The organism is Streptomyces aureus (assembly GCF_000725495.1).
In the GTDB taxonomy this organism is placed as follows: Bacteria; Actinomycetota; Actinomycetes; order Streptomycetales; family Streptomycetaceae; genus Streptomyces; species Streptomyces aureus_B.
In genome coordinates, this window is record NZ_JNZD01000005.1 from 573,510 (window position 1) to 631,180 (window position 57,671).

Here is a 57,671-nt window from a genome sequence, read left to right on the forward strand (position 1 = left end):
CCGCTTCGCCCGCCGCTGGAAGTCGTCCAGTTCGCCTTCCCAGCGGTCCAGTTGGCCGGCGGCCTTGCGGACGGAGCGTGCGGCGTTCCTCAGGTTCAGGGGAAGCGGTCCGCCGTCCAGCTGTTCGCGGAAGGCGACCGCCGCGTCGCCCTTCCAGTAGCTGCCGTCCATCAGCCTGGTGACCAGGCCGTGCGTCTCCTCGAGGACCTTCGCGCACCCCGTGAGCTTCTTGCGCAGACCGCCCACGGTCTCCGTACTGCCCGGCACCGGGTCGAACCCCAGGTGGGGATAGTCGGGGTGGGGGATGCGCGGGACCGACTTGAGCCCCTGCGGCTTGTCGCGGTCGGCGAGGGACCTCGGGTCGAGTGCCGCTCCCGTGTCCTCGGGCTCGTAGCTCACCTCGTACCGCCGCCCGTGCCGTTCCCGGACCTCCGCAGGGCCTGTTCCAGGGCCCGGTCGACCTCGCGGTAGCTGTCCCTGCTCCGCCCGATGATCTCGGCGAGGTCCGCGGTCTGCTCGCCGATCCGGTCGGCTCCGTACTTCCAGTCGTCCTGGAAGTCCTCGCAGGCGCAGTCGAGATCGTCGGTCCCCAGTCCGGTGACCGTGGCGTCCTCCAGCGCCCTGCGCAGGCCCTGCAACGACTCCGTGGATCGCCGGAGCATCCTCATGAAGTGCGACAGCTCATCGCCGTCGACGGCCAACCGCTCTGCCACGCCCTCGGCCTCTTACGGGTCGCGCCCGGTCCGGGGAGCCGGACCGGGCGGTTGATGGACCCGTCACGCTAGCGGCGCGGCGGCGTCGGCAGCGGGGCAAAAGGCCCGAAGCATTCGATCGGGTGACGAGACGGGACGAACGGGACGGTGTCCCCCGTCAGGGTTTCGCCCGTCGCCGCTTCGCCCCGTTCGGCCACAGGCGCGGGCTTCGTCCGGCGGCCAGGTCCTCGACCCAGCCGAAGGTCAGGACGGTCAGCCCGATCAGCGGCCACACCAGGACGAACATCCACAGGGTGTAGGTCGCGTCGAGGGCCGCGGTCGCCCGGTCGCTCTCCATGAAGGGGAGGTTGTACAGCTGGTCGAGGATCGGGACCGTGGCCATGATGAGCATGTTGTGCCACAGGTAGATGGTGACCGCGCGGTTGTTGGACAGCGTGACCATCTTGTCCCAGCGGGCGAGGCGCCCCGGCAGTTCCCGCCACGACGGGCTGTACTGGAGCAGGATCACCACGAAACCGAAGGACCACAGCGCGTCGGCCAGCGGGATGTCGTTCAGGTCCCAGCCGTCGGGGCCCAGATGGCCCGAGGCCCACCACAGGCCGAAGCCCATCATCAGGGCCGAGCACGAGATGGCGAGGTAGCGCGGGACCTTCGCGAGCATGCCCTCGTGGTGGGCGAAGCCCAGGACCCAGCAGCCGCCGTAGACCGCGAAGTCCGTGACGGTGTTGCCCGTCTCGCCGGGAATGGTGACCAGCCCCGTGCCGATCACGGCCGTCAGCGCGAGCGGAGCCAGCACGGTGGCCCATGGGGCACGGCGGAACGCCCAGAGCAGGAACGGCGAGGCGACCACGAACCACAGGTACGCCCGCAGGTACCAGAGCACGCCCGCGCCCTGCACCGCCCAGGTGTCCTCCAGCAGGCCCGACGGGGAGCCGAGGTGCCAGGGGAACGGAGGGGCGCCCACCGGGACGACGTAGTCGAACATCTCGACGAGACCCCAGGTCCCGCCGAGGTCGGGGTCCTTGGCGGGGTTCCAGCCGCCCAGGAACATCATCGTCAGCGCCACCGCGCCGAACGCCCAGAACGGGGGCAGCAGGCGGCGGAGGCGTCCCCGGATCACGCCCAGCGGCGGCCGGCTCAGGGAGCGCGCCATCAGGGAGCCCGCCAGCGCGAACATCACGCCCATGGACGGGAAGACGACCGTCAGCCAGCCCCAGCCGAACAGGTGGTAGAAGACGACGCGGACCAGGGCCAGGGAGCGGAGCAGGTCCAGGTAGCGGTCACGGCCGGGGCGGCCCGGGGCGGACGGCGGCCGTCCGGCGCCGCCCGGTCCCGCCGCGGTCGCGGTGTCGGGTCCCGAAGCGGTCGCGGGGTGCGCGACCGTCTCCCCGCTCGCGGCGGGCGGAACCGTCCTCCCGGTCCCGGTGTGCGGGCCCGTCCGGCCCTCGGGTGTTCCCGGGTCCGTGCGGGGCCACGGGACGTCCGGCCGCGGGGTGCCCGTCGGCGGTGTCGCTCCCGCCCGGTAGTCGTGCGTGGTCATCCGACCGGCCTCCGTTCGTTCCCGCTGTGCGAGGCCCGCGACTGCGGGACCGCTCCCGGCGCTGACCCGACGACGCCCGTGCGGCGCAGCTTCTGCCAGCGCAGCCGGCCGCCGGTCAGGGCGGTGATCCAGGACTGCAGCAGCACGACGTACATCAGCTGCCGGTAGAGGATCTGCTGCAGGGGCAGCGAGACCAGATGCGTCATGCGCTCCCGGTCCAGGCGGAACGCGTACGCCGCGCACACCGCCTGGACGGTGAGGACCCCGAGCCAGGCCACGACCGTCCGCTGGGTCGGGCCGAAGACGACGCCGTACAGGAGGAAGACGTCGATCAGGGGCGCGAGGAGCGGGGCCAGGACCATGAAGAGGGAGACCAGGGGCAGGCCGATCCGGCCGAAGCGGCCCGACGGGCCCCGTTCGACCAGGGCGCGGCGGTGCTTCCAGATCGCCTGCATGGTGCCGTAGCACCAGCGGTAGCGCTGGGACCACAGCTGCTGGACGGACTCCGGGGCCTCGGTCCAGGCGCGCGCGTTCTCCGCGTAGACGACGCGCCAGCCGTCGCGGTGCAGCGCCATCGTGATGTCGGTGTCCTCGGCGAGGGTGTCGTCGCTCATGCCGCCGACGCGTTCGAGGGCCGTGCGGCGGAAGGCGCCGACCGCGCCGGGGATGGTCGGCATGCAGCGCAGCAGGTCGTACATGCGGCGGTCGAGGTTGAAGCCCATCACGTACTCGATGTGCTGCCAGGCCCCGATGAGGGAGGTCGCCGTCCATCATCACCACGATGTCGTGACTCGCGTTCGCCAGACCGCGGTTGAGGGCCGCCGGCTTCCCGGCGTTGAGCTGGCGCACCACGCGCACGTTCGGCAGGTCCATGTCCTCGACGATCCGTGCGGTCCCGTCACCCGATCCGTCGTCGATGACGATGATCTCGACCGGATGCTCGCTCGCCGTCAGGGAGTTCACGGTGTTCTCGATGCACTTGGCCTCGTTGAACGCGGGGACCAGCACCGTCACCGGTTCGGTGATCGGCGCGGCTCCCCAGCGGAAGTTCCTGCGCCGGACCCGGCGGGCGTGCAGCGCGGAGAGCAGGAGCATCAGCCCGAAGCGGGTGAAGACCAGGACGCCGGTGATCGCGATGCCGACGACCAGGACGTCGGTGGTCTTCTCCGAGGCCTGCACCAGGAAGACCCAGGCCTTGCCCTTCCACAGGTCGAGGCCGCCGACCGGGGTGTTGGCGCTCGGCGCGTCGAGTGCCTCGGTGAGGTTCTCGAACGCGTAACCCTGCTGCTGGAGCCTGGGGATGAACTCGGCGAGCGCCTGCACGGTCTGGTGGCGGTCGCCGCCGGAGTCGTGCATGAGGACGATCGCGCCCTTGCCGCCCTTGGGCGTGGCCCGGCGGACGATCTCCTCGACACCCGGCTTCTGCCAGTCCTCGCTGTCGGTGTTGTTGACGACGGTGATGTAGCCGCGTGTTCCGACGTACTGCGTCACCGGCCAGGACTTGTCGTCCATGGCGTCGGCGAACGAGGAGTACGGGGGCCGGAACAGGGAGCTGCGGATGCCCGCAGCGCCTTCGAGCGCCAGCTGGTTCTGGGACAGCTCCCAGTCGATACGGCTCTTGGACTGGTACGACAGGTCGGGGTGGCTGAAGGTGTGCAGGCCGACCTCGTGGCCCTCCTTCACCATGCGCCGGACCAGGTCCGGGTAACGCGAGGCCATGGTGCCGGTGACGAAGAAGACCGCGTGGGCGTGGTGCGCCTTGAGGACGTCGAGGACCTTGGGGGTCCAGGTCGGGTCGGGACCGTCGTCGAAGGTGAGGACGAGCCGGTGGTCCGGGACACCGAGGCTGGTCGTGCGGCCGCTGCGGGTGTCGATGACGGGTCCGCCGTCGAGGATCTTCTGCGGCACCTTGTCGGTGGCCGCCTCGGGCCGGATGCGGTGGTCCGCGAGGATCTCGCTGTGCACATAGCCGCGCAGCATCAGCATCGCCATCATCGCGACCAGGACGACCAGGGGCAGCAGGAAACGCAGCGGGAGGCGGCGGCGCCGGGCGTCGTGGCCCCGTCGTGGGGTGGGCGCGCGGCGGGCACCCCGGGTTCGGGGGGCTGGGCCGCGGCGGCTGGTGCTGGACATCTGAGGAGGTTCTCCGGGAACGAGGAGGATCGGACGGACGACGGACCGGGCTTGCGGAGCAACGGACGTGCGACGGGGCGGACCTTGCGGAGAACCGGCCCTGCGGAGGACCGGTCTTGCGGAGCATCGGTCCTGCGGAGGACCGGGTGTACGACGGTCCGGACCTGAGGCGGACCGGGCCTACGGCGGGCCGGTCTTGCGGAGCACCGGGTTTACGGCGGACCGGACCTGAGCGGGCCGGACCTGCTGAGCGCCGGACCTGGTGAGGACCGGGTGTCCGGCGGACCGGACCTGAGGCGAGCCGGGCCCGGGCCGAACCGTGCCCGGGGCGAGCCGGACCGTTGTGGCCCGGCCTGTGGCGGGCCAGACCTACGGCGGTGCCGGCGGACCCGGCGCTGTCGTCGCGGTCCGCCCGCCCCGCGGAGGTGACGGCGGGACCTGGGCCGCCGGACCACCGCGGACGCGCCCCGTACGGGAGGCTTCGCCGTCGTGCCGGGCGGCGCCAGGCCGGGAGCACGCTCGCGCGGGCCGGGCGCGCGCCGGGGCCGGGTCACCCGTTCGGCGCGGGCCCCGCCCCCTCGGAGCCCGGGGTCCCCGCGGTCTCCGTGGGGGTCGTCGTGCCGGCGGGTGTGGTCGCCGTGGCGGGGGCGCTCGGCTGACCGTCGGCCGTGGCGGACGGTCTGGTGCCGGGCGCCGTGCTTCCGGTGCTGACGCCGGGGTTCGGCTTCTTCGTCGCCGACGGGCTGGGCTTCGGGTCGCCGGACGCGCCGGCGGCCGTGGCGGAGGCGGAGGCGCGGGTGGTGGCCGTCGAGCCGGCGGAGGCCGTCGTGCCGCCGGCGGCGCCGGCACGGCCGACGGGCGCGGTGGCACCACCCGGACCGGTCCGGTGCACCGACTGCGTGGGCCGCGGCGAGGTCTCGACCTGCCCGGCCGGCGTGTCCTCCTCCTGGCCAGGCACCGGCAGCCAGGGCGCGTTCGAGTTGCCCGACAGGAGCGTCGCGACGATCACGACGGCGTAGACCGCGCAGGCCACGGCGACGGCCATGCCGAGACGGCGGTAGCGGCGGCTGCGGCGCCCCGACGCGTCGACGAAGACCGGGCGGTCGGAGGCCTCGGCGCCCGCCGACACGTCCTTGCCCGGCCGGTCCGCCGAGCCGTCCGCCGGAAGGCGCGCGCGGTCGAGCCGGACGGTGACCTCGCGCGGATCGCGGCCGTCCGCCGGTGCCCCGGACGGGTCCCCGGGCGCGGACGACGGGCCACCGGGGTCCGGCGTCGCACTCGGGAGCCGCTCGGTCGGCGGATCGTCCGGGACGTCCGGGGCGTCCGGACCGTCGAAGAAGAAGGCCCGGGTCGGGGCGGTACGGGTGGGGGACGGCGGTGCCGCCGTCGCCGTTCCCGTGCCGCCGGACCACGGCGACGGCTCGTACCCGAGGGGCGGTGGCGCCCCGGGCCCGCGGCCGGACGAACCGTCCGCCTCCGTCGTGCGACCGACGAGCACCTCGGTCCCCGGTTCCGGGATTCGCTCGGGACGTCCGCCGACTGCTCGCTCGGCGCGTTCCCCACGCTCAGGACTGATGTCAACTCCCATATCCGGCCACGACATCGTGCCGCCGGCCGACGGACGGGCGATCGACTCCCCGGTGTCTCGCCCCGGTGACGGATCGACGCGACACGCCCCGCCCGAATCGGTTTCCCGATCCGCCGGTTGGGTGTCTTTCCGCCAGTTCTCAACGCGCACGTACATCCCCCCATGGGACTGCCGACGGGTGCGCCACGACTCCGGGCATGTGCTGTCCATGTCGTCCGGACCGGGCCCCCAACCCAGTCCAAGCGCCCCCAATATCACATCTCGCCCGGGTGGAAAACGTAGCGCATGGGGCGGTCTTGTGAGATTCAGATCATGTACGACTCATGAAGATGAAGGCGTCTGTGGCCGGAATCCACCCTTCTCGGGGACTCAGTAGCCACTCTTCTTCGCTCGCGAGTTCGGCAGCGGCTCGTACGAGCGCATCGATCCCCGGATGGACGAGCCCCTTGCGCCACACAAGTGACACCGGTGACAGGGGAACGGGGTCGATCAGGGGGCGGGACACCGAACCGGGCATGGCCGGAAACTCCACCACGGCCAGGACGGGATTCCGGTGCTTCGCCATGATCCGCCGGAACTCCTCGGGGCCGACCGCCACCGGTGCGGGTGACGCGAGTCGGATGCCCCGTCCCTCGAACAGGTGATGAGCCAGGTCGGTCCACTCCAGCGTCCGGGGGTTGCCCGCCCCCGCGTACACGGTCTCGCCGGCGAGCGCGGCCAGCGGCACCGCGTCGAGCGCGGCGAGGTGATGGTCCTCGGGCAGGACGACGGCCATCGGCTCGTAGCGCACGAGCCGCTGCTCCAGGCGGGCCCGGACGGCGGGGTCGAGCCCGGCGAACCGGCCGAAGGACACGTCCAGGCGGCCGGCGAGCAGGTCGGCCGCGGCGCCCGTGAGCCCGCTCTCGTAACGGGCCATCAGTTCGCTGCCGGGGGCGAGGGCGCGGGCCCGGTCGAGGATGCGGCTGGAGACCAGGCCGGGGGTGTTGACGTCGACGAGCAGCGGCCGTTCCTCGCCGCCGGGCCGGGCGAAGGCGTCCAGCAGCGCGTCGTGCGCCTCCAGCATCCGGCGCGCGTAGGGCAGCAGCCGTTCGGCGTCCACCGTGGGCGTCACGTGCCGGGTCGTCCGGACGAACAGCTCCACCCCGAGTTCACGCTCCAGCCGGCGGATGTCCCGGCTCAGGGACTGCTGGGCGACGTACAGACGGGCGGCCGCGCGGGTGAAGTGCAGTTCCTCGGCGACGGCGAGGAAAGCGCGCAGCAGACGGGGGTCCAGATGACCGGGAAAGGGGCGTTGACCAGGCACCACGTGAACCTACAACGGAAGTGCGTCAATCGCGACGGAGTAAGTGTTGGACCTGCCCCGGCCCGCCGGGCGACGGTTCACCCATGTCACCGCTCACCCCGTACCGCCGTCTCTTCGCGCTGCCCGGCACCCGCGCCTTCACCCTCGGCAACCTCGTCGCCCGGCTGCCCATGGGCATGTTCAGCGTGAGCGCCGTCATCATGATCGCCGGGGCGCGGGGCTCGTACGCACTCGCCGGCGCCGTCACGGCGACCGGTCTCGCGGCGACCGCCGTGGTCGCCCCGTGGACCGCGCGGCTCGTCGACCGGTACGGGCAGGCCGAGGTGGCGGTGCCCGCCACGGCCGTCGCCCTGCTCGGCGGGACCGGACTGGTGGCGTGCGTACGGTTCGGGGCGCCCGACTGGACCCTCTTCGCCGCGTACGCCGCCACCGCCACGACCCCGAACACCGGCGGGATGTCCCGCGCGCGCTGGGCCCGTCTCCTGGAGGGGGACGCGGCCGCGCTGCACACCGCGAACTCCTTCGAACAGGCCGTGGACGAGCTGTGCTTCATGCTGGGCCCGGTGCTCGCGGCCCTTCTGTGCACGGCGCTTTCCCCCGAGGCGGGCATGCTCGTGGCGTCGGCGCTGCTGATGACCGGCGTCCTGCTGTTCACCGCGCAGCGTTCGACACAGCCGCCGCTGAAGCCGGCCGCCACCACCGGGTCGCCCGTGCTCGCGCCCGGAATGCCTCCGCTGTTGCTCGCCTTCCTCGCCACCGGCGCGGTGTTCGGCGCGATGGAGGTGGCCACGATCGCGTTCGCGGACGCACGGGGACACCAGTCGGCCGCGGGCGTGGTGCTCGCGCTCCAGGCGGCGGGGTCGTGCGTGGCGGGCCTGCTGTTCGGCACGGTGAAACGGGGTGGCGCGTCCGACACCGGGGCGTCCGCGGCGCGGCGGTTCGCGGTGTGCGTCGGCTCCATGGCGGTACTGCTGACGCTGCCCCTGCTCGCGGTCCGGCTCACCGGCTCGCTCCCGGTGCTCGCCTGCGCGCTGCTCGTCGCGGGCATGGCGACCGCTCCGACCATGGTCACCGGCATGACGCTGGTCCAGCGGCGCACGCCCGAGGGCCGGCTCAACGAGGGCATGACGCTCGCGGTGACGGGCCTGCTGGGCGGGATAGCCGGGGGCTCCGCGGCGGGCGGCTGGGTGGTGGAACACCTCTCACCGGCCGCGGGGTACACGGTCCCGGTGGCCGCGGCGACGACCGCCCTCGTGATCGCCGCACTGGGAGCCCGGGCAAGCACCCGCGCGGAGACGGCCACACAGGACCACCTCGTCGAACGCATCCCCGCGCGCACCTCGTAGTCCGGCCCGTCGAACGTCCGTCGCGATTCCGGTCCAGCCCATTGACGTGTCCGCGGCTCCCCCCTACCTTCCCCCGTCGAAGCGCTTCGACGTTCCGTATCGAATCGATTCGACGAGCGATGCGGGACGGCCCGATACCCATCCAACTCCTCTGGAGGCAGTGGATGTCGACGACACGACGGCGCAGGGCGGCGGCGGTGGCGGTGACCTTGACAGGTGCCCTGCTGGCGACGGCATGCGGCGGCTCGGACAGTGGCTCCTCGGACGGCAAGACACTCAGACTGTGGCACTACGAAGCGCCCAACAGCGCGATGGGGGCGGCCTGGAACGAGGCCATCAAGGAATTCGAAGCGCAACACCCGGGCGTGAAGGTGAAGTTCGAGGAAAAGGGCTTCGAACAGATCCAGAAGACCGCCCCCATGGTCCTCAACTCGAACGACGCCCCCGACCTCATGGAGTACAACAAGGGCAACGCCACGGCCGGACTACTGTCCAAGCAGGGGCTGTTGACCGACCTGACGGCGGAGGCCAGCGCGCGCGGCTGGGACAAGAAGCTCAGCGCCGGTGTGCGGACCACGAGCCGGTACGACACCAACGGCGTCATGGGCTCCGGCAAGTGGTACGGCGTGCCCAATTACGCCGAGTACACGATGGTCTTCTACAACAAGGACCTCTTCGAGAAGTACGGGATCGCGGAACCGACGACGTACGACGAACTGGTCTCCGCGATGGACGCGTTCGTCGCGAAGGGCGTCACCCCGCTCGCCAACGCGGGCGCCGAGTACATCGCCCAGCAGTACCTCTACCAGCTCGCGCTCTCCAAGGCGGACCGCTCCTGGGTCGACACCTACGAGCTGTACAAGGGCAAGGCCGACTTCCACGACACGGCCTGGAGTTACGCGGCGGACACCTTCGCCGACTGGGTGAGGAAGGGGTACATCTCCAAGAAGTCCAGCGGCACCAAGGCCGAGGACGCGGGCGTGTCCTGGATTCAGGGCAGGTCGCCGATCCTGTTCTCCGGGAGCTGGTGGTACGGCCGCTTCGAGTCGGAGGCGAAGTTCGACTGGGACTCCGGCCTGTTCCCCGGCTCGAACCTCACCCTGGGCTCCGGCGGCAACCTGTGGGTGGTCCCCAAGGGCGCCAAGAACAAGGAACTCGCCTACGACTTCATCGACATCACCATGTCGAAGAAGATCCAGAACCTGCTGGGCAACAAGGGCGGTGTCCCGGTGGCCGCGGACACCTCCGCGATCACCGACGCCAAGACCAAGACCCTGATAGCCGACTACAACACCCTCTCGGGGCGTGACGGCCTCGCCTTCTACCCGGACTGGCCCGTCCCCGGCTTCTACGACGTCCTGGTCTCGGAGACGCAGAAGCTGATCACCGGGAGCGAGAAGCCGGACGCCTACCTGGACGCGCTGCAGAAGGCGTACGACAAGGGCGTACCGAAGACATGACGGTGACCGCCCTGCGGGGCGGCCGGGCCGTCCGCGGCCGGCACGACGCCGCGGCCCGCCCGCTCCGTCCCCGCAGCTCCTACGTCCTGTTCCTGCTGCCCGGGTTCGCCGCCTTCCTTGTGGTGGTCGTCGTCCCCTTCCTGATGAACACCGGTGTGAGCCTCACCGACTGGCAGGGGGTCGGCACGCCCGCCTGGGCGGGCCTCGCCAACTACCGTGAGCTGCTGGACGACTCCGAGTTCTGGGCGTCCTTCCGGCACAGCCTGTTCATGGTCGTCGCGATGGCCGTCGTGCCGACCGCCCTCGGACTGGTCCTGGCCGCGGCCCTGTTCGACTTCGTCGCCAAGCACTTCGGCGCGCGGACGGCGGCCCTGCTCCGGGCCTGCTTCTACCTTCCCCAGGTGCTGCCGATCGCCGTCGCCGGGATCGTGTGGAGCTGGATCCTCGCGCCGGACGACGGGACCCTCAACGATCTGCTGAGGGCGGTCGGGCTCGGGTCCTGGCAGCAGGACTGGCTGGGCGACCCCGACATCGCGCTCTACAGCGTCATGGGCGTGATGGTCTGGGTCCAGCTCGGCTTCCCGCTGGTCGTCTTCATGGCCGGACTGCAACGCGCCGACCCGGAGCTGTACGAGGCGGCCGAGCTGGACGGCGCGGGCTGGTGGCGGCGGTTCCGGCACATCACGCTGCCGCAGATCCGTCCGGAGATCTCGGTCGTCCTGCTGTGGTGCACGATCGCCGCGCTGAAGGTGTTCGGAGCGGTGTACGTCCTGACGAAGGGCGGCCCGGGCGGTGCCACGGACGTGCCGTCGTACTTCTCCTTCACCACGTTCTTCGAGAAGACCCAGGTCGGCTACGGCGCGGCGATCTCCACCGTCCTGACCGCGATCGTCCTGGTACTGGCACTGGTCGGGCTGTGGTTCCAGACCCGGGCCGAGGACGCCGAGGAAGGGGGCCGCGCATGACCGCCCTCCGCCGTTACCCGGTGCTCGCGGCGCTCGTCCTCGGCGCGCTGTTCATGGTGGTGCCCTTCGCCGTCGTGGCCCTCAACGCGGTCAAGTCGCCCGCCGAGTACGCCGCGCACGGCCCGCTCTCCCTCCCGCACGGCCTCTACCTCGATGGCGTCGAGGACTTCTGGCGGCGCGTCGACTTCGGACGGAAGCTGCTGAACTCGGTGCTGATCTCCGGCTCGGTGGCGATCGGGGCCGCGGTGCTGTCCGTCCTGAACGCGTACGCGATCGGCATCGGCCGGATCCGGGGCCGTGCCTGGGTGCTCGCCTTCTTCGTCCTCGCGAACACGCTGCCGCAGGAGGCGTTGGTCTACCCGCTGTACTACCTGAGCAAGCAGGCCGGCCTCTACGACACCCGGCTCAGCGTGATCATCGTGTTCACGGTGATCCAGGCGGCCTTCGGCACCTATCTGCTCTCCTCCGTCCTCGGCCGGTTCCCGCGCGAGATCATCGAGGCCGCGCGGATCGACGGGGCGAACCGGTGGCAGGTGCTGTGGCGGATCGTGGTCCCGGTCAGCCGCCCCACGATCGGTGTGCTCCTCGTCTTCTTCTTCATCTGGACGTGGAACGAGTTCCTGCTGCCGCTGGTCATGCTGATCTCCAACGACAACCAGACGGTGTCGGTGGCCCTCGGCGTCCTCCAGGGGCAGCGTCTGATGGACGCCACGATGACGAACGCGGCCGCCCTGCTGGGCGTGCTGCCCGCCGTCGTCTTCTTCCTCGTCTTCCAGCGGACCCTCACCCGCGGCATCGCCGCCGGCGCGGTGAAGTAAGGGGTGGGACAGTGAAGTTCACGGACGGCTACTGGCTGCTGCGCGAGGGCGTCACCGCGGCCCATCCGGTCGAGGTCCTCGACGTGACCTCGGGCCCCGGCGGCCTGGAGATCCACGCCCCGACGCAGCCCATACGGCACCGCGGCGACCTGCTGAAAGGACCGGTCGTGACGATCAGCGCCCACGCGCCCCTGCCCGACGTCATCGGCGTCACCTTCACCCACTTCCAGGGCGAGGAGCCGCGCGGGCCCCGGTTCGAACTGCGCGCGGACGAACCCGCCGCGCAGGCGGAGTACGACGACCACCACGCGACCCTGACGTCGGGCTCCCTCTCCGTCCGGGTCTCCCGCACCGCCCCCTGGCACATCGACTTCCTCGCGCACGGCCGCACCCTGACCAGCAGCGGCCCCAAGGGCATGGGCATCATGCGGGACACGACCGGCGCCCACTATCTGCGCGAGCAGCTGGACCTCGGCGTCGGCACCCAGGTCTTCGGCCTCGGCGAACGGTTCGGGCCGCTCGTCAAGAACGGCCAGGTGGTGGACATGTGGAACGCGGACGGCGGCACCGCCACCGAACAGGCCTACAAGAACGTGCCGTTCTATCTGACGGACGCGGGCTACGGCGTGTTCGTCGACCATCCCGGCCGGGTCTCCTTCGAGGTCGGCTCGGAGGCCGTCTCCCGGGTCCAGTTCAGCGCGGAGACCCAGGAGCTGACGTACTACGTCATCCACGGGCCGACCCCGAAGGACATCCTGCGCAAGTACACCGCGCTCACCGGGCGCCCCGCCCTGCCGCCCGCGTGGTCCTTCGGACTGTGGCTGTCGACGTCCTTCACCACCTCCTACGACGAGGACACCGTCACCTCCTTCATCGACGGCATGCGCGAGCGTGAACTGCCGCTTTCCGTCTTCCACTTCGACTGCTTCTGGATGCGCGAGTTCAACTGGTGCGACTTCCGCTGGGACCCGCGGGTGTTCCCCGATCCGGAAGGCATGCTCGCGCGGCTGAAGGACAAGGGACTGCGGATCAGCGTCTGGATCAACCCCTACATCGCGCAGCGCTCACCGCTGTTCGCCGAGGGGCGGGCCCTCGGGCATCTGCTGCGACGGCCCGACGGCAGCGTGTGGCAGTGGGACCTGTGGCAGCCGGGCATGGCGCTGGTCGACTTCACCAGCCCGTCCGCCCGCGACTGGTACGCCGCGAAGCTGGAGGCGCTGCTCGACCAGGGCGTCGACTGCTTCAAGACCGACTTCGGCGAGCGGGTGCCGGTGGACGTTGCCTACGCCGACGGCGCCGACCCGGAACGCATGCACAACTACTACACGTATCTGTACAACCGGACCGTGTTCGACGTGCTGCGCAAACACCGCGGGGAGCACGAGGCCGTCGTCTTCGCCCGGTCGGCGACCGCGGGGAGCCAGCGGTTCCCGGTGCACTGGGGCGGTGACTGCGAGGCGACCTACGCGTCGATGGCCGAGTCTCTGCGCGGCGGGCTCAGCCTCGGCATGTCGGGCTTCGGGTTCTGGAGCCACGACATCGGCGGCTTCGAGGGGACCCCGACGCCCGCGCTGTTCAAACGGTGGATCGCCTTCGGGCTGCTGTCCTCGCACAGCCGGCTGCACGGCTCGTCCTCGTACCGCGTGCCCTGGCTGTTCGACGAGGAGGCCGTGGACGTCCTGCGGCTGTTCACCCGCGTCAAGATGCGGCTCATGCCGTATCTGTACGAGGCCGCCCGCACCGCCCACGCGGAGGGGGTGCCGATGATGCGGGCGATGGTCCTGGAGTTCCCGGACGACCCCGGGTGCGCGCATCTGGAGCGGCAGTACATGCTCGGCCCGGACCTGCTGGTCGCTCCCGTCTTCAGCGACGAGGGGGACGTCTCGTACTACGTGCCCGAGGGCACCTGGACCCCCTACCTCGGCGGGCCGCCGGTGACCGGACCGCGCTGGGTGCGCGAGCGCCACGGTTTCCTCAGCGTGCCGCTGCTGGTGCGGCCGGGCGCGGTGATCCCGGTCGGAGCGGTGGACGACCGCCCCGAGTACGACCACGCGGACGGGGTCACCCTGCGCGCGTACGGGCTGGAGCGGGGCGCGCGGGTGTCGGTGCCGGTCGGCCCGGTCACCTTCACCGTCGTGCGCGAGGGGAACACCCTGCGCGCGTCCTGCGACGATCCGTCGGCGCCCTGGGGGCTGGCCGCGGGCACCCGCGAGGTACGGGCCCGCGCCGGGACGGGCTTCCTGTCCCTCGACCTGGAGGCGGAGTGATGGTCAAGATCACCGATGTCGCGCGGCACGCCGGGGTGTCCCCGAGCACGGTCTCCTACGCCCTCAGCGGCAAGCGGCCGATCTCCGAGGCGACCCGGCTGCGCGTCGAGGAGGCCATCCGCCGCCTCGGCTACCGCCCGCACGCCGGGGCCAGGGCGCTGGCCAGCAGCCGTTCGAACGTGCTGGCGCTGGTCGTGCCGCTGCGGGCCGGCATCCATGTGCCGGTGGTGATGCAGTTCGCGGTTTCGGTGGTGACGGCGGCCCGGACGCACGACCACGACGTCCTGCTGCTCACCCAGGAGGAGGGCGAGGACGGGCTGCGCCGGGTCGCGGACACCGCGCTGGTGGACGCGCTGATCGTGATGGACGTCCAGCTCCACGATCCCCGGCTGCCGCTGCTGCGCGCGCTGGAGAGACCGTCGGTGCTCATCGGCTTCCCGGCCGCCCCGGACGGGCTCACCTGCATCGACCTGGACTTCAAGGCGGCCGGTGAGCTGTGTGTGGAGCGGCTCGCGGGGCTCGGGCACCGGGTCGTGGCGCTGGTCGGCTCGCCGCCGGAGGTGTACGTGCGGGGCACCGCGTTCGCCCAGCGGGTGGTGCAGGGGTTCACGGCCGCCGCCGACCGCAACGGGCTGTCCTCGTCCGTCCACCCCTGCGAGGCCTCCCCCGCCGCCGCTCGCCGGATCGCCGAGCAACTCCTGCGCGAGCAGCCCGCGTTGACCGGTGTGGTCGTCCACAACGAGCCCGTCCTGGAACCGCTGATCGAGGCGTTCGAGCAGCTCGGCCTCAGGGTTCCGGCCGATCTGTCGGTCACCGCGATCTGCCCGGACGAACTCGCCGGGGGGCTGCGCGTCCCGGTCACCTCGATCGCCATCCCGTCCGCCGAAGTGGGCGCGCGGGCGGTCGACCTGCTGATGAGACAGCTCGACGGCACTCCCTGCCCCGAGGCGACCCTGCTCACCCCCCGGATGACGGAGCGTGCCAGTACCGCGCCCCGCACCCTGAATTCCTGAGGACGGGGGTGGTCCGGGGATTTCCCGGAGAACGACGAAGGCCCCGCTGCCTGGGCAGCGGGGCCTTCGTCACGCTATTAAATTGAACTGCGGTTGTTCAAAACATGGGATGAGTGGAGATGGCGGGAATCGAACCCGCGTCCAACGGTGCAGAATCAGGGCTTCTCCGTGTGCAGTTCGCTGCGATTTTCTCAGCCCCGGCGATCACGCGAACAAGTCGCCGACGGGCTCAGCCACTGTTTGATTTCCCAGCGAACCCCGTGACCGGGCTCGATGGTTTAGTCCCCTAGATTATGCCAGGATCCGGGTCGGGAACACTCCCGGGCTGACACCCATTAAGGGTCCTTCACTCACTGCTTATTAGGCAGCGAGGGCGAAGGACTGGGAATCGCTCTTGGAATTGGCGATTATTTTTTGCGACATATGGTTTACGAGATCATTGCCGCTTCCTCGACACGCTTCCCCTGCTTCGACAGCCGCTGTCGAAACCGATCATCCCCATGTTGTTTTTTCAAAGCTCGGCCCCTCCGGGGAGGAACCCGCGCCCTCGATGGGGTGCGTTGCCATCCTACGTGACCAGCGCACGACGGTGCCAGCGTATTCCTGCGGGCCGGCTCACCGGCCGTGTCGCGCCCGTCCTACTCGCCGCGCTGCTTGCGCTTGGCCGCCGCGATGGCACGGTCCGACTCGCGCCGGTCCTGCTTCTCGCGCAGCGTCTGCCGCTTGTCGTACTCCTTCTTGCCCCGGGCGAGCGCGATCTCCGCCTTGGCCCGGCCGTCCTTGAAGTACAGGGCGAGGGGCACGATCGTGTGACCCGTCTCCTCGGACTTCACGGACAGCTTGTCGATCTCCTCGCGGTGCAGCAGCAGCTTGCGCTTGCGGCGCGCGGAGTGGTTGGTCCAGCTGCCCTGGCTGTACTCGGGGATGTGGGCGTTGTAGAGCCACGCCTCGCCCCCGTCGATCTGGACGAACCCGTCGGCCAGCGAGGTCCGGCCCTGCCGCAGCGACTTGACCTCGGTGCCGGTCAGGACGAGCCCGGCCTCGTAGGTGTCGATGATCGCGTAGTCGTGGCGGGCCTTCTTGTTCTGCGCGACGATCTTGCGCTTGCCGCCCTTCTCGCCGTCCTTGGACTTGGCGGCAGCCCCGCCCTGCTTGGGCTGGGACTCCTTCGGTACGTACATTCCCTTGCTCATAGTGCTGGCCATTTTCGCACTACAGGGGGGCTCGGGGGAAAGCCGATTACCGGGTCCGCGCCGACCGGGTCAGGACAGGTCCCCGAGACCGCTCAGCACGGTCTCGGCCCGCTTCAGCGACTCCGTGTCCGCCTCCAGGTCGGGGGTGATGCCCCGGCCGTCGACGGAGCGGCCCGCCGGGGTGCGGTAGTGGCCGACGGTCAGCTCGGCGACGGAGCCGTCGGGCAGCCGGCTCGGCATCTGCACCGAGCCCTTTCCGAAGGTCCTGGAGCCCACGACGACCGCGCGTCCCCGGTCCTGGAGGGCGCCGGTGAGCATCTCGGCCGCGCTCATCGTGCCGCCGTCGACGAGCGTGACCAGGGGTCTGGTGGTGTCGCCGCCCGCGTCCGCATGCAGGGCGCGCTGGGCGCCGTTCACGTCGTACGTGGCGACGAGGCCGCCGTCGAGGAAGGCGGAGGCGGTGGTGACGGCCTCGGTGACCAGGCCGCCGGAGTTGCCGCGCAGGTCGAGGACGATCCCGGCCCGGCCCGGCGCCCGGCCGACGGCGTTCCGTACGGCGTCGCCGACGCCCTTGGTGAAGGCGTCGACCTTGATCAGGGTGACCCCGCCGGGCAGCTTCTGGACGGTGACGGAGTCCGTGGAGAGCCGGGCCCGGCGCAGGGTGCGGCTCCAGGACTGCGTGCCGCGCTCCAGGCCGAGGGAGACCTTCGTGCCGGCGCTGGCGTCCTGTGCGTCGCCGCGCAGTAACGAGACGACCTCGGTGACCGGCCGGCCGTCGACCGCGGCGCCGTCGACGCTGCGCAGCCGGTCCCCCTTGCGGATGCCGGCGGCGGCCGCGGGGGAACCGGCGCTGACCCGGGCGACCTCGATCCGTCCGTCGCGCTCGCGGCGGGCCCACAGGCCGACGCCGGTGTACTGGCCGTCCAGCGCCTCCTCGAACTCCTCGTACTCGCCCTGGGAGTAGACGGCGCCCCAGCGGTCCCCGCTGCGGCTGACGGCCCTCTCGGCGGCCTCCATGGGCGACTTGCCGTCGGCCATCGCCTCGGCGGCGGCCCGGGTGACCTCGTCGTGATGGCGTGCCGCGGCCGAACCGGGCGCCCCGGCCCCGGTCTTGCGGGCGGGGTCGGAGAAGGATCCGGTCGCCGCCCCGGCGACGAAGATACTGGCGAACACCAATGTCAGGGCCGCCCCGCGGCGGATGCGGCGGGGCTCGCAGAACAGGTCACGGCCTGACATGCCGGTGAGTCTAGGACAACGCGAAGGGCCGCACCGCCGGTTGACGGTACGGCCCTCTTGGGATGCGTCACACCTTCAGGTACTTGCGCAACGCGAAGAAAGCGGCCAACGCGGGCATCAGCAGGCTCGTCGCGAGGATCAGCGGGAGCTTGGTCAGCACGGCGTCCCAGCCGATGAAGTTGATCAGGTTCAGCTTGTGGGACAGGTCGAGACCGTGATCGATGATGAAGTACCGGGCGATCAGCAGGAATCCGCAGGCGACGCCGCCGCCGATCAGTCCGGCCACCGCGGCCTCCGCGATGAACGGCGCCTGGATGTAGAAGCCGGAGGCGCCCACGAGCCGCATGATGCCGGTCTCCCGGCGACGGCTGAACGCCGAGACGCGGACGGTGTTGACGATCAGCATCAGCGCGACGACGAGCATCATCGCCATCACCGCGCGGGCGGCCCAGTTCATGCCGTTGAGGAGCCCGAAGAGGTTGTCCAGGATGCCCTTCTGGTCCTGGACGGACTGCACGCCGTCCCGGCCGTCGAAGGCGGTCGCGATGACCTGGTACTTCTCCGGGTCCTTGAGCTTGATCCGGTACGACTCCTGCATCTGGTCCGGCGTGAGGGAGCTGGCCAGCGGGGAGTCGCCGAACTGCTCCTTGTAGTGCTTGTACGCCTGGTCCGAGGACTCGTAGGTGACCTTCTGCACGACCGTGGACATCTTGTCCAGGTCGGCGACGATCTGCTTCTTCTGGTCGCTGGTCACCGCGCCCTTGGCGCAGTGCGGGTCGGACTCGGCGTCGCTCTTGTTGCAGAGGAAGATCGAGACGTTGACCTTGTCGTACCAGTAGCCCTTCATGGTGTTCACCTGGTCGCTCATCAGGAGCGAGCCGCCGAACAGGGCGAGCGAGAGGGCGACCGAGACGACGACCGCGAAGGTCATGGTCAGGTTGCGGCGGAGACCGACACCGATCTCCGACAGAACGAACTGCGCGCGCATTGCGTCTTCCTCAGACCTTTCCGTGGACGATGATCAGTGCTGGTAGCCGTAGACGCCGCGCGCCTGGTCACGGACGAGACGGCCCTTCTCCAGCTCGATGACGCGCTTGCGCATCTGGTCCACGATGTTCTGGTCGTGCGTCGCCATCAGGACCGTGGTGCCCGTCCGGTTGATCCGGTCGAGCAGTTTCATGATGCCCACGGAGGTCTGTGGGTCGAGGTTTCCGGTCGGCTCGTCGGCGATGAGGAGCTTGGGCCGGTTCACGAAGGCTCTCGCGATGGCCACGCGCTGCTGCTCACCACCGGAGAGCTCGCCGGGCATCCGGTCCTCCTTGCCGCCCAGGCCGACGAGGTCGAGCACCTGGGGGACGGACTTGCGGATCTCGCCGCGGGACTTGCCGATGACCTCCTGGGCGAAGGCCACGTTCTCGGCGACCGTCTTGTTGGGCAGGAGGCGGAAGTCCTGGAACACCGTCCCCAGCTGGCGGCGCATCTGCGGCACCTTCCAGTTGGAGAGGCGCGCGAGGTCCTTGCCCAGGACGTGCACCTGGCCTTGGCTGGTCCGCTCCTCGCGGAGGATCAGCCGCAGGAAGGTGGACTTTCCGGAGCCGGAGGACCCCACGAGGAACACGAATTCTCCGCGCTCGACCTCCAGGGAGACATCCCTGAGAGCGGGGCGGGTCTGCTTGGGGTAGACCTTGGAGACATTGTCGAATCGGATCACGGGTGCACCACGGGTCGCCGGGGGTAGGTGTGCGTGACCATACGCGAACCGGGTGTGCGAGTGCAGTCGGCGTACGGGGTTGCGCGCGGCTTGCACGATTTGTCATGGATCTGAGGCGCGATTCACACCCGGTCCGAGGGGCTGAGCGCACTCCGGACGGGGCAGGAGACAGGGGAGCCGCGCCGAATGCCGCGGAACCTGGCACAGTGGTAGGGGAACGGTTGCGTTCGCCGCAGCGTTAAGAGAGCGACGTGTACGAGACAGCTGCGTACGCGGAGACGTCGCAAGGAGGGCCGGCGCATGACGTACGACCGACTGGTATGCGCTAACTGCGCGGCACCCGTCAGCGAGGGCCGCTGCCCCGTCTGCCGCGCGAACCGCCAGCGGCTCCAGCAGGAGAGCCCCTTCGCGGGACTGAACCCGATGGCGCTGATCGCGCTGCTCGCGGTGCTGATCGCGGCCCTGGCGCTAGTGGCCCACCAGACGGTGTGAGAGCCGCGGGGACGGCCCGGCACGGCCCGCCGTCACCCCAGACCCGGAAAGGGCCCGGAGCCAGCTGCTCCGGGCCCTTCGTCGTACGGGTCGGGCCTCAGGCCGCGGCACCGCCGCGGCCGCCCGCGAGGCGCGGCAGCAGACGGAAGCCGACACCGCCGGCGATCATCGTGGCGGCACCGATGATCAGGAACGCGGTCTGACCCGCGCCCGTCTCGGCCAGCGCGCCGTCCTTGCCCTGGGCCTTCGTGTCGGAACCGGTGTCCGTGAGGGCGGAGGAGCCCTCCTCCTGGACACTGGAGCCACCGTTGGGGTCGGCGTCGTTGCCGCCCGTGCCGTCCTCCGCGGGCGCGGTGCTGGTGCCCGAGGTCGGCTTGTCGGTCGGAGCGGTCGCGGTCGGGGCCGGCTCGCTCGGCTGGGTCTCGGTGGGAGCCGGCTCGGTGGGCTCCGTCACCGTCGGGGCCGGCTCGGTGGGCGTCGTCACCGTCGGGGCCGGCTCGGTCGGCGTCGTCACCGTCGGAGCCGGCGACTCCGGGATGCCCGTGACGGTCGGGGTCGGAGTCGGGTCGTCGGTACCGGTCGCCGAGGCGACACCGGCCGCGGTCAGTGAGGCACCGGCCGCGATCATCGCGCCGGCGGCTATCCGCGCCGCGAGGATCCGCGTCTTCTTGGTCATATGCCTGCTACCCCCAGTAGCTGATCGTCAATGGAGCAGCGCCCGGGGCCACGTCGTCACAGGAGGCTTCGCTCGACCCCCCGGTTCACATACGCCCCGGAGATGCGCATGCCAACCGGCAGCCTTCCCAGTTTTCAAAGCAGCGTCAAGGTCGTTGCGTACGCGATGTCCGGAACACCATCGTTTGCCCGGGGTGGGGACATGTGACTGTGACGGAAAACCCAGAAAGTCGCCACAAGACAAAGGCAACTGCCGCCCGGCGGGCGGCAGTTGCCTTGTCGACAAAGAGGTCTCGGCGGGGGCGGAAACCGCCCGCGCGCACCGCGCCTCTCGTGTTCCTACTTCTCCTGCTGCTTGCGCCAGCGAATTCCGGCCTCCAGGAAGCCGTCGATCTCGCCACCGAACACGGCCTCGGGGTTGCCGACTTCGAACTCCGTGCGCAGGTCCTTGACCATCTGGTACGGGTGCAGGACGTACGAACGCATCTGGTTGCCCCAGGAGTTGCCGCCGTCGCCCTTGAGGGCGTCCATCGCGGCCTGCTCCTCCTGCCGGCGCCGCTCCAGGAGCTTGGCCTGGAGGACGTTCATGGCCGAGGCCTTGTTCTGGATCTGCGAGCGCTCGTTCTGGCAGGAGACGACGATGCCGGTGGGCAGGTGGGTCAGCCGCACCGCGGAGTCGGTGGTGTTGACGCCCTGGCCGCCGGGGCCGGACGAGCGGTACACGTCGATCCGCAGCTCGGACTCGTCGATCTCGATGTGGTCCGTCTGCTCGACCACCGGCAGGATCTCGACGCCGGCGAAGGAGGTCTGGCGGCGCCCCTGGTTGTCGAACGGCGAGATGCGCACCAGGCGGTGCGTGCCCTGCTCGACGGAGAGCGTGCCGTACGCGTACGGGGAGTGCACGGCGAAGGTGGTGGACTTGATGCCCGCCTCCTCCGCGTACGAGGTCTCGTAGAGCTCCGTCTTGTAGCCGTGGCGCTCGGCCCAGCGCAGGTACATGCGCTGGAGCTTCTCGGCGAAGTCGGAGGCGTCGACGCCGCCGGCCTCGGCACGGATGGTGACGACGGCCTCACGGGAGTCGTACTCGCCGGACAGGAGGGTACGGACCTCCATCTCGTCCAGCGCCTTCCTGACGGCCGTGAGTTCGTTCTCGGCCTCGGCGCGGGTGTCCGGGTCGTCCTCCTCCTCGGCCATCTCGAAGAGCACGCCCAGATCGTCGATGCGCCCGCGGAGCGCCTCGGCCTTCCTGACCTCCGCCTGGAGGTGGCTCAGCTTGCTGGTGATCTTCTGCGCCTCGTCCGGGTCGTCCCACAGGGACGGCGCGGCCGCCTGCTCCTCGAGCACGGCGACATCTGCCCTCAGCTTGTCGAGGTCCAGGACGGCCTCGATCGACTCCATGGTCGAGGAGAGGGACTTGAGCTCTTCGGAAACATCGACGACTGCCACGCCTCCAGCGTAACGGCTGCGGCAACCGCGCCCGCCCTCGTCCCCGTGAGGCTCCACACCCCGGCGACCGCCAAGGCTTCTTTCGCCCCCCTCCACCCCTGCCCGTCCCGTCCCTGGAGGCTGCCGCCCCCAGACCCCCGCTTCCGCGTCGACGGCCTTGTCCTCGATCGCCGGACGGGCCGGAACTCCCCGGCGGGAAGGAATCAGCGTCTCCGGCGCTTGAGGAGCGGGGGTCCGGGGGCAGCGCCCCCGGGTACGGGACGGGCAGGGGCGGAGGGGGCGAGAAAGGTCTCTTCCGGGGTGCCGGCCCGGATCACGGTGACGCCGGGGCCGAGTTCTTCGTGTCCTGGGGCGCCGCGTTCCCGTCGTCCGAGACGGCGAGCCACGTGCCGACGCCCGCGACGGCCACCAGCACGACGGCCGCCGCCCCCAGCGTGATGCGCCGCCGCCGCGCGGAGGCCCGGTGCCGGGCGGAACCCGGCCGGGGCGCCCCCGCGGCCCGGGGCACGCGGGCCGTCCCCCTGGCCCCGCCGGCCAGCTCGTCGGGCGCCGGCACCCGCATCGAGGTGTGCGTGTCCCGGTTCGAGTCCGGAGCGGCCCCGGGCACCAGCGGCACGGCCCCGCGCCGCTCCCGCGCCGCGGCGGGCGCGGACGGCTCGGCCCGCTCCTCGTACTCCTCCTCCGCCTCCGCGGCCTCCGCGTCCGGGGAGTCCACGTCCAGCGGCGGCATCCCGGCCAGCAGCGGCAGCTGCTCCCGCAGCCGCGCACCCAGCTCGGAGGCCCGCAGCCGGGACGCGGGCGCCTTGGCCAGACACTGCACGATCAGCTGCCACAGCTCGTCCGGGATGCCCGGGAGCGGCACCACGGTCTCGGTGACATGGCGGCGCAGGACCGCGCCGGGGTGCCCGCCGCCGAACGGCGTGAAACCGGCGAGCAGCTCGTACAGCACGGTCGCCAGGGCGTAGATGTCGACGGCGGCCCGCGGCGGCAGGCCCTCGATGATCTCGGGCGCCAGGTAGTCCGGCGTGCCGATGATCTTCGTGATCTTGGTGCGGCGCGGGGAGTCGATGAGCTTGGCCACCCCGAAGTCGGTCAGGAGGGCCGGGTGGGAGCCGCCGGGGCCGAGGGGGCCCTGCATGTCGAGCAGGACGTTCTCGGGCTTCACGTCGCGGTGGACGACCCCCGCGGCGTGCGCGGCGGCGAGCCCGTCCGCGACGTCGGCGACGATCGCGACCGCGGACTCCGGGGCGAGCCTGCGCTCCCGGTCGAGCCGGGTGCGCAGGTCGGTGCCGCGGACGAGGTCCATGACGAGGGCGAGGTCGTTGCCGTCCACCACCAGGTCGCGCACCGCCACCACGTGGGGGTGGTCGAGCCCGAGCAGCGCGGTGCGCTCCTGCACGAAGCGCCCCACCAGCTCCTGGTCGGACGCGAGGTCCTCGCGCAACAGCTTGATGGCGACGGGCCCCTCGGGCCCCTCGCCCAGCCACACCGTGCCGGCACTCCCCCGCCCCAGGATCTGGTGAGCGGTGTACCTGCTGCCGATCTTGCGTGCCAAGACTGCTCCTACAGACGCGTGTTGCCGCTTAAAGTACGCGCCCGCGGAGCCGGTCTTCACGCCCGAGGCCGAAATCACCCCTCAGATGTCGACAAATCCCCAGAGTCGGCGGCCGGAGGGCCTCCGGGGTCAGTTCTTCGTCGGATCCTTCGAGCCGAGATCGCTGATCCAGCCGCTCACGGAGTGGTACCAGTGCGTCAGCTGGCCCCAGTAGCTGCGGCCGGAGCCGATCCAGTCCTGGAGGGGGCTGAACTCCCAGATCAGCCAGCCGGCCACGAACAGGATGACGATCGTGAACAGGCACCCCTTGAGGCAGCCGAGTCCCGGGATCTTCATCGGGTTGGCGCTGCCCTGCCGGGGCTCGCGCTGCCGCGGGGCGGGCTGCTGGGGCCGCTGCGGCTCCGCGTAACGCTGCGGCTGGGGCTGCTGCGGCGCGGGGGCGTAGCGCTGCTGCTGGGGCTGCGGCGCGTACTGCTGCTGCTGCGGATAGCCGTATCCGGGCGGCGGCTGCTGGCCCCGCTGCGGCTGCTGCCGCTGCTGCTGTTGCTGCTGCTGGGGGCGCGCGACCTGGCGCTGCGGCCGACGGCGCAGCGGGTCCTCGTTCGGGTCGATGTACTGGATCTGGGTCTGCTCGTTGCGGTCGCGGGCCGCGCGCAGCTGGCTCTGCCAGGGGTGCGGGTCCTCGCCCTGGCCGGGCGCTCCGCCGGGCCCGCCCGGCTGGTGCTGGGGCACGGGGGGCAGCACGGCGGTCGGGTCGGCTGCGCCCGAGGTGTGCGGCAGCACGCTGGTCGCGCCGTACGGGTCGTAGGAGCCGGCGCCCTGCGGGAGCACCTGGGTGGCGTCGGCCGAGCCGGGCGGAAGGTCCGGGACCGGCGCCGGGTCGGGGTCGGGTCCGAGCAGCGCGCCGACGCCCTCGGCGGCGGCGATCTGAGCCGGTGACGCGTGCACCCCGACGCCCGCGGCCACGGCACGCAGGGCGCGGCCGAGGTTCTCGGCGCTGGGGCGCTGGTCGGGGTTCTTGCGCAGGCAGCGCTCTATGACGGTCCACAGCGGGTCCGGGACGGTCGAGGGGCGGCGCGGCTCGGCGCTCAGGTGCTGGTGCAGCACCTCGAGGGCGGACTCGCCGGCGAACGGCGGGCGCCCGGTGACCAGCTCGTAGATCAGGATGCCGGCGCCGTAGATGTCCACGGCGGACGTCTGCGGGCGTCCCTCGGCGGACTCCGGGGCGACGTACGCGGGCGTGCCGACGAATTCGTGGGTCCGGGTCAGGCCGGGGGAGTCGGCGAGCCGCGCGATGCCGAAGTCGGTCAGCATCGGGTGCATCTGGCCGGCTTCCTGCTTCAGCAGCACGTTCGCCGGCTTCAGGTCGCGGTGCACTACGCCGTCGGCGTGGCTGGCGGCGAGCGCGTCGGCGATCTGCGCGGTGAGCAGGGCGGCCGCGACGGGCGAGAACGGTCCGTTCTCGCGCAGATAGCGGTGCAGGTCCGGGCCGTCGATCAGGTCCATGACCAGGGCGAGGAGATCGCCCTCGACGACGAGGTCGCGCACCCGCACGATGTTCGGATGGGTCAGGCGCAGCAGCACCGACCGCTCGCGGAGGAAGCGCATGACGATGTCGGCGTCACTGGCGAGCTCTTCCTTCAGGACCTTGATCGCCACGGTCTCGCCGGGCTGTCCGGCGACGGCCGCCTCGGCGCCCGCGGTCTCCCGCTGGCGGGCTCGCCAGACCGTGCCTGTGGCGCCGCGCCCCAGCGGCTCCTCAAGGAGGTACTTGCTCCCTACCGGCCGCACGTCATGCGCTCCCTGTTGCTTGCTTGCCTGTTCCGTCCACCGTGATCACCGTGGTACAGGAGTTTTCCGACCCACTGTAGTGCCGCCCCGCCCGGCGGAGGGCTGTCCTCCTGGTGTGCTTTCCCATAGGTCCCGTGCACATCTGTGGTCCGCATAAGCGCTTTACGCGCGCGCCGCCGTCCGTGTTCGGCGAAAAGCCGATCCCCTGCGGTGCCGCTCTCCTGTGTTCGACCGAAAGACGCTCACTTCGGTCGGTTGGTTGCCACGCGGCGGACGTGAGCGATCTCAAGCCGACATCGGGCGGGCACTGGTCAGGAACTTTTACGGGCAGAGCCGACCAATCAAGATCACTTACGGCTGGGGCGCGGGCGTGTTGTCGGCGGCAGGTGCGAGGATGCCTCCAGTTACTGGCCGATGTGCCCGTGTGCGGTGGGGGGATCTGCGGTGGGGGACCGCAGCGCGGTCTCCCCCTCGTCGCGGCGCCTGTGCTGAAGGGACCCCTGACGGCGATGCAGATCCGGCTGACCGTCGTAGACCCGCTGGGCCCGCCCTCGGAGCCGCGGGGGCGAGCCACGGCCTGCGATGTGCTCGTCACCGCGCCCGCCGGGACGGCGCTGGCCGCGGTCGCGTCGGGACTGGCCGCGGCCGTCGGCGGCGGCGGGGGCGCCTCCCAGGGCGAGCGGGGCCGTGAGCCCGGCGGGGGCCAGATCGTGCTCTACGCGGGCGCGGAGCGGCTCGACGCCCAGCGCTGCACCCTCGGCGAGCCGCCGCTGACCGACGGCGCCGTGCTGTCCCTGGGCACGCCCGCCGAGCCCGGCCCGGACCTGGACGACGTCTCGGCCCAGCTCCACGTGGTCGCGGGTCCGGACGCCGGCGGTGTGCACCTGCTGCACGGCGGGCAGATCCGCATCGGCCGCTCCGCCGACGCCGACGTGCCCCTGGACGACCCGGACGTGTCCCGCCTGCACTGCGCGGTGACCGTCACCCCCGAGGGCCGCGTCTCCGTCGCCGACATCGGGTCCACGAACGGTACGACCCTCGACGGCGCCCGGGTCGGCGCCCGTCCCGTCCCCTTCACCCCGGGCGCGCTGCTGCGTGTCGGCGAGTCCGCCCTGCGGCTGGCCCCGCCGGGAGGTCCGGGCGCGGTGGAGACGGCGCCGGACGGCGAGGGTCATGTGCGGGTACGGACCGGGTCCGCCGAGGACACCTCCGTGACCGGCGCCTTCGCCGGACGCGGCGGGCCCGCGGGCGCCTCCGTCCGCCGGGGCACGGGCCCCGCCGCCGCGGGCACCATCCCGGTGCAGGGCTCACCGGCCGGTTCGGGCACCACCGCGCCCGGGCGGTCCCCGCAGGGCGGCGCCTCGCAGCCGCGCGGTGCCGTGCCCCACGCGCGCGGGGAGAGCCCCTCCCTCGCGCAGGGCGGCGCCGAGCCGCCCACGGGCGAGACGCACCACGCCTACGGAACCGCCGCCTGGGGAGCCTCCGCGGGCGGCGCCCCCGGAGCGCAGGAGCACGCACGGGGGGCGGAGCCCGCGCCGGGACCGCGCGGAGCCCAGCCGATCGGGAACGGACCGCGCGGGGCGACCGCGGAGGGACTCGGCAGCGGGCCCGGCGCGTCCGCGCGCGTGCCCGCCCACACCGACGGTTTCGCAGGCTCCGGCGGCCCGGCCCGGGCCGGCGCCACGGACACGGACACCTTCGGCCCCGGCACCCCCGGCACCCCCGGCACCCCCGGCACCCCCGGGGCGAACGTCCCCGGCCCGCGTCAGGGCACTCCGGCCCGGGGCACGGACGTACCGCCCGGAGCGCGCAGGCGGGGCGGTCTCGGCGCCTGGGCGCGGCGGCTGGCCGGCGGCCGCGGCGGACCGGCCCAGGACGCGCGGGAGGCGTACGAGGACGGAGCCGTCGCGGTGGAGGAGCTCCTCCCCGAGGTACGGCGCTCGCCCGAGTCCTGGCCCGACCCGGCGACCCTGCTGCTCACCGCGCTGGGACCCGGCCCCCGGCTGTGGGAGCGGGGCCCGGGCCACCCCGAGGCGCTGACGGTCCGGCTGGGCACGGCCGACCGGGCGGCACCGGACGGCTCGGGCCTGCTGCCCGCGGTCCCGGTGACCGCCGGGCTGCGCGAGGCCGGTTCGCTGGGCCTGGCCGGCCCGCGGGCGCGCCTGTCGGGACTGGCCCGCGCGGTCGTCGCGCAGCTCGCCGCGCTGCACTCCCCCGACGCCCTGGAGATCGTCCTCGTCAGCACCGACCGGGCCCGCCCGGTCGAGGAACGCACCGCCGAGTGGTCCTGGCTCGGCTGGCTTCCCCATCTGCGTCCCGCCCACGGCCAGGACTGCCGGCTGCTGCTCGCCTACGACCGTGAGCAGGCGGCGGCGCGCACGGACGAGCTGCTGCGCCGTCTGGAGGACCACCTCGAGTCGGCCGGCGCGCCCCGCGTGCGCGGTCCGCTGCCCACGGGCTCCGCGGTGACGGTCCCGGCCGCCCGGTCCGGGGCCCACGACGGCGGCGACCGCGTCTCCCCGTCCGGCGACGGTAGTCCCCGGAGCGGGGCCCGAAGGCCGTCCTGGGCGCGGGCCGACGACACGCACGACGGGTACGACGGCCCGTACACGGTGGTGATCGTGGACGGGGACCCCGGCGGCGCCGACGTGCGTGACGGTCTGATGCGGCTGGCACGGGAGGGCGCGCGGGCCGGGATCCATCTGGTCTGTCTCGCCGAGACCGCCGCCGCCTCCCCCGCGTCGCCGGTGTCCGAGACCTACGAGGCGGCCTGCGCGGCCTCGCCCTCGTTCCGCGAGTGCGGGGCGGTGGCGCTGCTGAGCGGGGACGTGGCGACGGCGCTGCGGCTGGTACGGGTGGCGCCGGGCGGCGACGGAGAGCGGGCCCCGGCGGCCGGTTCCCGTCACGGCGGACCCGACGGCGCCGGGCGCAGGCCCTCCGCGCCCGCTGGTCCCCTGCCCGACTCGGCCACCCACACCGGCATCCCGCACCCGGCGCCGGGCCGGACCGCGGCTCCCGCGGGCGGCTCACGCACCGGGACCCGAGCGGGTTCCGGGCAGCTCCCCCGCGGTCCCGTGGGCCACGGCACGGTCGCCGCCGTGGACGCGGTGTCCCTCGCCTGGGCCGAGCGGTTCGCCCGCTCCCTCGCGCCGCTGCGCACGGACGGCGCTCCCGGGGACCGGCACACGCGCGTGTCGGCGCCCCTGCCCCAGTCGGCGCGTCTGCTCGACGAGCTGGGACTGGCCCGGGCCACCCCCGCGTCACTGATGGCACGCTGGGCGGATGCCGCGGACGACAGCGAGGCGTTCGGCGGCCGGGCGCGGGCGGTGCTCGGCGCGGGCCCGCGCGGCCCCGTGGCCGTCGACCTGCCCGTCGAGGGCCCGCATCTGCTGATCGAGGGCCCGCCGGGCAGCGGCCGTACGGAACTGCTGCGCTCGGTCGCCGCGTCCCTGGCCGCCGCCGAACGTCCCGACCGGCTCGGGATCGTCCTGATGGACGGACGGGACGCGGCCGCCGCCCAGGGCGCCTCGGGGGCCGGGGAAGGTCTCCAGGTCTGCACCGACCTGCCGCACGTCACCACCCATCTCACGGCCAACGACCCGGTCCGGATGCGCGAGTTCGCCCAGTCGCTGAGCGCCGAGCTGAAGCGGCGCTCCGAGCTGCTGGGCCGGCTCGGCTTCGCGGAGTGGCACGCGGGACGGACGGTCCCCGGCCGGATCGTCGCCCAGCGCACGAGCGGAAGCGCGTCGGGCGGAAGCGCATCGGGCGGGCCGTCCTCCCCGGGCGCCGCCGACCTCGACACACCGTCGAGCTCGACACTGCGGCTGCGGCCCGCCGCCGCGCGGCAGCAGGCCGAGCCGGGTCCCCCGCTGGCCCGCCTGGTCGTGATGGTCGACGATCTGGACGCCCTGCTGGCACCGCCGCTGGGGTCTCCCGGACGTCCGGCGGCCGGTTCGGTCGTACGGGCCCTGGAGGCCGTCGTCCGGGAGGGGGACCGGCTCGGGGTGCACCTCGTGGCCGCGTCCGCCGACAGCCGTACGGCACCCTCGGAGCTGGCCCGTTCCGCCGCGTTGCGCGTCACGCTCGACGCGCCGTCGCCCGGACCCGAGGAACCCTCCCCCGGGCGGGGCCGGCTGCGGACCCCCGACGGCCGGGAGACCCCGTTCCAGGGCGGACGGGTGACGGGCCGCATTCCCCGTACGGCGACCCTGCGGCCCACGGTCGTGGCCCTGGAGTGGCACCGCATGGGCGACCCGCCGGCCCGCCGCCCGGTCCGCGAACTGGGCAACGGACCCACGGACCTGGCACTGCTCGCCAGCGCCCTGGAGCGGGCGGCGCGTTCCGTCTCCGCGTCCGAGACGCCCTCGCTGCTGTAGCGCACCGGTGCGGGGACCGGGCGCCCGGATTCAAGCCGCCCGGTCCCCTTCGGCGTACCGCGCCCCCGGGGATGCCGTGCCGCCCCTCGGCAGTAGGCGAACGGGCTCCCGGGAAGGCTTCGTTCATCACGGTCGACGCGACCGCGGGCCATGACCGGACGTCACGACCCCATCACGATCGCGCACTTGACAGCCCTGACGGTCTTGCCGCCCCCGAACGGGCAGGCGTAGACCGGAGTGATCGGGGCAGCAGCCGCCTTGACGTTCGACGATGAACGAAGAACGGGGCAGTGATGCGCAGCATTCCTCAGATACGCAGGTCGCCCGATCACTCCGCCCGACGCTCGCGCAGAGCCGCGCGAGCCGCCGCGGCCGCGGCCGTCGCCGGTGCCCTCACGCTCACGGCGTGCGGCGGTGGCGGCGGCGACAAGGGCAAGGGGAACGACGACGGCAAGGGCACGCAGGGCAGTACCGGCTCCGTCTCCCTGCCCAAGCTCGACGGCGCCACCCTGGAGGTCGCCGCCGTGTGGACCGGGGCGGAACAGGCCAACTTCAAGAAGGTGCTGGCGGAGTTCGAGAAGCGCACGGGCGCGAAGGTCACCTTCGTACCGGCGCAGGACCCGATCATCAACTTCCTCGGCTCGAAGATCGCCGGCGGCGCGCCCCCGGACGTGGCGCTGCTCCCCCAGGTCGGCGCGGTGAAGCAGGCCGTCGACAAGGGCTGGGCCAAGCCCGTCGGACCGGACGCCCAGGCGCAGTTGACGAAGAACTACGCGCAGGGCTGGCAGGACCTCGGCAAGGTCGGCGGCAAGCAGTACGCCGTCTACTACAAGGCCGCCAACAAGTCGCTGGTCTGGTACAACGCCAAGGTCTTCGAGAACGCGGGCGCCAAGGAGCCGGGGACCTGGAAGGAGTTCCTGGCGGCCGCGCACACGGTCTACGACTCCGGGGTCACCCCCGTCTCGGTCGGCGGCGCCGACGGCTGGACGCTCACCGACTGGTTCGAGAACGTCTATCTCTCCCAGGCGGGCCCCGAGAAGTACGACCAGCTCGCCCAGCACAAGATCAAGTGGACGGATCCGTCCGTGAAGGACGCCCTGACCACGCTGGCCCAGCTGTGGGGCGACAAGAACCTCATCGCGGGCGGCCCGGACGGAGCGCTCCAGACGGAGTTCCCGGCCTCGGTGACCCAGACGTTCACCGGCGGCGACCAGCCGAAGGCGGGCATGGTCTTCGAGGGCGACTTCGTGGGCGTCAACATCGCGGAGACGAAGGCGAAGATCGGCACGGACGCGAAGGTGTTCCCGTTCCCGGCGGTCGGCGCCAAGGCGCCGGTGGTCAGCGGCGGTGACGCGGCCGTCGTCCTGAAGGACTCCAAGGCGGCCCAGGCGCTGCTGACCTTCCTCGCCTCGCCCGACGCGGCGACGATCCAGGCGAAGCTCGGCGGCTACCTCTCCCCCAACAAGAACGTGCCCGGGTCCGCGTATCCGAACGCGGTCCAGCAGGCCATCGCCAAGGCCCTGATCGCGGCCGGCGACGACTTCCGCTTCGACATGTCCGACCAGGCCCCGCAGGCCTTCGGCGGGACGCCCGGCAAGGGCGAGTGGAAGGACCTGCAGGACTTCCTGAAGAACCCCAAGGACGTGGCGGGGACCCAGGCGAAGCTCGAATCGGACGCCGCAGCGGCCTACAAGGGCTGATCCGGCCATGACGTCGGCGACGGCCGGGGGCACCGCACCGGTGCCCCCGGCCCGTACACGCAAGAGCGTGACCGGCACCCGCAAGGCGGTGGTGGCGCTGTTCCTGCTGCCCGCCCTGGTGCTGCTCGGCGCGCTCGTGGTCTACCCGATCGGGTACTCGGTCGTGCGCAGCTTCTACGACCAACAGGGCGACGGATTCGCCGGGTTCGACAACTACAAGGCGCTGTTCACCGACGACGGCATCCGCACCGCGCTCAAGAACAACATCATCTGGGTGGTGTTCGCCCCCTCGGTCGCGACCGCGCTGGGGCTGGTCTTCGCGGTGCTCACCGAACGGGTGCGCTGGGGAACGGCGTTCAAACTGGTCGTCTTCATGCCGATGGCGATCTCGATGCTCGCGGCCGGCATCATCTTCCGGCTGGTGTACGACCAGGACCCGGACAAGGGCGTCGCGAACGCGGTGTGGGTGGGGGTGCACGACACCTTCGCCCCGTCGTCGGCGTTCCCCAAGGCCCACCCCGGCCGGCGGTCGCCGCTCGTGGCCGACAAGGGCGGCTTCGTCACCCGGGACCCCGTGCACACCGGGCAGTCCGTCGCGCTGCCGCTGGTGGGCGTCGCCCCGGACGTGATGCCGGACAGCGCGGGCAAGGCCGTCCAGGCGGCGACCGACCCCGGCAGGGTCACCGGCACGGCCTGGCAGGACTTCACCCGCGGCAAGGGAGTGGGCACGCTCGGCCGGGTCGACCCGAGCGAACTGGGCTACTCCGGGATGAGGATCGAGGCGGTCAAGGACGGCGAGGTCGTCGACTCGGCGAAGGCCGGCGCCGACGGCACGTTCTCGCTCTCGGCCAAGGCGGACGGAGCCCGGCTGCGGCTCCCGGCGAGCAACTTCGCCGAGCCGTACAACGGGGTCGACTGGCTGGGCCCGTCCCTCGTCACCCCGGCCATCATCGGCAGTTACGTCTGGATGTGGGCGGGCTTCGCGATGGTGCTGATCGCGGCCGGGCTCGCGGGCGTGCCGCGTGAACTCCTGGAGGCCGCGCGGGTCGACGGGGCGAACGAGTGGCAGGTGTTCCGCCGGGTCACCGTGCCGCTGCTCGCACCGGTCCTCGCGGTGGTCGCCGTGACCTTGATGATCAATGTGCTGAAGGTGTTCGACCTGGTGTTCATCATCGCTCCGGGCTCCTCCCAGGACGACGCGAACGTGCTGGCCCTGGAGCTGTACCGCAAGGGCTTCTCGGAGGGCCGGCCGGGCGTCGCGAGCGCGATCGCGGTGTTCCTGCTCCTGCTGGTGATCCCGGTGATGGCCTTCAACGTCCGCAGGCTCAGGCGGGAGGTACGGCGATGACCACGCATGCCGGGCGGCTGGCGGAGCCGGCGCCCGCGAAGGCCCTGAACAGGGCCCGGCCCTCACTCGGTTCACGGATCGCGAGCGGGGTCGGCGGCGGCGCCGTCCGTGTCGTCCTGCTGCTCGTCGGCCTGTTCTGGCTGGTGCCGACGATCGGACTGCTGCTGTCCTCGCTGCGCAGCCCCGAGGACATGGGCGCCAGCGGCTGGTGGAAGGTGTTCACCGCTCCCTCGCAGCTGACCGTGGACAACTACCAGAAGCTGCTGGAGAACGGCGACATCACGAACTCGCTGCTCAACACGGTGCTGATCACGGTCCCGGCGACCGTGCTGGTCGTGGTGATCGGCTCGCTCGCGGGCTACGCCTTCGCCTGGATGGAGTTCCCGGGCCGCGACTGGTGGTTCCTCGGCGTGGTCGGCCTCCTGGTGGTGCCGGTGCAGGTGGCCCTGATCCCGATCGCCGAACTCTTCGGGAAGATCGGCCTGTTCGGGTCGATCGCCGGCGTGGTCCTCTTCCACGTCGGCTACGGCCTGCCCTTCGCGGTGTTCCTGCTGCGGAACTTCTTCGCGGAGATCCCGAGGGAGCTCCTGGAGGCGGCCCGGCTGGACGGAGCGGGTGAACTGCGCCTGTTCGCACGGGTCGTGATGCCGCTCGGCGGACCGGCGATCGCCTCGCTCGGGATCTTCCAGTTCCTGTGGGTGTGGAACGACATGCTGGTCGCTCTGGTGTTCTCCGACTCGGGGAGCCAGCCCATCACGGTCGCGCTCCAGACCCAGGTACGCCAGTTCGGCAACAACATCGACGTGCTGGCGCCGGGCGCCTTCATCTCGATGGTGGTCCCGCTGGCCGTGTTCTTCGCGTTCCAGCGGCAGTTCGTGTCCGGCGTGATGGCCGGCGCGGTCAAATAGGCCGGTCCGGGGCACATTTCGGGGGGCGGGCCGGTCACCGGCCCGCCCCTCGCCGTTCACCCGGCATCCCCCGTACGCCACATCTGGCGTAACCAAGTCACCCCTTCGGCCGTTTTCGGGCAGGTATGCCCACGCCGACCCATGGATGTCCCCGTGCCCAGGTTCAGTGTCATCGTCCCCGCGTACAAGGTTCAGGCGTACCTGCACGAGTGCCTCGAATCCGTGCTCGGACAGTCCTTCCTGGACCTCGAACTCATCGTGGTCGACGACTGCTCGCCCGATGCCTGCGGCACGATCATCGACGAGCTCGCCGCCCGCGACCCCCGGGTGAGCGCCGTACACCTCCCGGAGAACGTGGGCCTCGGGCTCGCCCGCAACGCCGGTCTCGAACGCGCCACCGGCGACTACCTGGTCTTCCTGGACGGCGACGACACCCTCACCCCGGACGCGCTGCGGGCGATCGCCGACCGGCTGGAGCGGACCGGCGACCCGGACGTCCTCGTGTACGACTACGCGCGCACGTTCTGGTCGGGCGAGGCCGTCCGCAACCAGGCCGCCGCGCAGCTGGCCGAGGAGGGCCCGGCGCCCTTCCGGCTGGAGGACCGGCCGGGGCTGCTGCGGCTGCTGATGGTCGTGTGGAACAAGGCGTACCGCCGGGAGTTCGTGGAGCGGGAGGGCTTCCGCTTCCCGCCGGGCTACTACGAGGACACGCCCTGGACGTATCCGGTGCTGATGTCCGCCGGGACGATCGCGACCCTGGACCGGGTCTGCGTGCACTACCGCCAGCGGCGCCACGGCAGCATCCTCGGCACCAGCAGCCGCAAGCACCTCGACGTCTTCGAGCAGTACGACCGGGTCTTCGCGCACGTCGCCGCGCACCCGGATCTGGACCGGTGGCGCCCGCTGCTGTTCCGCCGCATGCTCGACCACTTCGCGACGGTGTTCGTGAAGCGGGGCCGGCTGCCGCGCTCCGCCCGGGCCGAGTTCCTGCGCCGGGCCCGCGCGCACTACCGCCGTTACCGCGTTCCGGGCGCGCCCGCCGCCCCGCGCACCCGGCTGCGGCACGCGATGGTCGGCCTCGGCACGCACCGCACGTACCGGCTGCTCTCCTTCGCCTCGCGCGTCCGCAGGAGAGCCGTGCGGCTCGCCGCCCGGCTGCGGCGGGCGGTGCGCGGCGCCGCGCTCCAGGTCCACTACCGGATCCAGCTGCGGCTCCCGCTGCACACCGACCGGGCCGTCTTCTCCAGCTACTGGGGCCGGGGCCACGGCTGCAATCCGGGGGCGCTGGAGTCCGCGTTCCGCAGCTTCGCTCCGCACGTCCGCACGGCGTGGATCGCGCACCCCGAGCACCGGGGCACGATCCCGGCCCAGGCGCGGCACCTGCGTCCCGGGACAGCGGCGTACTGGACCGCCCTCGCCCGCTCCAAGTACCTCGTGAACAACGTCAACTTCGACCGGCGCCTGGTCAAGCGGCCCGGCCAGATCATGATCCAGACACAGCACGGGACACCGCTGAAGCGGATGGGCCTCGACCTCCAGGACCGCCCGGCCGCCGCGCGCGGCACCGACTTCGCCGAGCTGCTGCGCGGCGCGGACAAGTGGGACTACTGCCTGTCCGCCAACCGCCACTCCACCCTGGTCTGGGAGCGGGTCTTCCCTTCCTCGTACACGACGCTGGAGTACGGGCTGCCCCGCAACGACGTGTTCCAGCACGCGACCGCGGCGGACGTGGAGCGGCTGCGCGCCTCGCTCGGCGTCCCGCCGGGCGCGGTGGCCGTGCTGTACGCGCCGACCCACCGGGACTACCGGCACAGCCGGCCGCCCGGACCGGACCTCGAGCGGCTGCTGCGCCGGCTCGGTCCGGGCTTCGTGGTGCTGGCCCGCGACCACCACGCCTACGGGGAGCAGCCGGCGCGGACGGCGGCCGACGGGATCATCGACGTGTCCGGCCATCCGAGCGTCGAGTCGCTGTGCCTGGCCTCGGACGTCCTGGTCACGGACTACTCGTCGCTGATGTTCGACTACGCGGTCCTGGACCGGCCGGTCGTCGTCCTCGCGGACGACTGGGAGGCGTACGAGGCGGCCCGGGGCACCTACTTCGACCTGCGGGCCTTCCCGCCGGGCGCCCTCGCCCGCGGCGAGGACGAGCTGATCGACGTCTTCGCCTCCGGTGAGTGGCGCGGCCCGCGCGCCGCGGGCCTGCGGGCCGCCTTCCGCGAACGGTTCTGCCCCTACGACGACGGACGGGCCGCCGAGCGGGTGGTCCGGCACGTGGTGCTCGGCGAGAGCGGCGGGCTGCCGCCGTTCGTCCCGCCCGCCGAGCGCCGGCCGGTGCCCTCCGCGGCGGCCGCCCTCGCCGGGGTCCAGGGCTCCGGGCGAACGCTGGAGAGCGTGCCCGCCCCGGGCGCGGCCGTTCCCCTGACCGAGACCCTGTGAACCCGACCGAGCCCCCTGAACCGGAGTCCGCGTGTCCTCCAGTCCGTCGCGGCCCACGCCCACCCGGCCCTCCACCTGGCGGCCGGCCGGGCGCCCCGGGCGATGAGTTCCCCGTCCGGCGCCCCTTGAGAGAAAGAGCAGAATGCCCCGCTTCAGCGTCATCGTGCCCACCTTCGACGTCGCCGGGCACCTGGCCCGCGCGCTGGACTCGGTCCTGGGCCAGTCCTTCGGCGACTTCGAGCTGATCCCGGTCTGCGACGGGCCGGACTCCCCGGCCGCGGCGGTGGCCGCGGTGTACGCGGACCGGGACTCCCGGGTGGTCCCGGTCCATTCGCCGCCGTCGGGCGGACTGAGCGCGGCGCGCAACGCCGGGATCGCGGCGGCGCGGGGCGCGTATCTGCTCTTCCTCGACGGCGACGACGATCTGGTGCCGGGGGCGCTGGCCGCCCTGGACGCGGGCCTCCCGGACGACGCGGACGTCCTCTACTTCGGGCACCAGCGGGTGCACTGGTGGGAGGGCGAGCCGAGCACGCCCCCGCTCGACAAGGCCCCCGAGGTGCTGGGCGTGCACGTTCCGGCGTGGAGCGCGGTGTACCGGCGCGGATTCCTCGCCGAGCACGGACTCACCTTCCCCGAGGGGCACTTCACGGACGCCGGCTGGGGCGGTCTGGTGACGGTGAGCGCCGGGCGGTCGGCCGTGCTGCGCACCGTGTGCGTGCGGCATCGTCTGCGCCGCCAGGGCAGCCGGCTCAACGCGCCCGGCGAGCACCACTTCGAGCTCCTCGACCAGGTGGAGCGGGTCCTCGTGCGGGCGTCCGCGGGAAGCCTGCCCGCGGCCCGGTCGAAGGCGCTGTTCGGCCAGCTCTTCTCCCTGGTCCTGAAGACGGCCGCGCACCCCGCGCGGGTGCCCGCGGGCCGCCGCCGGGCCTTCTTCCGCCGGGCGGGCAAGCTCTACCGGCGGCACCGCCCGAGCGGGTTCCGGGCGCCGGCGGGCAGCCTCGGCGTGCAGCACCGGCTGCTCGCGGCGGGCGCGTACAGCGCGTTCCGCGCGCTGCGCGGCACGAACCGGATCGCCTCCGGGGCGCTGCGCCGGGTGCCCCGCGGCAGGACCCTGCGGGCCCGCGCGCTCTACGCGCTCCAGCTGCGCCGCCCCCTCGACGAGAACCTCGCGGTGTACTGCGCGTACTGGGGCCGCGGCTACGCCTGCAACCCGGCGGCGATCCACGCCAAGGCCACTGAACTCGCCCCGCACATCCGCTCGGTGTTCCTGGTCGAGCCGGAGGCGGTGGGCGCGCTGCCGAAGGACGTCGAGCACGCGGTGATCGGCAGCCGGCGCGGCTGGGAGGTGCTGGCCCGCGCCAAGTACCTGGTGAACAACGCCAACTTCGCGGACGGCGTGGTCAAGCGTCCCGGCAGCGTGCATCTGCAGACCCAGCACGGCACACCGCTGAAGAAGATGGGCGTCGACCAGTCGACCTTCCCGGTGGTGGCGGCGGCGACCGGCAGCTTCACGAAACTGCTGGCCCGCGTCGACCGCTGGGACTACAACCTCTCCTCCAACCGGCACTCCACCCAGATGTGGGAACGAGCCTTCCCCGGCGGCTACGAGGCCCTGGAGTACGGCTATCCGCGCAACGACGTCTTCTGCACGGCGAGCGCCGAGGACGTGGCCCGCGTCCGCGAACGGCTCGGGGTGCCCGAGGGCAGGACCGCGCTGCTGTACGCGCCCACGCACCGCGACTACAGCACCGGCTTCGAGTCCCGGCTCGACCTGGAGGCGTTCTGCGAGGCGATCGGCGAGCAGTTCGTCGTCCTGCTGCGCGCCCACTACTTCTACGACGAGGGCCGCGGACGGACCGGCGGCGCGCGGATCATCGACGTGACCGGACACCGGTCCTCCGAGGACGTGTGCCTGGCCGCCGACGCGCTGATCACGGACTACTCGTCGATCATGTTCGACTACGCCAACCTGGACCGTCCCGTCGTGGTGTACGCGGACGACTGGGAGATCTACCGGGAGACCCGGGGCGTCTACTTCGACGTGCTGGCGGAGCCGCCGGGCAGGGTGGCCCGCACCCCCGAGGAGCTGGCCGCGCTGTTCACCGACGGCTCCTACGCGGATCCGGCCGCCGCCGCGCTGCGGGCCCGCTTCCGTGAGCGCTTCTGCGAGTTCGACGACGGCAGGGCGGCCGAACGGGTCGTGCGCAGAGTGCTGCTGGGCGAGTCCCCCGAGACGATCCCGCCCGTCCTGCCGCTCGCCGAACGCGTCCCGGCCCCCGCCGCGTCCACCCTGGTTAGGAACTGACGTGCCCCGCTTCAGCATCATCGTCCCCGTCTTCAAGGTGCAGGGCTTTCTGCGCGAGTGTCTCGACTCGGTCCTGGAGCAGTCGTACCCGGACATCGAGGTCATCGCCGTCGACGACTGCTCCCCGGACGGCTGCGGCGCGATCCTCGACGAGTACGCGGCCCGCGACCCCCGGGTGCGGGTGCTGCACCTGCCGGAGAACGTGGGGCTCGGCCGGGCCCGCAACGCGGGGATGCCGCTCGCCGGCGGGGACTACCTCTTCTTCCTCGACAGCGACGACACCCTGACCCCGGGCGCGCTGCGCGCCATGGCCGACCGCCTGGACGAGACCGCCGACCCGGACGTGCTGGTCTTCGACTACGCGCGCACCTACTGGTGGGGCGGCACCCGCAGGAACGTGCTCGCGCGGGTGCTCGCGGAGGCCGGTCCCGGCACCTTCTCGGCGGCGGAGCACCCCGAGATCCTCGACCTGCTGATGGTCGTGTGGAACAAGGTCTACCGCCGGTCGTTCGTCGAACGGGAGGGCTTCGCGTTCCCGCCCGGGTACTACGAGGACACGCCGTGGACGTTCCCGGTGATGCTCAGCGCGGAGCGGATCGCGACGCTGGACCGGATCTGTCTGGCCTACCGGCAGCGGCGCCAGGGCAACATCCTGTCCACCACCAGCCGCAAGCACTTCGACATCCACGACCAGTACGAACGGGTCTTCGCGTTCGTCGCGGCCCGGCCGGAGCTGTCGTCCTGGCGGCCCTATCTGCACGCGAAGATGGGCGAGCACTGTCTCGACATCCTCTCCAAGGAGGACCGGCTGCCCGAGGCCGACAAGGCCGAGTTCTTCCGGCTGACGGCGGCACTCTTCCGCAAGCACAGGTCCGGTCCCGTGCCGCCCGAACTGCGCGTCCTGGAGGGCGGTTTCACCCGCTACCGGGTACGGCGGCAGGCGGGCCGGGCGGCCCAGGAACTCGGGCGCCGCGGACAGCAGGGCCGCCGGGTGCTCGCCGCCCGGGTCAAGAACGGCTGGTCGGCGGTGCACGCCCACCGCCCGCTGGACCCCCGGCTGGCCGTGTACTCGGCGTTCTCCCACCGGGGGGTCCTCGGTGATCCCGGCGCGGTGTACGCGGCGGCCCGCGAACTCGCCCCGGAGCTGCGCGGGGTGTGGGTGGTGCGCGACGCGGAGCAGGCGGCGCTGCTGCCGCCGGACACCGAGCACGTCCTGCTGGACTCGCTGCGCTACCGGCAGATCACCGCGCGGGCCACGTACTTCGTGAACAACGTCAACTGGCCCGGCTCCCTGGTCAAGCGCCCCGGCAGCGTCCACATCCACACCCACCAGGGCACCCCGCTGAAGTACATGGCCGCGGACCTGTTGCACAAGCCGGGCGCGCGGCACGGCGTGGACGTGCCGCAGATGCTGCGCCGCGCCGACCGCTGGGACTACAGCCTGGTCGCCAACCGGCACTCGGAGCTGGTCTGGGACCGCGCCTACCCCTGTCACTTCACCTCGCTGCGCAGCGGGAGCCCGCGCAACGACGTCCTGGTCCGGGCCCGTCCCGAGGACACCGGGGCCGCCCGGGCCCGGCTGGGCGTCCCGGCCGGGAACCGGGTGGTGCTGTACGCGCCGACGCGCCGGGAGTACGTCCGCGGCGGGCACGCCGAGCGGCTGGACCTCGCGGCGTTCGCCGAGTGCCTGGGCGATGACCACACCCTGGTCGTGCGGCTGCATCCCTCGCTCGCGGAGGGTCCGGCGCGCGGGATGGGGCTGGCCGAGCTGCACCGGCGCGGGATCGTGGTCGACGCGACCGACGAGCCGCGCGTCGAGGACGTGATGCTGGCCGCCGACGCCCTGGTGAGCGACTACTCGGCCCTCCTGTTCGACTACGCCAACCTGGACCGCCCGATCGTCGTCCTCGCCGACGACTGGGGCGCGTACGCGGCCAGCCGGGGCGCCTACTTCGACATCACGGCCGACGCCCCCGGCCATGTGGCGCGCACGCAGAGCGAGTTGGAGCTGCTGTTCACCTCGGGGGCCTGGCGGGACGGTGAGTCGGAGCGGCTGCGGGCCGGATTCCGGGCCCGTTTCTGCGAGTTCGAGGACGGCAGGGCCGCCGAGCGGGTGGTGCGGACGCTGATGCTCGGCGAGCGGACCGAGCCTCCGGCCGCGGTCGTCCCGGTGCCCGCGCAGACGGGCCACGACGTGCTCACCCCGTCATGAGCGGCCCCGCGACCGGCCCGGCCCCCGGACCGCACCGAGAACCCCGCACGCGTCCGGCGGCGACCGCCCCGCCCACGGACCTGCGCGGCACCCCAGGAACGACACCGTGAACGACCCCCGGAACGAATCCATGGACGAAGCCGTGAACCAGCCCGTGAACCACCCGTCGGGCCAGGCCCCGGACCGCGCCCCGGGGACGGCCGGGCGTTCCCGCCGGTTCCGGGCACGGGCACCGCGGATGCCGCGTACGGCCCGGGGCCGGGTGATCCTGATCGCCGTCGTCTTCGCCGTGCTCCAGCTCGCCAACGTCACCAACCGGGACACCCCCGACACCAAGAACTACCTGACCTACGCACTGAGCCTGCGGGGCGAGACGAAGCAGCGCGCCGCCGAGCTGACCATCGACTACGTCTGCGCGGGCAAGGCGTCCGTGGCCCGCCGCAACCAGGCCGTCGACCCGGTGCGCTTCCACCGCCCGAGCCCGACCCGGCGGGTCGAGGCCGAGTGCCGGCGCGAGCAGTGGCGGGGCGTGTCCGCGCGGCTGGCGGCCGGGACGACGGGCCACACCGTGCCGTTCATGCCGCCCCGCTTCATGCGGATCTTCGAGGCCCGGCCGGGGTATCCGGTGTTCCTCATGCCGTTCGTCACCGTGCTGGGGGTGACCTGGGGCCTGTGGGCCTCGGCCGTCGTCGTGACGGTGGCCGGGGGCGTGCTCGTCTTCCTCGTCCTGCGCACCCTGGGCACCTCGGCCGGCGCGGCCCTGACCGGGCAGGCGCTCTACTACGTCCTGCCGTGCGGCACGACGGCGATGCGCCCGATGACCGAGGGCCTGATGATGGCCGTGACCCTCGCCGCCCTGTGGGGCTGCGCCCTGGTGCTCCGGGGCCGGGCGCGGGCCGGGACCTGGCTGGCCGGCGGTTCCCTGGCCGTCCTCTTCACCGTGAAGCACTCGCAGGCGCTGTTCCTCGGCCTGTGCCTGGGCGCCGCCTGCGTGGGGCTGATGGCGCGCCGGCGGCGGTGGGGCGGAGGGCTCAGGGCCCTCGGCGTGGTGGCGGGCTGCGGGGTGCTGGCCACCGTGCTGCTCGCGAACCTGCTGCACTACCCGTCCCAGTCGGAGAGCGTTCAGGATCTGCTCACCGGGCATTACGCACGTCCGGACCGGCTCCGTCCGTGGCCGGAGTTCCTCCATCTGGAGTCCGCCTTCTGGATCGAGTGGACCCGCCGCCAGCTGTGGGAGCCGCTGTTCCTCGCCTCGGTGGTGGCGGCCGCGTGGGGAGCGCTGCGCAGGCACCGGGCCTTCGGTGTCTTCCTGATCGCGGCGGCGGGCACCGGGGTGCTCAACCAGGCCGCCCACCCGGACATCAACGTGTGGGGCGAGCGGCTGATCGTGCTGCTGTGGCTGCTGCCGGCGGTGGGTCTTCCGCTGCTCCTGGACGCGGTCGTCCGGCCGGGCGCGCGGACGTTTGGCGGCCTGGTTCCGGGCCCGGCGCGCCGGGAGACCGAGGTCGCCCGATGAGGTGATCCAGGGCTAGGCGGCCGATCGGGGCGGGCATATACGGCAGATGCCGCAAACCGCCCACCCCTGCTCCCCCACCGCCCGATGAGCGCCGAGGTCGCCACCCGGCGGGAGGCCGCCCGCGGCGCGACCGCGCTGCGGGGCCGACGCGCCTGGCGGCCGACGCCGTACCAGGTCGCCGGCGGTCTGTTCTGGCTGGTGATGACGCTCGCCTACTGGCGGATCCCGCTCTGCTGCGACGCGGGCCAGCACGCGGCGGTCGTCGAGCGCCTGCGGGCCGACCTGCTGCACCCGCGGCACCCGATGGCGGACCTGCCGGGCGCGGGCAGCCCGTACTACTCGCCCTACGCGGTGGCCCAGGGCGCCGTCGCCCGGCTGACCGGTCTCGGCGGCTGGGCGCTGGTGCGGCTGTCCGGGCCCGTCAACCTGCTGGTGCTGCTCACGGGCATCGGACGCTTCACCCGCGTACTGACACCCCGGCGCCTCGCCCCGGTTCTGTGCCTGGGCGCGATGCTGCTGCTGTGGGGCACCGAGCGGGCCTGGTGGAGCGGCTACCTCGGGCTGATGTCGATGACCGGCAACCTGGGCTACCCCTCGACGTTCGCCATCGGACTGGCCTTCTGGGCCTGGGCGTTCACGGGCCGGCGCGCGGCCGGCGGCGGCGGCCCCGTCCGGTTCGTGGGACCGGGCGGCCTCGGGAGCCCGTGGGGGTACGCGGCCCTCGGCGCCCTGTACGGGCTGATCCTGCTCGTGCACCCGATCACGTCGGTCGCGGCGGTGCTCGGCGCGGTGGCGTTCGTGGCGGGCGGGCAGCGCGCCTGGCGTCCCGCGGTGGTGTTCCGCTGGCTGCTCGCGGCCGCGGTGGCGCTCCTCGTGGCGTACGGCTGGCCGTACTTCGACGTCTTCGCGCTGACGGGGGACCGCAGCGTGGACGCCATGCACGAGCAGTTGTACGACCGGATGCCCGGGCACTTCTGGCTGGCGCTGGCCGGGGTGCCCGCGCTGTGGCTGCGGGCCCGGCGCGCCCGCCGTCGCGGGGAACCGGGCCGGCGGGACCCGCTGGTGCTGATGTTCGCGCTGGAGTGCGCGGTGGTGACGTACGGCTGGGTGAGCGGGCACTACACGTACGGCAGGATCCTCGGGCTCACGCTGGTGCCGCTGCAGTTCGCGCTCGGGGTGGAGCTGGCGGAGCCGCGGCCGTGGGGGCCCTGGCGGCGACTGCTGGGCGGGGCGGCGGCCGCGGGCGCCCTGACCGGGTTCCTGGCCGTGCACGCCGGGGCGGTGGTGCCGCGCTCGCTGGACCCGGTCGGCTTCGCCCAGCCGCCGCGCTGGCCGACGTACGACTGGGCGGCGCGGCACATCCGGCCCGGCGAGGCGGTGATCGCGGACGGGTACTACTCGGTCCATCTGCTCGCGGGCTACGGGCCGGACCTCGCGGCGCCCGCCTGGCCCGACCCTGCGCTGGCCGAGAGCGAGCGGCTGCGCCGGCTCTCGGCGGTGCGCGCCTATCTCGCCCCGGACTCGACCCGGGCCGAGCGCACGGCCGTCGCCCGCCGGTACCACGCCCGCTGGCTGCTGCTGACGCGCTGGCGGACGGTGCCGGAGGAGGCGACGGTGGTGGCGTGGAGCCCGGAGACCGGGGAGGTGCTGGCCCGGATCGGCGGGGGGACCGGCACCCGCGCCGGGACGACGGCCGGTGCAGTGACCGTCGAACGGCACGGTGCGGGTGCCGGCGCGAAGGCCGGCGCGGGGGTCCGTACCGCTCGATGACGGACCGTCCGGCACCGGCCTGCTCGGGGCCGGTTACTCGATGACGAACTCGACCGGGATGTTGCCGCGGGTGGCGTTGGAGTAGGGGCAGACCTGGTGGGCCTGCTCGACCAGCTTGCGTCCGGTGGCCTCGTCCACGGTGTCGGGCAGCTCGACGCGGAGGGTGACGGCCAGGCCGAAGCCCTCGCCCTGCTTGCCGATGCTCACCTCGCCGGTCACGGCGGCCTCGGTGACGTCGACCTTCGCGGCGCGGCCGACCAGGCCGAGGGCGCTCGCGAAACAGGCCGCGTACCCGGCGGCGAACAGCTGCTCGGGGTTGGTGCCCTGACCACTGCCGCCCATCTGCGCCGGGATGCCCAGCTGGAGGTCGAGCGTGCCGTCGGAGCTGACGGCACGGCCCTCGCGGCCGTGGGTGGCGGTGGCGACGGCGGTGTAGAGCGCGTCCATGGGGACCATCCCTCTCAAGTCGTGGTTCCTGCGGCTGCCGCCGGTCTCGGCGGCCTCACGAACAGAATTAGAGCACGCAATTCAGTTGTGCACAACTCAATTGCTCGCCAGGGCTATCCTGGGGGCATGACCGCGACACCCGCCCCGAGCCCCGGAGCCGCAGCTCCGGGCGACTTCCTCCGCCTGGACGAGCAGATCTGCTTCTCCCTGAACGCCGCCTCGCGCGCCTTCGGCGGCGTCTACCGCGTCCTGCTGAAGGACCTCGGCCTCACCTACCCGCAGTACCTGGTGATGCTGGTGCTCTGGGAGCACGGCGAGCTGCCCGTGAAGAAGGTCGGCGAGCATCTGCGGCTCGACTCGGGGACCCTCTCGCCGCTGCTGAAGCGGCTGGAGGCGGCGGGCCTCGTCCGGCGCGAGCGCAGCGCGCGCGACGAGCGGTCCGTGCAGGTGGGGCTCACCGAGGAGGGGGCCGCGCTGCGCGAGCGCGCGCTGGACGTGCCGCGCCGGATCGCCGCCGCTACCGGGGCGGACCTGGAGGAGATCCGGGCGCTGCGGGCCCGGCTCGACCTGCTGACGGAGGCACTGGACCGGGCGGCCCTGTCCGGACCGGCGCTGTCCGAGGCACCGGGATGTACGTAGAACGGCGCACGTAGAGGCGTAGCACCACCCCGTCGCGGGCGATCCGCTCCACGCGCACGAACCGCTCGCGGATCACGGCGACCTTGAGGCGCTCGGCGGCCTCGCCCGGACGCCAGGACCGGCGCGCCGCGAAGGGCGTGGCGACCACCCACACCCGGTCGAGCCGCTCCAGCCGGCGGCGCAGTTCGGCGGGCGGCGCCTCACGTCCGTAGAGCGTGCCGGAGGCGGGGGCGGGCACGCCGAGGGCGATGTCCCGGATGCCGTGGAAGCCCTTGGGATAGGCGAGCGCCGCGCGCCGCGCGAGCGAGGGCATGAACAGCACCGGGTCCCCGGGGCGCAGTTCGCGGTGGGCGACGACGGAGACGGCCGCCAGGTCGTCGGGGCGGCGGTCGGGGAGGTGGTCCTCGCGCAGCAGCGGGAGCTGGACGGCGAGGACGAGGGTCACGGCGAGGACGCCGGTGAGGACCGCGTGGGGCAGCAGTCGCGGCACCCGGTCCGCGAGGTGGTCGGCTCCGGCGGCCGCGAGCAGCGGGAGCCCGGCGAGGGCGTACAGGACGTAGCGCTCGTCGTAGAGCGGCCGCCAGTGCGACACCGTCAGCAGCACCCCCGGCGGCACGGCCGCCAGCGGCAGGGCGACGGCCGGGAGCGTGAGCTCCCCGCGCGGGGCCCGCTCGGGGCGGAAGGCGAGGGCGATCAGGACCAGGTACGGCACGATCACCAGCCGGGCCGGTCCGGTGAACAGCCCGAGCAGCCGCTGGACGCTCGTGAGGTCGGTGCGGGCCAGCCAGGCGACCTGGGCGGACTGGCCGTGGGAGACGAGGACCAGCGGCGCCAGGGCCAGGGCCACGGCCGCGGCGGCGAGGAGCCAGGCCCGGCCCACCCGCAGCGGGACCCGGGCGAGCGCCAGGGTGGTGGCGTGGGCGAGGAGCAGGAGCAGGGCCATCTCGTGCAGCAGGCAGGTGGCGGTGGTGGCCGCCGCGTAGGCGCACCAGGGTCCCGTCCGGGTGGAGCGGGCGGCCCGGACCAGCAGCAGGGTCGCTCCGGCCGCCCCGGCCGCGACGAGCGCGTAGGAGCGGCCCTCCTGGGCGAAGTGGCCGGTCATGGGGGTGACGGCGTACAGCAGACCCGCCCACAGGCCGACGCGCGGGCGGCCGAGGCGGACGCCGAGCGCGGCGACGAGCCCGGCGGTCGCGGCGGCGCCGCAGACGGAGGGCAGGCGCAGGGCGACCTCGCCGGGGTGCGGGGCGAGGGCCGCGTGCATGAGCAGGTAGTACAGGCCGTGCACGGCGTCCACGGTGTGCAGCAGGTGCCAGATCTGCGGGACCGAGCGCTGCGCGACCTGGAAGGTCACCGCCTCGTCGCGCCACATGCCGCCGCGGTCGAGCCCCCACAGGCCGATCGCGAGCATGACCAGGACGGGCACGAGGACGGACAGGACGCGGGCCGGCGTCTCCGACGGCGGGGCGGCCGGCGGACGGGCCGGCGGGCCCCCGGAGACCGGGGGTCCGGTCACGGTCCGGCGAGCCGTCGACGGCCTCATCCACGCATACACCATGAGCGCAATTTTTTGCTATTAAACAACCTTTGATCGGTATTGACGCGTATTGCACGGGATGACCCATCCATGCGGCTTACGATCCGGGCTTGATGAGCGCCTTCCGGAACCACCGCCCGCCCGCCCTCGCCGCCGTCTGGCTCGCCACCCGTGCCCTCATGCTGTGGCTCCTCGCCCACGACGCCCTCGCCCCGCTCGGCCGCGGCGGGGTGTCCCGCGAGGTGCGCCTGCTGTACTTCCACTGGTACGGCGTCCTGTCGCGGGGCGCGTTCCCCGAGGGCGACCGGCTGTGGCAGTACCCGCCGGGCGCCGGCCCGGTGCTGCTGGCACCCGGACTGCTCCCGGGACTCACGTACTTCACCGCGTTCGTGGCCTGCGCGCTCGCCGCCGACGCGGCGACCGCCGCCGTCCTCGCCCGCGCGGGACTGCGGCCCGGCCGCAGCACCCGCGGCGCCTGGCTGTGGGTGCTGGGGCTGCCCCTGCTGCTGCACGTCCCGCTCGCCCGCTACGACGTGCAGGTCACCGCCCTCGCCGTCGTCTCCCTGCTGACGCTCGCCCACCGTCCGCGCGCGGGCGGCGCGTTCGCGGCGGCGGGGGCGCTGGTGAAGGTCTGGCCGGCGCTGGCGCTGATCGGCGCCCCGCGGGGCCGGACCACCCGGGAGGCGTGGACGTCGGCCGTGCTCACCGCCGCCGCGCTGCTCGCCGTCCTCACGGCCCTCTTCCGCCACCCCTTCGACTTCCTGCGCCAGCAGAGCGGCCGGGGCGTCCAGATCGAGTCCCTCGGCGGCACGGTCCTGGGCCTCGCCCGCCACGCCGGCTGGCCCGGGACCGCCCGCTACCAGTACGGCGCCATGGAGTTCGTCGGGCCGTACACCGGCCTGGTCGCGGCCTGTTCGCTCGCCCTGACGGCCGCCGCGTTCGCGCTCCTGCTGCTGTGGCGGGTGCGGGCCCGGCGCTGGACGAGCGCCACCCCGTACGACGCGGCGCTCACCGCCGTCCTGCTGTTCACCGTGACGAGCCGGGTGATCAGCCCCCAGTACATGGTGTGGCTGCTGGGCCTGGCCGCCGTCTGCCTGACCTCACGGCACACCACGCAGCGCCCCGTCGCCCTGTTGATCGTGGCGGCGACGGCGGTCAGTTCGGTGGCGTACCCGGGGATGTACGGCGAGGTGGTGCGCAGCACCTGGACGGGCTGCGCACTGATGCTCGTACGCAACGGCCTGCTGGCGACGGCGGCGGGATGGTCCTTCGTACGCCTGTGGCGGTCGGGCCGGTCCAGGGCCGTCCCGCATCACCGGGCGCCGGGCGGGCAGGAGCGCCACACACCGGATTCCCGCCCGTCTCCGAACAAGACAGTGACCGCCTCTTAACGGAGAATTACCCGCAATCCTTACGATTCCGGCCCGTGGATCACATGAACCCTCACCATGCGAAGGTCAGCGTCGTCGTCATCGGGTACGACGACGCCGCCCATGTGGCGGACGCCGTGCGCTCGGCGCTGGCGCAGGGGCCGGCCGTGGGCGAGGTGATCGCCGTGGACGACCGCTCGACGGACGGCAGCGCGGAACTCCTGGACGGCCTCGCCGCGGCGGAACCCCGTCTCCGGGTGATCCACCGCCCGGCCAACAGCGGCGGCTGCGGCAGCCCGCGCAACGACGGCATCGACGCGGCCACCGGCCGGTACCTGATGTTCCTCGACAGCGACGACGTCCTGCCGCCCGGCGCGGTGGACGCGCTGCTCGCCGCCGCCGAGGCCCACCGGGTCCAGGTCGCGTCCGGACTGTGCGTGCGCCGCGAACTGCCCTCGGGCCGCGAAGTCCCCTGGGAACGCGCGCTGTACGCCCGCCCCGCCCTGATATCCCGCCCCTCGCGCCGGCTGCGGCTGGCCCACGACACCCTGTGCGTCAACAAGCTGTACCGCACCGACTTCCTGCGCGAGCACGGCATCCGCTTCCCCGAGGGCCGCTACCCCTACGAGGACTTCGTGTTCACCGCGCGGGTGCTGGCCGCCGCCCCGCGCATCGCGCTCGTCCCGGAGACGGTCTACGTCTGGCACGTGCGGCGCGACGCCGACCGTCTGTCCATCTCGCTCGACCGCGCCGGCATCGCCAACTGGCGGGCCCGCACCGAGGCGAACCGGGCGGCGTACGAGATCCTGCTGGGCGCCGGGGAGAAGGAGCTCGCGCGGGCCGTGCACGCCAAGTTCCTCGACCACGAGCTGCGGATGTACACGCGCGAGCTGGAACTGCGCACCCCCGAGTACCGGAGCGACTGGTGGGACCTGACCCGGGTGTACCTGTCGACGTTCGAGGCGGCCGACTTCGCCCTCAACCCCGCCGCACCCGGCCGGCTCGTCGCCCGTGTGATCCTCGCCCGCCCGGCCCCCTGCGACCTGCCCCGGCTGAAGGAACTGGCGGCCCGCCCGGCCCGGCTCCTGCCGCCCTACGCCCGCGACGGCGACGGCACCCCGGTGTGGTCGCCCGACCTCCCCGACGTGACCCTGGAGCACTTCCTGGGCCGGCCCGCCCATCTGCTGCCCGCCGCCGTCGACGCGGAACTGCGCCCCCGCGCCCGCGGCACCCGGCTGCGGCTGCGCCTGCACGAGCTGTACGGGCGGATGGCCGAGGCGGGTCCCGCCTCCGTGGACGTGGAGTTCGTCCACCGGGAGCAGCGACGGGTGGGCCTGAGCGGCACGGCGGCCCTGGTGGCCGACCGTTACGGCGACTCCTGGTCCGCCGAGACCGCGGTGGAGCTGTCGGCGCTGGGCGCGGGCACCTGGGATCTGCGCCTGGTCGTGCGCTTTCGCGACGGCACGAGCCGGGAGGTGTCGGCGCACGCGCTCGGCGGGCCCGGACTGCTGCGCCGCCGCGTGGTTCCGGACGCCCACCACGGCGTTCTCCTCGTCCAGCCCTACCGGACGCACGCGGGCGCCCTGGGTCTGCGGACGGCGTCCGGTTGGCGAGGAATGACCGAAGTGGTGTCGCGCAGGCTGCGCCGCCTGCTTCACTGATGTGCGGACGCGGGGAAGCGGGGCACGGACGCGGACACCGCCGCGCGTGCCCGCCGCTCTCCCCGGCCGCAGGCACGGGGTCCGGCACGGCGGACCCACCGACGAGGGGAACGGCCGCACCATGACCTGGCTGATCACCGGCGGCGCCGGCTACATCGGGGCGCACGTCGTCCGCGCGCTGCGCGAAGCGGGCGAACGGGCGGTGGTGTACGACGACCTGTCCACCGGGAACGCGGAGCGGGTGCCACCGGACGTCCCGCTGGTGGTCGGCTCGACCCTGGACGGCGAGCTGCTGGCCCCGACGCTCGCGGAGCACTCCGTCACCGGCGTCGTCCACCTGGCGGCGAAGAAGCAGGTCGGCGAGTCCGTGGACCTGCCGCTGCTCTACTACCGGGAGAACGTGGAGGGCCTGCGCGTCCTGCTGGAGGCCGCGACCGCGGCCTCCGTGACCGCGTTCGTCTTCTCGTCCTCGGCCGCGGTCTACGGCATGCCGGACGTGGACCTGGTGACGGAGGAGACGCCGTGCGCGCCGATGAGCCCGTACGGCGAGACCAAGCTGGCGGGCGAGTGGCTGGTCCGTGCGACGGGCCGCGCGACGGGGCTGTCCACGGCCTGTCTGCGCTACTTCAACGTGGCCGGCGCCGCGGCCCCCGAGCTGGCCGACACCGGCGTCTTCAACCTCGTCCCGATGGTCTTCGAGAAGCTGACCGAGAACGCCCCGCCGCGGATCTTCGGCGACGACTACCCGACGCCGGACGGCACCTGTGTGCGCGACTACATCCACGTGGTCGACCTGGCCGAGGCGCACGTGGCCGCGGCGCGCGCCCTCACGGCCTCCCCCGGGGCCGCCCTGATCCTCAACATCGGCCGCGGCGAGGGGGTGTCGGTGCGCGAGATGATCGACCGGGTCAACGCGCTGACCGGCCACGACCGTCCCCCGGTCACCACCCCGCGCCGTCCCGGCGACCCGGCCCGCGTGGTCGCCTCCGCCGACCGCGCCGCCGACGCACTGGGCTGGAAGGCCCGTCACGACGTCGAGGACATGATCACCTCGGCCTGGGCCGGCTGGCTGCGCCGGCACCCCGGCGCGAGCCGCACCTGACCCGCCCCGCCCCGCCGAGAAGGCCGCCCTCCCGGGGGCGGCCTTTCGCGCGTCCGGTCAGAGGGCCTTCAGCGCCGCCGTCGTCGCGCGGGCCAGGCTGGCCAGGTACCCCTTGGGGACCTTGGGACCGCGGACGACCACCGCGCGCCAGTACAGCGGTCCCGACATCAGGTCCAGGGCGAGTTCGACGTCGACGCCCTCACGGATCTCGCCGCGCGCCACGGCCGACGCGACGATCCCGCTCGACACCGACTGCTGGCCCTCCTTCAGCGCCCGCTGCATGGCCTCCGCGATCTCCGGGTTGCGGGCCGCCTCCGCCTGCAGGTCCGGGATGATCTGGCCGGCCACCGGGTGCCGCAGCGCGCGCGAGGTGACCTCGTACAGCAGCCGCAGATCGCCCTCCAGGGAGCCGGTGTCCGGCGCCGGAAGGCCCTGGACCGCGATCGCCGAGACCAGGTCGAGCACGAGGTGGAGCTTGGAGCGCCAGCGCCGGTACACCGCGGTCTTGCCGACGCCCGCGCGGCGGGCGATGCCCTCGATGGACATCCGGGCGTAGCCGACGGAGGCGAGCTCCTCGAAGACGGCGGCGCGGATCGCCTCGGTGACGTCCTCGCGCAGGACGGCCGCACCGGCGGGAGCCCGGCGTCGCCTGGCCTTCCCCTCGGCGGGCGCGGGCGTGGCGGCACTCGCGGCCGTATCGGCGTTCGTCGTCATACGGACCAGCATAGGGCGTTACGACGAAACGGTTGCGTTCCGACGTCGACTGGGCCTACTCTCGCGTTACGACGATACGGTCCCGTTCCGACGCAAGAAAACGGCAAGAAACACCGTCGGAAACACCCGGGGCCGACCGCGCGCCCCCACCCCCCGAGCGAAAGCAACGGATGTGAGCCAGGTCCTCAACACACCGCCCCCGACGGCGTCACCGGCCCCCGCCGAGGACGCCGCGGCCATCGCCGCCCGGTACGGCCTCACCGTCAGCGGCGCGCGCCCGAGCCTGCCCGCGTACGTCCGCCAGCTGTGGGCGCGACGCCACTTCATCACCGCGTTCGCCACCGCCAAGCTCACGGCGCAGTACAGCCAGGCCAAGCTCGGCCAGGTGTGGCAGGTCATGACCCCGCTGCTCAACGCGGCCGTCTACTACTTCATCTTCGGTGTCCTGCTCGGCACCAAGCACGGTGTGCCGGACTACATCCCGTTCCTGGTCACCGGCGTCTTCATCTGGACCTTCACGCAGAGCTCGATCATGGCGGGCACCCGGGCGATCTCCGGCAGCCTCGGCCTGGTCCGCGCCCTGCACTTCCCGCGCGCCGCGCTGCCGGTGTCGTACGCCATCCAGCAGCTCCAGCAGCTGCTGTTCTCCATGGCCGCGCTGGTCGTCATCCTGCTCTGCTTCGGTGTCCCGCTGAGCGCCTCGTGGCTGCTCGCGGTGCCCGTGCTGGTGCTGCAGTTCACGTTCAACGCCGGCGTCGCGATGATCATGGCCCGGATGGGTGCCAAGACCCCCGACATCGCCCAGCTCATGCCGTTCATCCTGCGTACCTGGATGTACGTCTCGGGCGTCATGTGGAGCATCGACAAGGTGCTCAGCAAGAGCAGTCTGCCGCACTGGGCGATGGTCGCGCTGGAGAGCAACCCGGCGGCCGTCTACATCGACCTGATGCGCTTCTCGCTGATCGACAGCTTCCACGCGCACCAGCTGCCGCACCACGTCTGGGCACTCGCCGTGGGCTGGGCCGTGGTCGTCGGCGTCGGCGGCTTCATCTACTTCTGGAAGGCTGAGGAGACGTACGGCCGTGGCTGACATCATCGCGCAGGACACCCAGCCGCAGGGCGCCGAGAACGCCACCGCGGCGGCCCCGGCGGCCGACGCCGAGCGGATCCCGACCGTCATCGCGGACCGCGTCGACATCGTGTACCGCGTCAACGGCACCGGCGCCGGGCGCGGCAGCGCGACCGCCGCGCTCAACCGCATCCTGCGCCGCAAGCAGTCCGAGCAGGCGGCGGGGGTCCGCAAGGTCCACGCCGTCAAGTGCGTGTCCTTCACCGCCTACCGCGGCGAGGCCATCGGCCTGATCGGCACCAACGGCTCCGGCAAGTCCACCCTGCTCAAGGCGGTCGCGGGCCTGCTCCCGGTGGAGAACGGCAGGATCTACACCGACGGCCAGCCCTCGCTGCTCGGCGTGAACGCGGCGCTGATGAACGACCTCACCGGCGAGCGCAACGTCTACCTCGGCGGGCTCGCGATGGGAATGTCCCGCGAGCAGGTCAAGGAGCGCTACCAGGAGATCGTCGACTTCTCGGGCATCAACGAGAAGGGCGACTTCATCACCCTGCCGATGCGGACCTACTCCTCCGGCATGTCCGCCCGGCTGCGCTTCTCCATCGCGGCGGCCAAGGACCACGACGTCCTCATGATCGACGAGGCCCTCGCCACCGGCGACCGCTCCTTCCAGAAGCGCTCCGAGGCCCGTATCCGCGAGCTGCGCAAGACGGCGGGCACGGTGTTCCTGGTCAGCCACAACAACAAGTCGATCCGTGACACCTGCGACCGCGTGCTGTGGCTGGAGCGCGGCGAGCTGCGGATGGACGGCCCGACCGAGGACGTCCTCAAGGAGTACGAGAAGTTCACGGGCAAGTAGGCGCGGGGCGCCGGGAAGCCGCCGGGGGCGGAGCCGACATCGGCTCCGCCCCCGGCCCTTTCGTGTCCCGCGCCGGACCGCGCCGGACCGTGCCGGACCCCCTGCCGGATCCTGCCGGACCGTGGCCGGATCAGCGCTCCAGGAACGCGAACAGGTCCTCCCACCGGCGGACGACCTCGTCCGTCGTGAAGCGCCGGACGTTCGCGCGCGCCGCGTCGCCCATGGCGTCCCGCAGCGCCTTGTCGGACATCAGCGTGTCCAGCCGCCGGGCCAGTTCACCGGTGTTGCCGAGGGTGGCCAGCAGACCGTCCTCGCCGTCCCGGACGATCTCGTGGACGCCGGGCGCGCAGTCGAAGGCGGCGCACGGCAGGCCGGTGGCCATGGCTTCCATGAGGGCGAGCGGGAACCCCTCGCCGCGCGAGGAGAGCACGAAGACCGAGCCGCCGCGCAGCGCGCCGGGCACGTCGCTCGTCCGCCCCATCCAGTCGACCGAGTCGTCGAGTCCGAGAGCGGTGCACTGCTTCCTGAGGATCTCCTCGTCCTCGCCCGAGCCGTAGATCCGCAGCCGCCAGTCCGGGTGCAGCGGGGCGACCTCGGACCAGGCGTCGAGCAGCATGTCGATGCCCTTCTGGTCGGTCAGCCGGCCGACGCTCACCACCGCGTTCTCGATGCGCGGCGAGGGCACCTCGGGCACGAACGGGAGGGGGTTGGGCATGTAGGAGGCGTTGTCCATCCCCTGCCTGATCCACAGGTCGGCGTCCTCGCGGGTGAGCGCGAGCATCCGGTCGACGTCCTTGTAGTGCTTGCGGACGCGCCGGAAGCGCGAGGTCTTGCGGGAGTACTCGAACGACTCGTGGCTCATGCCGATGACGGTCAGCCCGGTGGTGTCGGCGAGCTCCACCCATTCCATCGCCCACACCTGGGTGACGATCACGACCGCGCCGGGGCGCGCGGCCCGGAACAGCGCGGTCAGCTCGGCGGCCTTCTCCCGCATCCCGGCGGCCCGTTCGGCGCGCAGCCTCCGCTCGGCGACGTCGAGCCGCCCCCTGAGTCCGCGGGCCGGTCCGACCCGGGGCGGGTGGACGTCGTACAGGGTCGTGGTGGGGTAAGGGAGTTCGCCCAGTTCCTGGGGGACTGCCGGTTCGGTGATGCCGACGACGTGCACGCGGTGCCCGCGCCCGGTGAACAGCCGGGCCATCTGGTGCGACCAGCTGGTCACCCCGCCCAGTTCGTCGACGCTGTTGGAGACGAAGAAGACGTCCCGCTGCGGGCCGGTCATCCGCGCCTCCACTGTCCGAAGAACTGGTCGACGACGCTCCGGGCCGCCGTCCCCCTGTCGTACTCGCCGAAGTCGGCGAGGAACTGTTCGCGCCGGGGCGCGTACTTGACGCTCTGCTCCTCCAGCGAGCCCAGCACGGTGTGCAGTTCGTCCTCGGTCCGCACCACGGGTCCGGGCGCGCGCTCCAGCAGGTCGAAGTACGTTCCGCGGTCCTCGTGCACGTACGCGTCGTAGTCGTACGCGAAGAAGAACATGGGGCGGTCAAGGAGGGCGTAGTCGAACATCACGGACGAGTAGTCGGTGATCAGCCCGTCGGCGAGGGCGAGCAGCGGGGTCATGTCGTGGTACGAGGTGACGTCCAGGACCCGGCCGCGCACGGAGGGCGGGAGCACGACGTGGTTCAGGTAGTGGGAGCGGACCAGCAGGACGTAGCGGTCGCCGAAGGTGTCGGCGAAGCGCTCGACGTCGAAGGGCAGCTCGAAGCGCTTCTGCCCGTTGCCGCGGCTGCGGAAGGTCGGGGCGTACAGCAGGATCTGCCGGTCCTCGGGGATGCCCAGCTCGGCGGCCAGCGGGCCGCGCTCGCGCCTCCCGTCGCCCTCCTCGCTCCACCTCGCCCGTACGAGCGCGTCGTTGCGCGGGTAGCCGACCCGCAGCAGGGTCCGCTCCTGGAGCCGGAACGCCCGCGCGAGGGTGTGCACGTCGTGCTCGGAGCGGATCAGGAAGCGGTCGAAGCGGTCGAGCGTCCGCTGCTGTTCCGCCTGCTCCTCGCGGGACTTGAGCTTCCACTCGGCCTCGTCGAAGCCCATCCGCTTGAGCGCGGAGCCGTGCCAGGTCTGGATGTACGTCGTCTCCGGGCGCTTGGTCAGCTTCAGCGGGTAGCTCTGGTTGTCGACCCAGAACTCGGCCTGCGCGAGCGCCCTGAGGTAGGGCAGCGACCAGCGGCGTACGAGGGTGGCGTCGTCCGGGAAGCCGGCCGGGCCGTCGGCGTACGCCCAGACCGGCTCGAACTCCAGTCCCTGGCGGCGCATCTCCTCGTAGATCGCCCGGGGGCTGTCGCTGTACTGGCGGCCCAGGTGGCTCTCGAAGACGACGAGCCCCTTGCGGACGGGCAGCCGGCTGAACACCTCGTGGTAGAGGCGGATCTTGGTGTCGCCCGAGGTGAGGTCCTTGCGCAGCGAACGGGCCCTGCGGTAGCCGGACTTGGCGAGGGTCGCGGCCCGGCCGTGAACCCCGCGCAGCACGAGGACGTTCGCCTTCTTGTCGGGCACGAGCCGGAAGGACAGGTGCCCGCGCGAGGAGACCACCGGTTCGATCCGGTCGGCGACCAGCCTGCTGAGCCGGGGCCGGACGGGCAGCCGGCCCTCGGCCAGGCCGGGTTCGGCGGCGGTGAGCCGCGTGGTGGTGCGGACGCCGTCGACGTCGAGGTGGAGCCGTACGTCCCACACCGCGTCCACGATGCCCAGCGGGCGTACGGCCGCGAGGTCGGCCGAGCCCTCCCAGGCGATGGCCTCGCCCGCGTGCCACAGGGTGGCCACCGGGAAGCGGAAGGTCTGGAAGCGCACTCCGGGCCGGCGGGCGTAGAACTCCAGCTCTCCGGCGAGCCGGGCGCCGGGCGGGATCACCCCGAGCGGGTTGGTGACGCGCCCGGCCAGCCGGACGGTCGTGCCGCTGCTCTCGTACGAGGTCAGCGCGTTGCGCAGGAACATCCGGTCGACGGCCTTGATGTGGTGGCCGAGGCCGGTGACGTCCAGCACGTGCCGCCCGAAGGGGTCGTCGAGGTGCTCGGCGCACCAGTACACGCGGCCGTCTCGCTCCACCAGCGGCGAGGAGATCTTGTCGCGGTTGGTGAGGGTGTCGACGGCGGGCAGCAGGTTGTCCCAGTCGGCCACCTGGAGGAGGTAGGCGCAGATGGCGTGGATGGGTTCGGTCTCGTCGAAGGCGGCGCGGTCGATCGACTCCAGGTACCGCCGGGCGATCGCCGCGAACTCCTCGCGGTAGGCGGCGTCGCGGAAGGGCAGTTCGCGCAGGTGCAGCACGAGGTCGTGCTTGAGGAACTTGACGTCCTTGGCGAACTTCAGGTCCAGCAGCCCCCGGTCCGCGAGGAGCCGGTCGACGCGGCGGTGGATCTCCATGCGGTGGGTGAAGTTGGCGATCTCGTCACGCCGGTTGCTGATGGACTTCGCCTCGGCCTTGTCGGCGACCCGCCAGTCGTACACCCGGTTGGGGATGAGGGTGATGCTGCGGGCGGTGGCGTACGCCTGGGCGGAGAAGAGCAGGTCCTCGTAGTGGATGCCGACCGGGAAGCGCAGGTCCTCGTCGAGCAGGAACTGCCTGCGGTAGCACTTGTTGGTCGACAGGGTGTCGAAGACCAGCAGGTCGGGCAGCTCGGAGACCGACTCCAGGGTCCTGGTGCGCTCGTACAGCCAGGGGTACCACTTGACCTCCTTGCGGGCGCGCGCGTCGACGTGCACGCGCACGCACAGGCCCGAGACCAGGTCCGCTCCGGTGGTCTCGGCGGCCTCCAGGAAGTTCCGGCAGGCGTTGCGCTCCAGGACGTCGTCGCTGTCGAGGAAGACGACGTACGTGCCGCGGGCCTCGGTGATGCCGCGGTTGCGCGGAGCACCGCAGCCCCCGCTGTTCTCCGGCAGCCGGCAGGCGCGGACCCGGCCGGGGTGCGCCGCGGCGAGTCTCCGCGCCACCTCGTACGAGCCGTCGGTGCTGCGGTCGTCGACGACGACCACCTCGACGTCGCGCAGGGTCTGGTCCAGGACGGAGCGCACGGCGGTGGGCAGCCGGGCGGCGTCGTTGTAGACGATGACGACCACGGAGACGGCGGGCCGGCCGGCCTCCCCGGCCCCTTCGGTCCCGGCCGGGGAGGCGGCCGGCTCTGTCTCCTGCTCGGCGTGCGCACGAGGTTGATCCACATTCATCCTATTAATCGTAGACACTGCGATCCGGTTTGGGTCGCTATCGGACGTTCTTCGCGTGTTGGAAGACCCAGGTCCGGTACACCACGAAGCGGAAAGCCGAGGCCAGGACGATCGACAGCGCCTTGGCGAGGTTCGAGCCGAGCGGCCCGCTCATCCCCAGCCCGTGGTAGCCGATGTAGAACAGGACGCTCTCCATCACGACGCCCAGTCCGCTGAATGCGAAGAAGAGGGCGATCTGGCGCGGGGTGCGC

40 protein-coding genes, 1 other RNA gene and 1 pseudogene (2 of these 42 cut by a window edge) are annotated in these 57,671 nt (G+C 72.5%); 22 read left to right on the forward strand and 20 right to left on the reverse strand.

Translation table 11 applies throughout. The features are described 5' to 3' along the window. The 6 genes and pseudogenes from IO36_RS12460 to IO36_RS12485 form a co-directional block, all read right to left on the reverse strand. Nucleotides 1-399, reverse strand: partial view of a PspA/IM30 family protein gene (locus tag IO36_RS12460; protein WP_037619278.1) — the beginning only. 942 nt of this gene lie to the left of the window's left edge; the window shows 399 of its 1,341 coding nt (coding positions 1-399); the start codon lies at nt 397-399; the stop codon falls past the left edge of the window. Beyond that, on the reverse strand, nt 396-713 hold the full coding sequence (locus IO36_RS12465; protein WP_037619279.1) for a hypothetical protein: 318 nt from the start codon (nt 711-713) through the stop codon (nt 396-398). The genes IO36_RS12460 and IO36_RS12465 overlap by 4 nt, the downstream gene beginning before the upstream one ends. Before the next feature lie 157 nt (nt 714-870). Further along, a complete protein-coding gene (locus tag IO36_RS12470) occupies nt 871-2,253 on the reverse strand; it encodes an acyltransferase family protein (protein WP_245173227.1) in 1,383 nt (460 codons plus the stop codon). After that, nucleotides 2,250-4,386 (reverse strand): annotated as a pseudogene (locus IO36_RS12475) (polysaccharide deacetylase family protein). The gene IO36_RS12470 and the pseudogene IO36_RS12475 overlap by 4 nt, the downstream one beginning before the upstream one ends. A 550-nt stretch (nt 4,387-4,936) precedes the next feature. Beyond that, complete coding sequence (locus IO36_RS43025) at nt 4,937-5,884, reverse strand: hypothetical protein (protein ID WP_051900331.1); 948 nt, start codon at nt 5,882-5,884, stop codon at nt 4,937-4,939. A gap of 400 nt (nt 5,885-6,284) precedes the next feature. Then, nucleotides 6,285-7,277 carry a LysR family transcriptional regulator gene (locus tag IO36_RS12485; protein WP_037619515.1) on the reverse strand — a complete coding sequence of 331 codons (993 nt, stop codon included), beginning with the start codon at nt 7,275-7,277 and terminating at the stop codon, nt 6,285-6,287. Between the two features lie 83 nt (nt 7,278-7,360). Between IO36_RS12485 and IO36_RS12490 the strand changes: the two genes are divergently transcribed. The 6 genes from IO36_RS12490 (at nt 7,361) to IO36_RS12515 (ending at nt 15,146) form a co-directional block, all read left to right on the forward strand. Beyond that, the gene (locus IO36_RS12490) at nt 7,361-8,623 is read left to right on the forward strand and encodes an MFS transporter (RefSeq protein WP_051900332.1); all 1,263 of its coding nucleotides are present in this window, start codon (nt 7,361-7,363) and stop codon (nt 8,621-8,623) included. Nucleotides 8,624-8,787: 164 nt separating this feature from the next. Further along, on the forward strand, nt 8,788-10,083 hold the full coding sequence (locus tag IO36_RS12495; protein ID WP_051900333.1) for an ABC transporter substrate-binding protein: 1,296 nt from the start codon (nt 8,788-8,790) through the stop codon (nt 10,081-10,083). Then, a complete protein-coding gene (locus tag IO36_RS12500) occupies nt 10,080-11,048 on the forward strand; it encodes a carbohydrate ABC transporter permease (protein WP_037619281.1) in 969 nt (322 codons plus the stop codon). Before IO36_RS12495 ends, IO36_RS12500 begins: the two co-directional genes overlap by 4 nt. Continuing rightward, nucleotides 11,045-11,866: a carbohydrate ABC transporter permease gene (locus IO36_RS12505; protein WP_037619282.1), complete on the forward strand. Its 822-nt coding sequence runs from the start codon at nt 11,045-11,047 to the stop codon at nt 11,864-11,866. Before IO36_RS12500 ends, IO36_RS12505 begins: the two co-directional genes overlap by 4 nt. 11 nt (nt 11,867-11,877) lie before the next feature. Next, entirely contained in the window at nt 11,878-14,133 is a 2,256-nt protein-coding gene (yicI, locus tag IO36_RS12510) for an alpha-xylosidase (protein ID WP_037619283.1), read from the forward strand. After that, nucleotides 14,133-15,146: a LacI family DNA-binding transcriptional regulator gene (locus IO36_RS12515; protein ID WP_209441189.1), complete on the forward strand. Its 1,014-nt coding sequence runs from the start codon at nt 14,133-14,135 to the stop codon at nt 15,144-15,146. The genes yicI and IO36_RS12515 overlap by 1 nt, the downstream gene beginning before the upstream one ends. A gap of 111 nt (nt 15,147-15,257) precedes the next feature. On the opposite strand, the gene ssrA is transcribed toward IO36_RS12515, so the two are convergent. The 5 genes from ssrA to ftsE form a co-directional block, all read right to left on the reverse strand. Beyond that, nucleotides 15,258-15,646, reverse strand: a transfer-messenger RNA (tmRNA) gene (gene ssrA, locus IO36_RS43750). Nucleotides 15,647-15,784: 138 nt separating this feature from the next. Beyond that, complete coding sequence (gene smpB / locus IO36_RS12520; protein WP_209441193.1) at nt 15,785-16,327, reverse strand: SsrA-binding protein SmpB; 543 nt, start codon at nt 16,325-16,327, stop codon at nt 15,785-15,787. A gap of 81 nt (nt 16,328-16,408) precedes the next feature. Further along, nucleotides 16,409-17,575 carry a S41 family peptidase gene (locus tag IO36_RS12525; RefSeq protein ID WP_209441190.1) on the reverse strand — a complete coding sequence of 389 codons (1,167 nt, stop codon included), beginning with the start codon at nt 17,573-17,575 and terminating at the stop codon, nt 16,409-16,411. 67 nt (nt 17,576-17,642) lie between these two features. After that, complete coding sequence (gene ftsX / locus IO36_RS12530; RefSeq protein WP_037619288.1) at nt 17,643-18,563, reverse strand: permease-like cell division protein FtsX; 921 nt, start codon at nt 18,561-18,563, stop codon at nt 17,643-17,645. A gap of 33 nt (nt 18,564-18,596) precedes the next feature. Next, nucleotides 18,597-19,286: a cell division ATP-binding protein FtsE gene (gene ftsE, locus IO36_RS12535; RefSeq protein ID WP_037619290.1), complete on the reverse strand. Its 690-nt coding sequence runs from the start codon at nt 19,284-19,286 to the stop codon at nt 18,597-18,599. A 300-nt stretch (nt 19,287-19,586) separates the two neighbouring features. On the opposite strand from ftsE, the gene IO36_RS12540 reads away from it, so the two are divergent. Continuing rightward, entirely contained in the window at nt 19,587-19,778 is a 192-nt protein-coding gene (locus IO36_RS12540) for a hypothetical protein (RefSeq protein WP_037619292.1), read from the forward strand. A gap of 97 nt (nt 19,779-19,875) precedes the next feature. Here the strand turns inward: IO36_RS12540 and IO36_RS12545 are convergent, their stop codons facing one another. The 4 genes from IO36_RS12545 to IO36_RS12560 form a co-directional block, all read right to left on the reverse strand. Beyond that, the gene (locus tag IO36_RS12545) at nt 19,876-20,454 is read right to left on the reverse strand and encodes a hypothetical protein (RefSeq protein ID WP_037619294.1); all 579 of its coding nucleotides are present in this window, start codon (nt 20,452-20,454) and stop codon (nt 19,876-19,878) included. Nucleotides 20,455-20,792: 338 nt separating this feature from the next. After that, nucleotides 20,793-21,899 (reverse strand): peptide chain release factor 2, encoded by a 1,107-nt coding sequence (gene prfB, locus IO36_RS12550; RefSeq protein ID WP_037619295.1) that lies wholly within the window; start codon nt 21,897-21,899, stop codon nt 20,793-20,795. A 313-nt stretch (nt 21,900-22,212) separates the two neighbouring features. Next, a complete protein-coding gene (locus IO36_RS12555) occupies nt 22,213-23,454 on the reverse strand; it encodes a serine/threonine-protein kinase (RefSeq protein ID WP_037619297.1) in 1,242 nt (413 codons plus the stop codon). 129 nt (nt 23,455-23,583) lie between these two features. Further along, complete coding sequence (locus tag IO36_RS12560; RefSeq protein WP_037619299.1) at nt 23,584-25,245, reverse strand: serine/threonine-protein kinase; 1,662 nt, start codon at nt 25,243-25,245, stop codon at nt 23,584-23,586. Between the two features lie 509 nt (nt 25,246-25,754). On the opposite strand from IO36_RS12560, the gene IO36_RS12565 reads away from it, so the two are divergent. The 9 genes from IO36_RS12565 (at nt 25,755) to IO36_RS12605 (ending at nt 43,816) form a co-directional block, all read left to right on the forward strand. Next, a complete protein-coding gene (locus IO36_RS12565) occupies nt 25,755-29,621 on the forward strand; it encodes an FHA domain-containing protein (protein WP_037619519.1) in 3,867 nt (1,288 codons plus the stop codon). Between the two features lie 293 nt (nt 29,622-29,914). Continuing rightward, complete coding sequence (locus IO36_RS12570; protein ID WP_037619300.1) at nt 29,915-31,321, forward strand: ABC transporter substrate-binding protein; 1,407 nt, start codon at nt 29,915-29,917, stop codon at nt 31,319-31,321. 7 nt (nt 31,322-31,328) lie between these two features. Then, a complete protein-coding gene (locus tag IO36_RS12575; RefSeq protein WP_051900334.1) occupies nt 31,329-32,669 on the forward strand; it encodes a carbohydrate ABC transporter permease in 1,341 nt (446 codons plus the stop codon). Further along, a complete protein-coding gene (locus tag IO36_RS12580) occupies nt 32,666-33,577 on the forward strand; it encodes a carbohydrate ABC transporter permease (protein ID WP_037619302.1) in 912 nt (303 codons plus the stop codon). The genes IO36_RS12575 and IO36_RS12580 overlap by 4 nt, the downstream gene beginning before the upstream one ends. A 153-nt stretch (nt 33,578-33,730) precedes the next feature. After that, nucleotides 33,731-36,013 (forward strand): bifunctional glycosyltransferase/CDP-glycerol:glycerophosphate glycerophosphotransferase, encoded by a 2,283-nt coding sequence (locus IO36_RS12585; protein ID WP_037619303.1) that lies wholly within the window; start codon nt 33,731-33,733, stop codon nt 36,011-36,013. 142 nt (nt 36,014-36,155) lie between these two features. Next, on the forward strand, nt 36,156-38,318 hold the full coding sequence (locus IO36_RS12590; protein WP_037619305.1) for a CDP-glycerol glycerophosphotransferase family protein: 2,163 nt from the start codon (nt 36,156-36,158) through the stop codon (nt 38,316-38,318). Nucleotide 38,319: 1 nt separating this feature from the next. After that, on the forward strand, nt 38,320-40,530 hold the full coding sequence (locus tag IO36_RS12595; protein ID WP_037619307.1) for a bifunctional glycosyltransferase/CDP-glycerol:glycerophosphate glycerophosphotransferase: 2,211 nt from the start codon (nt 38,320-38,322) through the stop codon (nt 40,528-40,530). Nucleotides 40,531-40,768: 238 nt separating this feature from the next. Further along, entirely contained in the window at nt 40,769-42,046 is a 1,278-nt protein-coding gene (locus tag IO36_RS12600; protein ID WP_037619525.1) for a hypothetical protein, read from the forward strand. An 84-nt stretch (nt 42,047-42,130) separates the two neighbouring features. Then, a complete protein-coding gene (locus IO36_RS12605) occupies nt 42,131-43,816 on the forward strand; it encodes a hypothetical protein (protein WP_245173228.1) in 1,686 nt (561 codons plus the stop codon). A 33-nt stretch (nt 43,817-43,849) separates the two neighbouring features. Here the strand turns inward: IO36_RS12605 and IO36_RS12610 are convergent, their stop codons facing one another. Beyond that, on the reverse strand, nt 43,850-44,263 hold the full coding sequence (locus IO36_RS12610) for an organic hydroperoxide resistance protein (protein WP_037619530.1): 414 nt from the start codon (nt 44,261-44,263) through the stop codon (nt 43,850-43,852). A gap of 126 nt (nt 44,264-44,389) precedes the next feature. Here IO36_RS12610 and IO36_RS44365 point away from each other — a divergent pair, with 126 nt between their 5' ends. From IO36_RS44365 to galE, 4 genes are all read left to right on the forward strand, one after another. Beyond that, nucleotides 44,390-44,902: a MarR family winged helix-turn-helix transcriptional regulator gene (locus IO36_RS44365; protein ID WP_037619309.1), complete on the forward strand. Its 513-nt coding sequence runs from the start codon at nt 44,390-44,392 to the stop codon at nt 44,900-44,902. A 1,647-nt stretch (nt 44,903-46,549) separates the two neighbouring features. Further along, nucleotides 46,550-47,827: a glycosyltransferase 87 family protein gene (locus tag IO36_RS12625; RefSeq protein ID WP_037619311.1), complete on the forward strand. Its 1,278-nt coding sequence runs from the start codon at nt 46,550-46,552 to the stop codon at nt 47,825-47,827. A 44-nt stretch (nt 47,828-47,871) separates the two neighbouring features. Next, nucleotides 47,872-49,467, forward strand: a complete 1,596-nt coding sequence (locus IO36_RS12630) for a glycosyltransferase family 2 protein (RefSeq protein WP_037619312.1) — start codon at nt 47,872-47,874, stop codon at nt 49,465-49,467. Nucleotides 49,468-49,588: 121 nt separating this feature from the next. Next, nucleotides 49,589-50,569, forward strand: a complete 981-nt coding sequence (galE, locus tag IO36_RS12635) for a UDP-glucose 4-epimerase GalE (RefSeq protein WP_037619535.1) — start codon at nt 49,589-49,591, stop codon at nt 50,567-50,569. A gap of 57 nt (nt 50,570-50,626) precedes the next feature. Here galE and IO36_RS12640 read toward each other — a convergent pair whose 3' ends face one another. After that, nucleotides 50,627-51,295: a TetR/AcrR family transcriptional regulator gene (locus IO36_RS12640; RefSeq protein ID WP_063764849.1), complete on the reverse strand. Its 669-nt coding sequence runs from the start codon at nt 51,293-51,295 to the stop codon at nt 50,627-50,629. Between the two features lie 160 nt (nt 51,296-51,455). Between IO36_RS12640 and IO36_RS12645 the strand changes: the two genes are divergently transcribed. Further along, a complete protein-coding gene (locus IO36_RS12645; protein ID WP_037619313.1) occupies nt 51,456-52,373 on the forward strand; it encodes an ABC transporter permease in 918 nt (305 codons plus the stop codon). A gap of 76 nt (nt 52,374-52,449) precedes the next feature. Next, nucleotides 52,450-53,211, forward strand: coding sequence for an ABC transporter ATP-binding protein (locus IO36_RS12650; protein ID WP_051900358.1), 762 nt, complete (start codon nt 52,450-52,452; stop codon nt 53,209-53,211). Nucleotides 53,212-53,341: 130 nt separating this feature from the next. On the opposite strand, the gene IO36_RS12655 is transcribed toward IO36_RS12650, so the two are convergent. The 3 genes in view from IO36_RS12655 to IO36_RS12665 are tightly spaced (at most 37 nt apart) and all read right to left on the reverse strand, a layout consistent with a single transcriptional unit that may run on beyond the window. Next, nucleotides 53,342-54,490, reverse strand: a complete 1,149-nt coding sequence (locus IO36_RS12655; RefSeq protein WP_037619539.1) for a glycosyltransferase — start codon at nt 54,488-54,490, stop codon at nt 53,342-53,344. Next, on the reverse strand, nt 54,487-57,420 hold the full coding sequence (locus tag IO36_RS12660) for a bifunctional glycosyltransferase/CDP-glycerol:glycerophosphate glycerophosphotransferase (protein ID WP_078943134.1): 2,934 nt from the start codon (nt 57,418-57,420) through the stop codon (nt 54,487-54,489). Before IO36_RS12660 ends, IO36_RS12655 begins: the two co-directional genes overlap by 4 nt. Before the next feature lie 37 nt (nt 57,421-57,457). Then, nucleotides 57,458-57,671, reverse strand: partial view of a GtrA family protein gene (locus IO36_RS12665; RefSeq protein ID WP_078943135.1) — the 3' end only. It continues 257 nt past the right edge of the window; the window shows 214 of its 471 coding nt (coding positions 258-471); its start codon lies beyond the right edge, outside the window; its stop codon occupies nt 57,458-57,460.

What these genes read in the sequence shown, in the direction of transcription:
- IO36_RS12470 (WP_245173227.1), bottom strand. Translation starts at nt 2,253, where the DNA reads ATGACCACGCACGACTACCGGGCGGGAGCGACACCGCCGACGGGCACC.
- IO36_RS12490 (WP_051900332.1), top strand. Translation starts at nt 7,361, where the DNA reads ATGTCACCGCTCACCCCGTACCGCCGTCTCTTCGCGCTGCCCGGCACC.
- IO36_RS12495 (WP_051900333.1), top strand. Translation starts at nt 8,788, where the DNA reads ATGTCGACGACACGACGGCGCAGGGCGGCGGCGGTGGCGGTGACCTTG.
- IO36_RS12500 (WP_037619281.1), top strand. Translation starts at nt 10,080, where the DNA reads ATGACGGTGACCGCCCTGCGGGGCGGCCGGGCCGTCCGCGGCCGGCAC.
- IO36_RS12505 (WP_037619282.1), top strand. Translation starts at nt 11,045, where the DNA reads ATGACCGCCCTCCGCCGTTACCCGGTGCTCGCGGCGCTCGTCCTCGGC.
- IO36_RS12515 (WP_209441189.1), top strand. Translation starts at nt 14,133, where the DNA reads ATGGTCAAGATCACCGATGTCGCGCGGCACGCCGGGGTGTCCCCGAGC.
- smpB (WP_209441193.1), bottom strand. Translation starts at nt 16,327, where the DNA reads ATGTACGTACCGAAGGAGTCCCAGCCCAAGCAGGGCGGGGCTGCCGCC.
- IO36_RS12525 (WP_209441190.1), bottom strand. Translation starts at nt 17,575, where the DNA reads ATGTCAGGCCGTGACCTGTTCTGCGAGCCCCGCCGCATCCGCCGCGGG.
- ftsX (WP_037619288.1), bottom strand. Translation starts at nt 18,563, where the DNA reads ATGCGCGCGCAGTTCGTTCTGTCGGAGATCGGTGTCGGTCTCCGCCGC.
- IO36_RS12540 (WP_037619292.1), top strand. Translation starts at nt 19,587, where the DNA reads ATGACGTACGACCGACTGGTATGCGCTAACTGCGCGGCACCCGTCAGC.
- IO36_RS12545 (WP_037619294.1), bottom strand. Translation starts at nt 20,454, where the DNA reads ATGACCAAGAAGACGCGGATCCTCGCGGCGCGGATAGCCGCCGGCGCG.
- IO36_RS12565 (WP_037619519.1), top strand. Translation starts at nt 25,755, where the DNA reads ATGCAGATCCGGCTGACCGTCGTAGACCCGCTGGGCCCGCCCTCGGAG.
- IO36_RS12570 (WP_037619300.1), top strand. Translation starts at nt 29,915, where the DNA reads ATGCGCAGCATTCCTCAGATACGCAGGTCGCCCGATCACTCCGCCCGA.
- IO36_RS12575 (WP_051900334.1), top strand. Translation starts at nt 31,329, where the DNA reads ATGACGTCGGCGACGGCCGGGGGCACCGCACCGGTGCCCCCGGCCCGT.
- IO36_RS12580 (WP_037619302.1), top strand. Translation starts at nt 32,666, where the DNA reads ATGACCACGCATGCCGGGCGGCTGGCGGAGCCGGCGCCCGCGAAGGCC.
- IO36_RS12590 (WP_037619305.1), top strand. Translation starts at nt 36,156, where the DNA reads ATGCCCCGCTTCAGCGTCATCGTGCCCACCTTCGACGTCGCCGGGCAC.
- IO36_RS12600 (WP_037619525.1), top strand. Translation starts at nt 40,769, where the DNA reads ATGCCGCGTACGGCCCGGGGCCGGGTGATCCTGATCGCCGTCGTCTTC.
- IO36_RS12605 (WP_245173228.1), top strand. Translation starts at nt 42,131, where the DNA reads ATGAGCGCCGAGGTCGCCACCCGGCGGGAGGCCGCCCGCGGCGCGACC.
- IO36_RS12610 (WP_037619530.1), bottom strand. Translation starts at nt 44,263, where the DNA reads ATGGACGCGCTCTACACCGCCGTCGCCACCGCCACCCACGGCCGCGAG.
- IO36_RS44365 (WP_037619309.1), top strand. Translation starts at nt 44,390, where the DNA reads ATGACCGCGACACCCGCCCCGAGCCCCGGAGCCGCAGCTCCGGGCGAC.
- IO36_RS12625 (WP_037619311.1), top strand. Translation starts at nt 46,550, where the DNA reads ATGAGCGCCTTCCGGAACCACCGCCCGCCCGCCCTCGCCGCCGTCTGG.
- IO36_RS12630 (WP_037619312.1), top strand. Translation starts at nt 47,872, where the DNA reads ATGAACCCTCACCATGCGAAGGTCAGCGTCGTCGTCATCGGGTACGAC.
- galE (WP_037619535.1), top strand. Translation starts at nt 49,589, where the DNA reads ATGACCTGGCTGATCACCGGCGGCGCCGGCTACATCGGGGCGCACGTC.
- IO36_RS12640 (WP_063764849.1), bottom strand. Translation starts at nt 51,295, where the DNA reads ATGCTGGTCCGTATGACGACGAACGCCGATACGGCCGCGAGTGCCGCC.
- IO36_RS12655 (WP_037619539.1), bottom strand. Translation starts at nt 54,490, where the DNA reads ATGACCGGCCCGCAGCGGGACGTCTTCTTCGTCTCCAACAGCGTCGAC.
- IO36_RS12660 (WP_078943134.1), bottom strand. Translation starts at nt 57,420, where the DNA reads ATGAATGTGGATCAACCTCGTGCGCACGCCGAGCAGGAGACAGAGCCG.